The organism is Pseudoalteromonas sp. Ps84H-4 (assembly GCF_024124645.1).
Lineage (GTDB): Bacteria > Pseudomonadota > Gammaproteobacteria > Enterobacterales > Alteromonadaceae > Pseudoalteromonas > Pseudoalteromonas lipolytica_C.
This window is the reverse complement of record NZ_JAMXSK010000003.1, coordinates 115,343-173,013: the sequence shown is the minus strand read 5'-3', so window position 1 is coordinate 173,013 and position 57,671 is coordinate 115,343. Positions and strand designations below refer to the sequence as shown.

Annotated in this window: 55 protein-coding genes and 2 tRNA genes (2 of these 57 running past the window's edge); 18 read left to right on the top strand and 39 right to left on the bottom strand. The window is 39.9% G+C overall.

Annotated features, from left to right (window positions below; all coding sequences use genetic code 11):
• Both sdhD and sdhC read right to left on the bottom strand, forming a co-directional pair.
• Positions 1-164: the start of a succinate dehydrogenase, hydrophobic membrane anchor protein gene (sdhD, locus tag NH454_RS05465; protein WP_135924759.1), read on the bottom strand. Its footprint begins 184 nt before the window's first position; only the first 164 of its 348 coding nucleotides appear in the window; the start codon lies at positions 162-164; its stop codon lies off the left edge, out of view.
• Positions 155-532, bottom strand: coding sequence for a succinate dehydrogenase, cytochrome b556 subunit (gene sdhC, locus NH454_RS05460; RefSeq protein ID WP_075593614.1), 378 nt, complete (start codon positions 530-532; stop codon positions 155-157). The genes sdhD and sdhC overlap by 10 nt, the downstream gene beginning before the upstream one ends.
• Positions 533-940: 408 nt before the next feature.
• Between sdhC and NH454_RS05455 the strand changes: the two genes are divergently transcribed.
• From NH454_RS05455 to NH454_RS05445, 3 genes are all read left to right on the top strand, one after another.
• A complete protein-coding gene (locus NH454_RS05455) occupies positions 941-2,227 on the top strand; it encodes a citrate synthase (protein ID WP_135924762.1) in 1,287 nt (428 codons plus the stop codon).
• Between the two features lie 111 nt (positions 2,228-2,338).
• Positions 2,339-3,553, top strand: a complete 1,215-nt coding sequence (locus NH454_RS05450; protein WP_235382752.1) for a SufS family cysteine desulfurase — start codon at positions 2,339-2,341, stop codon at positions 3,551-3,553.
• Positions 3,554-3,566: 13 nt separating this feature from the next.
• Positions 3,567-3,980: a SufE family protein gene (locus NH454_RS05445; protein ID WP_135924768.1), complete on the top strand. Its 414-nt coding sequence runs from the start codon at positions 3,567-3,569 to the stop codon at positions 3,978-3,980.
• 3 nt (positions 3,981-3,983) lie between these two features.
• On the opposite strand, the gene tcdA is transcribed toward NH454_RS05445, so the two are convergent.
• Genes tcdA through NH454_RS05410 form a run of 7 tightly spaced genes read right to left on the bottom strand, consistent with a single transcriptional unit; the run spans position 3,984 to position 11,049 of the window.
• Positions 3,984-4,778, bottom strand: a complete 795-nt coding sequence (gene tcdA / locus NH454_RS05440; RefSeq protein WP_253038440.1) for a tRNA cyclic N6-threonylcarbamoyladenosine(37) synthase TcdA — start codon at positions 4,776-4,778, stop codon at positions 3,984-3,986.
• Positions 4,779-5,453: a TIGR01621 family pseudouridine synthase gene (locus NH454_RS05435; protein WP_253038439.1), complete on the bottom strand. Its 675-nt coding sequence runs from the start codon at positions 5,451-5,453 to the stop codon at positions 4,779-4,781.
• 3 nt (positions 5,454-5,456) lie between these two features.
• Positions 5,457-6,212 carry a 3-deoxy-manno-octulosonate cytidylyltransferase gene (gene kdsB / locus NH454_RS05430; protein ID WP_253038438.1) on the bottom strand — a complete coding sequence of 252 codons (756 nt, stop codon included), beginning with the start codon at positions 6,210-6,212 and terminating at the stop codon, positions 5,457-5,459.
• Positions 6,200-6,397 (bottom strand): Trm112 family protein, encoded by a 198-nt coding sequence (locus tag NH454_RS05425; protein WP_036968654.1) that lies wholly within the window; start codon positions 6,395-6,397, stop codon positions 6,200-6,202. Before NH454_RS05425 ends, kdsB begins: the two co-directional genes overlap by 13 nt.
• Positions 6,387-7,364: a tetraacyldisaccharide 4'-kinase gene (gene lpxK, locus NH454_RS05420; protein ID WP_253038437.1), complete on the bottom strand. Its 978-nt coding sequence runs from the start codon at positions 7,362-7,364 to the stop codon at positions 6,387-6,389. Before lpxK ends, NH454_RS05425 begins: the two co-directional genes overlap by 11 nt.
• Positions 7,364-9,106 carry a lipid A export permease/ATP-binding protein MsbA gene (gene msbA / locus NH454_RS05415; RefSeq protein ID WP_253038435.1) on the bottom strand — a complete coding sequence of 581 codons (1,743 nt, stop codon included), beginning with the start codon at positions 9,104-9,106 and terminating at the stop codon, positions 7,364-7,366. Before msbA ends, lpxK begins: the two co-directional genes overlap by 1 nt.
• 59 nt (positions 9,107-9,165) lie before the next feature.
• Positions 9,166-11,049: a DNA internalization-related competence protein ComEC/Rec2 gene (locus tag NH454_RS05410; RefSeq protein WP_253038433.1), complete on the bottom strand. Its 1,884-nt coding sequence runs from the start codon at positions 11,047-11,049 to the stop codon at positions 9,166-9,168.
• A 360-nt stretch (positions 11,050-11,409) separates the two neighbouring features.
• Between NH454_RS05410 and NH454_RS05405 the strand changes: the two genes are divergently transcribed.
• Positions 11,410-11,919 (top strand): DUF2062 domain-containing protein, encoded by a 510-nt coding sequence (locus tag NH454_RS05405; RefSeq protein ID WP_253038431.1) that lies wholly within the window; start codon positions 11,410-11,412, stop codon positions 11,917-11,919.
• Positions 11,920-12,005: 86 nt separating this feature from the next.
• Here NH454_RS05405 and NH454_RS05400 read toward each other — a convergent pair whose 3' ends face one another.
• From NH454_RS05400 to NH454_RS05300, 21 genes are all read right to left on the bottom strand, one after another.
• Positions 12,006-13,748 carry a DUF3466 family protein gene (locus NH454_RS05400; protein WP_138557571.1) on the bottom strand — a complete coding sequence of 581 codons (1,743 nt, stop codon included), beginning with the start codon at positions 13,746-13,748 and terminating at the stop codon, positions 12,006-12,008.
• 11 nt (positions 13,749-13,759) lie between these two features.
• A complete protein-coding gene (locus NH454_RS05395) occupies positions 13,760-15,670 on the bottom strand; it encodes an ABC transporter ATP-binding protein (RefSeq protein ID WP_199526431.1) in 1,911 nt (636 codons plus the stop codon).
• A gap of 14 nt (positions 15,671-15,684) precedes the next feature.
• Positions 15,685-15,918 carry a glutaredoxin family protein gene (locus NH454_RS05390; RefSeq protein ID WP_138557572.1) on the bottom strand — a complete coding sequence of 78 codons (234 nt, stop codon included), beginning with the start codon at positions 15,916-15,918 and terminating at the stop codon, positions 15,685-15,687.
• The gene (gene rlmKL / locus NH454_RS05385) at positions 15,911-18,028 is read right to left on the bottom strand and encodes a bifunctional 23S rRNA (guanine(2069)-N(7))-methyltransferase RlmK/23S rRNA (guanine(2445)-N(2))-methyltransferase RlmL (RefSeq protein ID WP_253038429.1); all 2,118 of its coding nucleotides are present in this window, start codon (positions 18,026-18,028) and stop codon (positions 15,911-15,913) included. The genes NH454_RS05390 and rlmKL overlap by 8 nt, the downstream gene beginning before the upstream one ends.
• Positions 18,029-18,206: 178 nt before the next feature.
• Positions 18,207-18,737 carry a cell division protein ZapC domain-containing protein gene (locus NH454_RS05380; protein WP_135924794.1) on the bottom strand — a complete coding sequence of 177 codons (531 nt, stop codon included), beginning with the start codon at positions 18,735-18,737 and terminating at the stop codon, positions 18,207-18,209.
• A gap of 119 nt (positions 18,738-18,856) precedes the next feature.
• Positions 18,857-19,867 (bottom strand): quinone-dependent dihydroorotate dehydrogenase, encoded by a 1,011-nt coding sequence (pyrD, locus tag NH454_RS05375; RefSeq protein WP_135924796.1) that lies wholly within the window; start codon positions 19,865-19,867, stop codon positions 18,857-18,859.
• 114 nt (positions 19,868-19,981) lie between these two features.
• Positions 19,982-24,820: an NAD-glutamate dehydrogenase gene (locus tag NH454_RS05370; protein ID WP_135924798.1), complete on the bottom strand. Its 4,839-nt coding sequence runs from the start codon at positions 24,818-24,820 to the stop codon at positions 19,982-19,984.
• A 212-nt stretch (positions 24,821-25,032) separates the two neighbouring features.
• Entirely contained in the window at positions 25,033-27,357 is a 2,325-nt protein-coding gene (locus tag NH454_RS05365) for an MMPL family transporter (protein ID WP_253038427.1), read from the bottom strand.
• Positions 27,357-28,361, bottom strand: coding sequence for a YCF48-related protein (locus NH454_RS05360; RefSeq protein ID WP_199526430.1), 1,005 nt, complete (start codon positions 28,359-28,361; stop codon positions 27,357-27,359). The genes NH454_RS05365 and NH454_RS05360 overlap by 1 nt, the downstream gene beginning before the upstream one ends.
• Before the next feature lie 124 nt (positions 28,362-28,485).
• On the bottom strand, positions 28,486-29,850 hold the full coding sequence (locus NH454_RS05355; protein ID WP_135926279.1) for a DUF1329 domain-containing protein: 1,365 nt from the start codon (positions 29,848-29,850) through the stop codon (positions 28,486-28,488).
• Between the two features lie 12 nt (positions 29,851-29,862).
• Positions 29,863-31,947, bottom strand: coding sequence for a DUF1302 domain-containing protein (locus NH454_RS05350; RefSeq protein WP_135924806.1), 2,085 nt, complete (start codon positions 31,945-31,947; stop codon positions 29,863-29,865).
• A 309-nt stretch (positions 31,948-32,256) separates the two neighbouring features.
• The gene (locus NH454_RS05345) at positions 32,257-32,478 is read right to left on the bottom strand and encodes a DUF2835 family protein (RefSeq protein ID WP_135924807.1); all 222 of its coding nucleotides are present in this window, start codon (positions 32,476-32,478) and stop codon (positions 32,257-32,259) included.
• The gene (gene pepN / locus NH454_RS05340) at positions 32,478-35,072 is read right to left on the bottom strand and encodes an aminopeptidase N (RefSeq protein ID WP_253038425.1); all 2,595 of its coding nucleotides are present in this window, start codon (positions 35,070-35,072) and stop codon (positions 32,478-32,480) included. The genes NH454_RS05345 and pepN overlap by 1 nt, the downstream gene beginning before the upstream one ends.
• A gap of 45 nt (positions 35,073-35,117) precedes the next feature.
• Complete coding sequence (nhaC, locus tag NH454_RS05335; RefSeq protein WP_135924812.1) at positions 35,118-36,599, bottom strand: Na+/H+ antiporter NhaC; 1,482 nt, start codon at positions 36,597-36,599, stop codon at positions 35,118-35,120.
• Between the two features lie 175 nt (positions 36,600-36,774).
• Positions 36,775-38,799, bottom strand: a complete 2,025-nt coding sequence (prc, locus tag NH454_RS05330) for a carboxy terminal-processing peptidase (protein WP_135924815.1) — start codon at positions 38,797-38,799, stop codon at positions 36,775-36,777.
• 27 nt (positions 38,800-38,826) lie between these two features.
• Entirely contained in the window at positions 38,827-39,477 is a 651-nt protein-coding gene (proQ, locus tag NH454_RS05325) for an RNA chaperone ProQ (protein WP_138557580.1), read from the bottom strand.
• Between the two features lie 14 nt (positions 39,478-39,491).
• Complete coding sequence (locus NH454_RS05320; protein ID WP_135924820.1) at positions 39,492-39,770, bottom strand: hypothetical protein; 279 nt, start codon at positions 39,768-39,770, stop codon at positions 39,492-39,494.
• Complete coding sequence (locus tag NH454_RS05315) at positions 39,767-40,228, bottom strand: GAF domain-containing protein (RefSeq protein ID WP_135924823.1); 462 nt, start codon at positions 40,226-40,228, stop codon at positions 39,767-39,769. Before NH454_RS05315 ends, NH454_RS05320 begins: the two co-directional genes overlap by 4 nt.
• 136 nt (positions 40,229-40,364) lie before the next feature.
• Positions 40,365-40,760, bottom strand: coding sequence for a hypothetical protein (locus tag NH454_RS05310; RefSeq protein ID WP_138557581.1), 396 nt, complete (start codon positions 40,758-40,760; stop codon positions 40,365-40,367).
• A gap of 152 nt (positions 40,761-40,912) precedes the next feature.
• Positions 40,913-41,003: transfer RNA gene (locus tag NH454_RS05305), tRNA-Ser, on the bottom strand.
• A 42-nt stretch (positions 41,004-41,045) separates the two neighbouring features.
• Positions 41,046-41,136, bottom strand: a tRNA-Ser gene (locus NH454_RS05300).
• Between the two features lie 259 nt (positions 41,137-41,395).
• Between NH454_RS05300 and NH454_RS05295 the strand changes: the two genes are divergently transcribed.
• The 12 genes from NH454_RS05295 (at position 41,396) to NH454_RS05240 (ending at position 49,469) form a co-directional block, all read left to right on the top strand.
• Positions 41,396-42,061, top strand: coding sequence for a Bax inhibitor-1/YccA family protein (locus NH454_RS05295; RefSeq protein ID WP_135924827.1), 666 nt, complete (start codon positions 41,396-41,398; stop codon positions 42,059-42,061).
• A gap of 55 nt (positions 42,062-42,116) precedes the next feature.
• Positions 42,117-42,470: a sulfurtransferase complex subunit TusD gene (tusD, locus tag NH454_RS05290; protein WP_135924830.1), complete on the top strand. Its 354-nt coding sequence runs from the start codon at positions 42,117-42,119 to the stop codon at positions 42,468-42,470.
• Complete coding sequence (gene tusC, locus NH454_RS05285) at positions 42,467-42,823, top strand: sulfurtransferase complex subunit TusC (protein WP_135924832.1); 357 nt, start codon at positions 42,467-42,469, stop codon at positions 42,821-42,823. The genes tusD and tusC overlap by 4 nt, the downstream gene beginning before the upstream one ends.
• On the top strand, positions 42,820-43,086 hold the full coding sequence (tusB, locus tag NH454_RS05280; RefSeq protein WP_253038424.1) for a sulfurtransferase complex subunit TusB: 267 nt from the start codon (positions 42,820-42,822) through the stop codon (positions 43,084-43,086). The genes tusC and tusB overlap by 4 nt, the downstream gene beginning before the upstream one ends.
• A 3-nt stretch (positions 43,087-43,089) precedes the next feature.
• A complete protein-coding gene (locus NH454_RS05275) occupies positions 43,090-43,419 on the top strand; it encodes a TusE/DsrC/DsvC family sulfur relay protein (RefSeq protein ID WP_135924837.1) in 330 nt (109 codons plus the stop codon).
• A complete protein-coding gene (locus tag NH454_RS05270) occupies positions 43,419-44,066 on the top strand; it encodes an rRNA large subunit pseudouridine synthase E (RefSeq protein ID WP_253038423.1) in 648 nt (215 codons plus the stop codon). The genes NH454_RS05275 and NH454_RS05270 overlap by 1 nt, the downstream gene beginning before the upstream one ends.
• Positions 44,059-44,493, top strand: coding sequence for an NUDIX hydrolase (locus tag NH454_RS05265; protein ID WP_199526424.1), 435 nt, complete (start codon positions 44,059-44,061; stop codon positions 44,491-44,493). Before NH454_RS05270 ends, NH454_RS05265 begins: the two co-directional genes overlap by 8 nt.
• A gap of 176 nt (positions 44,494-44,669) precedes the next feature.
• Positions 44,670-45,770 carry a tRNA 2-thiouridine(34) synthase MnmA gene (mnmA, locus tag NH454_RS05260; protein WP_119852693.1) on the top strand — a complete coding sequence of 367 codons (1,101 nt, stop codon included), beginning with the start codon at positions 44,670-44,672 and terminating at the stop codon, positions 45,768-45,770.
• The gene (hflD, locus tag NH454_RS05255; RefSeq protein WP_253038422.1) at positions 45,770-46,372 is read left to right on the top strand and encodes a high frequency lysogenization protein HflD; all 603 of its coding nucleotides are present in this window, start codon (positions 45,770-45,772) and stop codon (positions 46,370-46,372) included. Before mnmA ends, hflD begins: the two co-directional genes overlap by 1 nt.
• A gap of 33 nt (positions 46,373-46,405) precedes the next feature.
• Positions 46,406-47,776 carry an adenylosuccinate lyase gene (gene purB / locus NH454_RS05250; RefSeq protein WP_135924849.1) on the top strand — a complete coding sequence of 457 codons (1,371 nt, stop codon included), beginning with the start codon at positions 46,406-46,408 and terminating at the stop codon, positions 47,774-47,776.
• A 73-nt stretch (positions 47,777-47,849) separates the two neighbouring features.
• On the top strand, positions 47,850-48,995 hold the full coding sequence (locus tag NH454_RS05245) for a cupin domain-containing protein (protein ID WP_135924851.1): 1,146 nt from the start codon (positions 47,850-47,852) through the stop codon (positions 48,993-48,995).
• A 12-nt stretch (positions 48,996-49,007) separates the two neighbouring features.
• Positions 49,008-49,469, top strand: coding sequence for a GNAT family N-acetyltransferase (locus NH454_RS05240; protein WP_135924853.1), 462 nt, complete (start codon positions 49,008-49,010; stop codon positions 49,467-49,469).
• Positions 49,470-49,515: 46 nt separating this feature from the next.
• Here NH454_RS05240 and NH454_RS05235 read toward each other — a convergent pair whose 3' ends face one another.
• The 6 genes from NH454_RS05235 to NH454_RS05210 form a co-directional block, all read right to left on the bottom strand.
• Complete coding sequence (locus tag NH454_RS05235; RefSeq protein WP_135924855.1) at positions 49,516-49,962, bottom strand: DUF4826 family protein; 447 nt, start codon at positions 49,960-49,962, stop codon at positions 49,516-49,518.
• Between the two features lie 113 nt (positions 49,963-50,075).
• Positions 50,076-50,606, bottom strand: coding sequence for a DUF924 family protein (locus NH454_RS05230; protein WP_253038421.1), 531 nt, complete (start codon positions 50,604-50,606; stop codon positions 50,076-50,078).
• A gap of 9 nt (positions 50,607-50,615) precedes the next feature.
• Positions 50,616-51,860, bottom strand: coding sequence for a lipoprotein-releasing ABC transporter permease subunit (locus NH454_RS05225; RefSeq protein ID WP_253038420.1), 1,245 nt, complete (start codon positions 51,858-51,860; stop codon positions 50,616-50,618).
• Complete coding sequence (lolD, locus tag NH454_RS05220) at positions 51,850-52,548, bottom strand: lipoprotein-releasing ABC transporter ATP-binding protein LolD (RefSeq protein ID WP_135924863.1); 699 nt, start codon at positions 52,546-52,548, stop codon at positions 51,850-51,852. Before lolD ends, NH454_RS05225 begins: the two co-directional genes overlap by 11 nt.
• Positions 52,541-53,758: a lipoprotein-releasing ABC transporter permease subunit gene (locus NH454_RS05215; protein ID WP_253038419.1), complete on the bottom strand. Its 1,218-nt coding sequence runs from the start codon at positions 53,756-53,758 to the stop codon at positions 52,541-52,543. The genes lolD and NH454_RS05215 overlap by 8 nt, the downstream gene beginning before the upstream one ends.
• A gap of 89 nt (positions 53,759-53,847) precedes the next feature.
• Positions 53,848-54,729 (bottom strand): LysR family transcriptional regulator, encoded by an 882-nt coding sequence (locus NH454_RS05210; RefSeq protein WP_199526419.1) that lies wholly within the window; start codon positions 54,727-54,729, stop codon positions 53,848-53,850.
• A 110-nt stretch (positions 54,730-54,839) separates the two neighbouring features.
• On the opposite strand from NH454_RS05210, the gene NH454_RS05205 reads away from it, so the two are divergent.
• Both NH454_RS05205 and fghA read left to right on the top strand, forming a co-directional pair.
• Positions 54,840-55,961, top strand: coding sequence for an S-(hydroxymethyl)glutathione dehydrogenase/class III alcohol dehydrogenase (locus NH454_RS05205; protein ID WP_138557591.1), 1,122 nt, complete (start codon positions 54,840-54,842; stop codon positions 55,959-55,961).
• A gap of 55 nt (positions 55,962-56,016) precedes the next feature.
• Positions 56,017-56,853, top strand: coding sequence for an S-formylglutathione hydrolase (gene fghA / locus NH454_RS05200; protein WP_138557592.1), 837 nt, complete (start codon positions 56,017-56,019; stop codon positions 56,851-56,853).
• A 10-nt stretch (positions 56,854-56,863) separates the two neighbouring features.
• Here the strand turns inward: fghA and NH454_RS05195 are convergent, their stop codons facing one another.
• From NH454_RS05195 to NH454_RS05185, 3 genes are all read right to left on the bottom strand, one after another.
• Positions 56,864-57,172 (bottom strand): hypothetical protein, encoded by a 309-nt coding sequence (locus tag NH454_RS05195; protein ID WP_135924876.1) that lies wholly within the window; start codon positions 57,170-57,172, stop codon positions 56,864-56,866.
• Positions 57,162-57,503: a hypothetical protein gene (locus tag NH454_RS05190; protein ID WP_135924878.1), complete on the bottom strand. Its 342-nt coding sequence runs from the start codon at positions 57,501-57,503 to the stop codon at positions 57,162-57,164. The genes NH454_RS05195 and NH454_RS05190 overlap by 11 nt, the downstream gene beginning before the upstream one ends.
• Positions 57,504-57,635: 132 nt before the next feature.
• Positions 57,636-57,671 carry the final stretch of a BCCT family transporter gene (locus tag NH454_RS05185; RefSeq protein WP_249930215.1) on the bottom strand. It continues 1,455 nt past the right edge of the window, so the window shows 36 of its 1,491 coding nt (coding positions 1,456-1,491); its start codon lies beyond the right edge, outside the window; the stop codon is at positions 57,636-57,638.

The following is a 57,671-nucleotide window of genomic DNA, read 5'->3' as shown; positions in this document are numbered from 1 at the left end:
AGATTAGAGAATAGGCCTTGCCAGGCTTCAAAAGTGACTTCTGGTGTACATAAAAAATAGCCGATAATAAAAATCGCATAAGCGCTGATTATTAATGCTGTTGTACGAAGTGATACAAAATCTTGTACACCATCACGTTTAAGAGTTGCTTGATTTAAAACCATATCCACACTCCTGCTAGAATTGCAGCTACAACACCTAAAGCCATCGCAACTTTAGCGCTGAAGTTACCTGATTCAAGTTCTTCCCAGTGACCCATATCCATAATGATGTGACGAACACCACCGATTAGGTGATATGCCAACACAGAAATGGTACCCCACGCTATGAATTTGGCAATGAATCCGCTGAACAGACCCTTGACGAATTCAAAACCTTCTGGAGAAGAAAGAGACTCAGACCAAGCCCAAATGACAAACGTTAAAGCAAAAAATAGTGCCACACCGGTGACGCGGTGAAGAATTGATGCTTTAGCCGTTGCCGGCATAGATATAGTTGTTAGATCTAGATTTACAGGTCTTTGCTTTTTCACAGTTACTTGCCCATCTTGCCCACTTAGGAGCTCATCTACTTGTTTTTCTAAACCCATCAAAATGAATTTCGATGGAACTATCTAAGTAAACCGTGTTGATACACAAAAAGTTCACACTTATGCAAAACTTAAATGTAAAAATAAAGTTTACCTACAGACAATACGGTATAAAACCTTGGATAGTATATATAGCCAAAGGTCTTTTTACAATTCTTGTTTAGTAAGAGTCGTTTGCGAATTAGCCAATGGTATAATATTTAATCCTGGCAGAATATTTATTATCCATTTATGCATAATGTTTATAAAAATTGACTTTACACCCCTCTTTCACGTTAAAATGAAAAGAATGTGCTTAAACAGATTCAGAACATAACAATCAGAGTTGTTATCTTAATAGGAGATAAATAGATGGCGGATAATAAAGCCACGGTCCATATTGATGGTCTTGATCCAATCGAACTTCCAATTTACCAAGGCACTGCTGGCCAAGACGTAATCGACGTACGTACGTTAGGTTCTCATGGCTACTTCACTTACGACCCAGGTTTCATGTCGACCGGTTCTTGTGAATCTTCAATCACTTATATCGACGGCGGTAAAGGTGTATTACTACACCGTGGTTACCCAATTGAGCAACTAGCTGATGAGTCTAACTACATCGAAGTTTGCTACTTACTGTTAAACGGCGAATTACCAACTAAAGAACAATACGATGAGTTTGCAAAAGAAATCACGCATAGCACTATGCTTGATACTAAAATCGCAAACTTCTTCCAAGGTTTCCGTTTTGATGCTCACCCTATGGCGATGCTATGTGGTGTTGTAGGTGCTTTATCTTCTTTCTATCACGAAGATTTAGACATCACTGATGCAACACAACGTAAAACTAGTGCAATCAAACTAATTGCTAAGTTACCAACAATCGCTGCTATGGCTTACAAATACAACGTAGGTCAACCGTTTGTACACCCGCGTAACGACTTAAGCTTCGCTGAAAACTTCTTACACATGATGTTCTCAGTACCTGCTGAAGAATATAAAGTTAGCCCTGTTCTTGCTAAAGCAATGGATAAAATTTTCATGCTTCACGCAGACCACGAGCAAAACGCTTCAACGTCAACTGTACGTTTAGCTGGTTCATCAGGTGCAAACCCTTACGCGTGTATCGCGGCTGGTATCGCATCTTTATGGGGTCCTGCGCACGGTGGTGCTAACGAAGCATGTCTTAACATGTTAGAAGAAATCGGTTCAGTAGACCGTATCGACGAATACGTTGCTAAAGCAAAAGATAAGTCAGATCCATTCCGTCTTATGGGCTTCGGTCACCGTGTATACAAAAACTTCGATCCACGTGCGACAGTAATGCGTCAAACATGTCACGAAGTACTAGCTGAGCTAAACATTCAAGATCCACTTCTTGATATCGCAATGAAGCTTGAGCAAATTGCACTAGAAGACCCATACTTCGTTGAGAAGAAACTTTACCCTAACGTAGACTTCTACTCAGGTATCATCTTAAAAGCTATCGGTATTCCAACAAGCATGTTCACTGTAATCTTTGCAATGTCACGTACTGTTGGTTGGATCTCTCACTGGGATGAGATGCTTTCTCAACCTGGTCACAAGATCAGCCGTCCTCGTCAGTTATACACTGGTGAAACTTCACGCGATTACGTACCAACAGACAAGCGTTAATACGAATTTGCGTTTAAAAAAGGCCGCTATGCGGCCTTTTTTGTTGCCCTGCACTTGTCTATTTGTGCAAAGTAATTAAAATCGTCGCATTCTCGTAGCTTAAGGCCTTCCATGTTCGATATTGCAAAAATACGCGCTGACTTTCCATTACTGAATGAAACGGTTAATGAGCAGCCTCTGGTGTATTTAGACTCAGCAGCGACCTCACAAAAGCCACAAGCAGTTATTGATGCCCTTGCCCGTTTTTATAGTCATGAGAATGCCAATGTGCATCGTGGCCGTCATACACTCAGTGAAAACGCGACCCGCCAATATGAACACACCAGAACGCTACTTGCAGATTATTTTTCTGTTAAAGCCAATGAGTTAGTGTGGACCAAAGGAGCGACTGAATCTATTAATTTAATCGCAAATGGTCTGGCTTCACGGCTTAAACCAGGCGATAAAATTGCTATCTCTGCGATTGAACATCACGCCAACATAGTGCCATGGCAACAACTAGCAAAGCGTACTGGTGCAGAACTGATTATTTTACCTATTGAAGATGACTTGGTCATTGATAGCGTAAGGTGCAGTGAGTTTATAAAACTGTATCAGCCTAAGATAGTTGCTGTTACTCATGCATCAAATACATTAGGTAATATCACTGATTTAGCGCCTATCATTACAGCATGTAAAGCCATTAATGCTATTTCTGTGATTGATGGTGCGCAGGCTGCGATGCATTTACGCCCTAATCTACAAGAAATTTCTTGTGACTTTTACGTATTTTCTGCCCACAAAATGCTCGGGCCTACAGGTCTGGGTGGTCTTTATGGACGTTTCGAGCTGTTAAATTCGCTCGATGTTTATCAAACCGGTGGCGAAATGATCGAAACAGTGAGCCTCACGCAAAGCACTTTTCGGGATGCACCGGGTAAATTTGAAGCAGGAACACCTAATATTGCGGGTGTAATCGCCTTTAGTGAGGCAATAAAGTATTTAACATCGTTAGATTTTCAGCAAATGCGTCAACATGAGCATACAGTTTTTGACTATGCGATAAAACAATTATCAGCTATTGATGGTATTAATATCTATTCAAACCAAATACATAACATTGGTAACATTAGTTTTAATTATCGCGATGAACATCCCTTCGATTTAGCCACTCTGCTTGATGGGTTTGGTGTGGCCGTGCGCAGTGGCCACCATTGCACACAACCTATAATGAGCCATTTGCACATTCCTGGTACAGTAAGAGCAAGCTTTGCGTTATATAACAATAAAGATGATGTAGATGCGTTTATTGATGCTCTTAAAAACAGTATTGAGTTATTAGATTAAATTTGGATAAGTTATGAATTCAACGTTTGAAGCCGTTAGTAAAAACATTGAAACAGCTGCAGGTTGGCAGCAAAAATACCGCCAGATAATGCTATTAGGTAAGCAATTACCAGTTATGCCAGAAGTGCTTAAAGTAGATGATGCCCTAGTTAAAGGCTGCGAAAGTAAAGTGTGGCTATATATCGACTTTGATCATACAGAAAATAGCCTTGTTTTAGCTGGTGATTCAGATACCCGTATCGTTAAAGGACTATTGGCTTTAATTTTAGCCTTATACAATGGTCTAACACCGGAACAAGCAGCACAAATAAATGCCTATGATGAATTTGAACGACTCGGTCTAATTAGCCATTTAAGCCCTTCTCGCGGCAATGGCATCAAAGCCATGGTTGATAAAATTCAAACCATGGCTGAGCAAAACCGCTAAATGTTATAAAGAACGCTGTTTTTTATCTAAATATTTTCTGATTGCTTTGGCTGCGACAAAAAAGCCAAAGCTTCCTGTTACCATTGTGGCTGAGCCAAAACCATTGTTACAATCCATATTCATTGAACCATCTGCGCCTTGTTTTGCTTGGCAAACTTCGCCTTCAGAGGTTGGATATACAAGCTGTTCAGTTGAATAAACACAATCTACGTTAAATTTACGCTTTGGATTGCTACTAAAGTTGTACTGTTTTCGCAAAATATACCGTACTTTTGCAAGCAAAGGATCATGGGTTGTCTTAGCTACATCACCAAAGCTAATTTGGCTCGGATCAGTTTGTCCGCCTGCGCCACCGGTTGTAATAACGGGTAATTTTACACGCTTACAATGTGCAATTAACGCTGCCTTTTCTTTCACTGCATCAATACAATCAATCACATAATCAAAGCCTTGAATATGCTCACGAATATTATCTAGCGTTATAAAGTCATCAATAACATTAATTTTGATATCTGGGTTTATCAGCTCACAACGTGTTTTCATCGCTTCAACTTTTGCTTCACCTACGGTGCCAGTCAAAGCATGGATTTGACGATTAACATTAGTTGCACAAATATCATCAAGATCTATTAAGGTTAGTTGTCCTACACCCGTGCGAGCTAGCGCTTCAGCGGCCCAACTACCTACACCACCAATACCAATGACACAAAAATGTGCTTGTTGTAACCAATCAAATTGCTGATGACCATATAAACGTTTAATGCCACCAAAACGGATGTCTTGTGTTGTTTCTTTCATTTACCAATCCAACGTCCAAGGAGCTGTCCACTCTTTGAATTCGTCTGAGTTAAAAACTTCATTGAGATGAGCACCCAAAGTGTAATCGCATCGATACTCTTTAAGCAGCCCTTTATAGCTAAATTGTAGTGCATAAGCATGCAAATTTGTGCGCTCGTCTTTACTTCCTGCATACGTGCTATCACCAAGAATTGGCGCACCCAAGCTTTTCATCGCGACTCTTAGTTGATGTGTTTTACCCGAAAAAGGTTTTAATAGGTAGGCACGTAGCCCAGGGCGAATACTTTTTGAATAAAAGCGGGTAACAGCCGGGTTGGTTTGGCTCTTTAGCAATTTAAAAGCGCCCCGACGACTTTTTTCCATATCCCCTTTTATCCAACCTTGTTTCTTCTTTGGTTTTGCATCACTGAGTGCAAGATAAAATTTATGCACTTGATGGGCGCTGAATAGCGCAGTGAACTTTGCTGCTGCTTCTTTGTGACGGGCTAAAATAATTAAACCCGAGGTGACTTTATCAAGGCGATGTACAGGATATAGTTTTTCGTTTACAAGTTGCTCTGCAAGTACAACAAAACCAGCACACTCTTCACTATGAAAGCTTACACCTGCGGGTTTATAAAATACAAAAAAGTCATCTTCACTTGCATGAAGATGAACTGTATTTACATCGTGCATTGATTATTTACTCAGCACTGCAATGACGCGGGCTAAGTCCTCTGGCGTGTCTACACCTGCTTGTGGAGCACATAATGCCTTAGCTATTTTGATTTTATAACCATGATAAAGCACACGAAGCTGCTCTAGAGATTCAAGGACCTCTAACGGAGATTCTGGCAGCTCAATATATTGAGTAATAAACCCTGCTCGGTAAGCATAAATACCAATATGGCGGGCATAATCATCAAGATTGATTTTATCAGTTTGATTACTCATCATCGCATCACGATAATAAGGAATGGTTGCACGCGAAAAATACACTGCATTGTTGTGCGCATCGCTAACCACTTTTACACAATTAGGGTTAAAAATATCGTCGATATCATCAATACTTGTGCTCAATGTTGCCATAGGCGCATCAGAATCAGCGAGCAGTTTAGCCACTTGCGAGACATTTTCACTAGCTAATAAAGGCTCATCACCTTGCACGTTAACAACAATGGTATCACTTTCAAGTTGGAGTTGTTCAACCACTTCAGCTAAACGCTCTGTCCCTGATTGATGATCTTCACGCGTCATTAGAACATTACTTGTAAACTCACTAACAGCGTCAAATACTGCTTGATGATCGGTGGCAACATAAACGTGTGATGCGCCTGAAGCAACTGCTTTTTCATAAACATGTTGGATCATTGGCTTACCACATATATCAGCAAGTGGTTTAGCTGGTAAACGTGTCGATGCGTAACGGGCAGGAATTACAACTACGAATTCCACTTATCAACCTCTTCTTGGCTTAGTTCACGTGCTTCATTTTCTAAAAGCACTGGGATATCGTCTTTGATTGGATAAGCAAGTTTCGCTGCTGTACTAATCAGCTCTTGATTTTCTTTATCAAGACGTAATTTACCTTTACACACTGGACAGGCGATAATTTCAAGTAATTTTGTATCAAAGGCCATTGAGGATCCCTTTTTGTTTTAATAATAAATTTAGTTTTTCGATAACCGTTGTTGTCGGCTTTGCATCAACAGGCAAATAATACCAATTTGGCTTGGCAAAGCTAAAGCATTTAACTGCATCTTTTTCTGTCATAAAAACAGCGTCATCACCAAACATAGTAAAGTCACTTGCTTGATAGGCATAGTGATCGCGAAAATGATGAGTCGATAGCAAGTTAATGCCTTGCTGCTCAAGACTTATCTCAAAGCGTTTGGGGTTACCAATAGCACTGACTGCATGGCCTTTATCTTGAACTGAATTGGCGAGTGTTGAATCACTCACGGTTCGAAATGGGCTCGATGCTAAATCATAGCGGCTTTGTGCATTGCCGCCATTTTCTATGACTAAATCAACCGATTTTAAGCGCGCTTTGGTTTCACGAAGTGGACCTGCTGGCATTAATAAACCGTTACCAAACTGGCGTTCACTATCAACTATACAGCATTCTATATCTCGGGCCATTTTGTAATGTTGCATACCATCATCAGAAATGATGACATCAATATCGTGCTGTTCTAATTTTTTAATACTGGCTTGACGGTCAGGTCCAACCATAACAACACAACCTAAACGACGTCTAATAAGTACAGGTTCGTCACCCGCTTGTGTTGTAGTCGTCTCATCAGTAACTAACAATGGATACGAGTCAGACTGACCACCATAACCACGACTGATCACCGCCACTTTTAAACCTTGTTGTTGTAAGAACTCAGCAAGCCAAATTACAAATGGCGTTTTGCCGTTGCCACCCACACTTATGTTACCAACCACTATAACAGGTACATGCGCTTTAAAAGCCTTCAGAATATTAAGCTTGTATAGCAATACACGAAGCGTTGAGATTAGCCAAAAAAGCACACTCAAAGGTAATAGTAAAACACTGAGTAAACCTGGTTTTTTATACCAGCTTTTTTCAATAACACTCACTACTGCTCACCAAATTGCATTTTACAAAGAGCGGAATAGGTGCCGTCATTTTCAAGCAGCTCGCTATGCGTGCCCTTTTCGATAACCTGACCATGATCAATAACATAAATACAATCACTGTTTTCTATTGTTGATAAACGGTGTGCTATCACAATTGATGTTTTTTCTTTCATTAAGCTATCAAGTGCATGCTGGATCAGCTTTTCAGACTCAGTATCGAGAGCTGATGTCGCCTCATCGAGAATTAAAATAGGTGCATCTTTTAAAATGGCACGTGCAATCGCGATACGTTGACGCTGACCGCCAGATAACATCACGCCGTTTTCACCCACCATGGTATTTAAACCTTCTGGCAAGTCTTTAACAAATTCCCAAACATGGGCTTGTTTGGCAACCGCCATTAACTCTTCATTACTGAGTTCACGTTCAAGGCCATAGCATATGTTATTTGCAATAGTATCGTTAAATAACACCACTTGCTGTGAAACCAATGCAAATTGCTTACGAAGATCCGTTAGCTTGTAGTCAGCGATATTGACACCATCGAGTAAAATTTCACTTTCACCTTCTAGCTCATAGTAACGTGGCAATAAATTTGAAATGGTCGATTTACCTGAACCAGAGCGCCCCACTAATGCAATGCTTTCGCCGGCATTAATCGTTAGCGACAAGTTTTTCAAAACTGGTTCATCTTTAGTTGGGTATTTGAAAGTAACGTTGTTTATTTCAATGTGCCCTGTCACTTTATCAATACTATAGGTGCCAGTGTCTTTTTCTACATCTTCGTCAAGTACCAAAAAGATACTTTGTGCTGCAGAAATACCACGTTGTAAGTCACTATTTACATTTGAAAGTTGCTTAAGTGGACGTAATAACATCATCATTGATGATATTAGTAATACGAAATCACCAGAGCTGATTGTGTCTATCATTGATGGCATTGACACGACCCATAAAATCACTGCCATTGCGCTCGCTGCTAAGATCTGAATAACCGAAACACTTAACGCCTTTGTTGCATCCATTTTAATGCGTTGCTGACGATTATGGTTATTAATCGCTGAAAACTGAGCAATCTCTTGCTGCTGACCACCAAATCCGTGGATTACTTTATGCCCAGAGAGCATCTGCTCTGAACTACGAGTAACTTGCCCCATCGCTGATTGAATTTTTTTAGAGATCATCCGAAAGCGTTTCGATACGAAGGCAACAATCACTGCCACCAGTGGAATAATAACCAAGAAAATCAGCGATAACTTCCAACTTGTATAAAACATATTGAAAAGTAAAAAAACAACAAACGCCCCTTCTCTCACCACAATTAACAGCGCTTTAGTAATTGCCTGTTGTACTTGCTCTGTATCGAAAGTGATTTTAGAAATTAAATCACCATTAGAATTTTTGTCATGAAAAGACACAGGTAAATGTAATATATGTTCGAATAATTGTTGGCGAAGAGTTCTAACAACTTGGGAGCCAACATAACTCAAGCAGTAAGATGACATGTAATTAAACATGCCTCGACCAAGCACTAACGCGATAACAACGAATGGTGCATAAGTTAATACATCAGTATTACGAGCATTTAAGCCTTCATCAATAAAAGGTTTCATTAAATTGATAAACAGTGCATCCATGGCAGAATAGCCAACCATGCCAACAATGGCGAAAAACGCGATTAATTTATAATCACCCACATAACTGATTAATCGCTTATAAATTTGGGATGTAGTTTGATCCATAACACTCTCTTATTCATAGACTTCGACTATTGTAGCCTTATGGGGGTAAAAACAAAACGTCAATCTTGTTCGAACCAGTAACTTTCATGCTCGCGAGCTGATTCAACTAAAAAGGTATCGTTATAGAATTTGATTCTAATATGGCCACTGTCTGCTGTACTTAACTGTGCTATATCACGGTCTTGATAACGTTTTACAACATCAGGGTGAGGAAACTGCCACTGCCCTTGGTATGCACTTGAGTGGATAACCAGTTTAGGCCGCACCTGCTCAATAAACGCCTGACTTGACGATGTATTACTACCGTGATGAGGGCTGACGAGTACTGTCGCTTGCAGGTCTGGGAGCCTGGTAATGAGTTGTTGCTCTGCTTCAGCAGAAATATCGCCGGTCAATAACACACTATACTCACCCGACTTCACCCTCAAAATGCAAGATTGATCATTGTTATTATCACCAGGCATACTAAAGCTAGTTAAACTAACATTGCCGATTTTTAAAAGCTTTGGCTCACAACGAGCATTCACGCCATGCGGATGAAAATACTTTAACGTTGCTCCAAAGCCATTTTCATTCCAAGAGTGAAGACCTCCAATGTGGTCATTATCTTGATGACTTACTATAGTGGCAATCACCTCAAGCTCAAGCGCATTTATGTTTGCTAATAAAACTGACTGAATATAGTCATATCGACCAAAATAACGTGGCCCTAAATCATAGACCACCGCCTTATTTTCTTCGCTGAGCATCACCATTAAGCCATGACCAACGTCAAATACATCTAACTGAAAAGTGCTTTTCGGCGACAAAAGCCAATCAAAAGTTACAATCAATACAGGAATAATGGCAAATGCTCGATAAGGATAACAAAGAAACAATAACAGAGTGCTGTAAATCAAAACTAAGGTATTGAACTCAACAAATGCGAACTCAAGCCAGCGCCATTGTTTTGGGACTAACGTTATCGATTGATAAAGGTAATTTAAAACAAAATCTAAGCCATATAAAAGTAGCGATAAATCTAAAAGTAAGGATAAAAAACTGTACAAAACTAAGAATGGTAAAACAATGACACTAATTATTGGCACAGCGACTAAATTTACCAGCAAGCCAATCGTACTTACGCCATCAAAGTAAAACAGTGACAATGGCAACAGGCCTATAAATAACGCTAATTGAATTAAGCCAAGCTGTATAACACGTCTGTAGAAACCTAAGTTTTTGCCAAGAGAGCTTCGAATAACAAGAAAAATAATAGCAACAGCAATAAAACTAAAATACAAACCGGGGTTTAATAACGTAAATGGATCAATAATCAGCACTAGTGTAAGAGCATAAAGAATTGTTCGCCATCGCAATGGATTCTTATTTAAGATGTAGATAAATAGCAAACAGCCTAACATCAACAATGCGCGCACTGCTGACACGGCAAAACCACTTAGATATACATAGGTAACTGCAAAACAAAAACCTATCAGCATAAACCAACTATTAATCTGACGGGTTTGAGACACAGGTATTCGCATTATACGGGTGATATATTTACTAAAGTAAAAGCCGATTGCATATACAAGCCCGATGTGTAGTCCTGAGATTGCCAAGAGATGGCTTATACCTAATTCACGTAGTTGTTGTTTATTTTGTTGCGATATTTTGCTTTTATCGCCAGTTAGCAAAGCATAGTAAAGCCATTGTAATTGGCTGCCAGTAGTTATAGTCGATATATAATTGCGATATACCTCAGTACTAGTAGGTTTACCAGTCTGATTTTCTATCTGTATTTTAGAAACTGTGCGCCCTTTATAAAAAAGTCTTTGTCTAAACGCATGTCGTTCACGATCAAAACTATTATAATTTTTTACGCTTCTAAACGGCTTAAGCTTTATTTGCGCACTCACTTCATCACCAACCATCAGTTTTTGCGCTGTGCTAACACTAATCATTGCTAAAGGTGGTTTTAATTTAGAGAGACTGCACCCCTGTATGCTTTTCAAGCTTGCTTTAACGTAGAAAGGAGACTGGGCTGAGTGTATTGAAATCACTTGAAAATTAGCAATTACTGGTTTTTTAGGTCTTAAGTCGCATTCGATTTGAGAATAAAAGACTAAGTAATGAAAAAATACTAAAAAAATACCGCAAATAAACCCTGACAATATTGGCAAAAAAGGCTTAAAATAGGCAGCTGCTAAAATAACAGCAAAACTTATTAGATAAAACACTGCAGTGTTTGCCGTATAAAGGGTAATAAAACAACCCAATATAAAACCACTGCATAACCAAACAGATGTAAATGGTTGCTTTAAATGGCTAAGAAAACGATCCAACGGTTTTTACCTGATCACAACAAGGTAAGAGATCATAAATACTTAAGAATTTTTGGCCGTTTATTACATGATGCCAATTTATGGCATTTAAATCGCCGTTCTGCTCGAGGAGCATTTGCTGTAGGTTTATTTTTTGCTTTCATCCCTGTTCCTTTTCAAATGGTTCTAGCAGCCGCCCTGGCCATTCCATTTCGTGTAAACTTGCCTATTTCTGTTGCTACGGTGTGGATCACAAATCCACTGACAATGCCTCCTATTTTTTACTGCTCGTATATTGTTGGAACAATTGCCTTAGCGCAACCTACACAACACTTCCATTTTGAGCCTAGCTGGCAATGGTTCTTAGAAAGCTTAACAACCATTGGTCCGGCTTTCTTAGTTGGTTCATTTATTTGTGCAACAGCCGCGGCTATACTTGGCTATTTCGTAACAGATATGCTTTGGAAGCGCTCTGTAAGAAAAGCATGGTTACATCGACATCAAAAATAAAAAAATGATGATTCAGATATGAGTATAGACAAAAAACCCAGCTGTCAGCTGGGTTTTTTAATGTAGTTGAAAAGTTATTTTTTACGCTACTTTGCTTTAAAAAAGCGACGTGCCGCTGCAAATGGTAACAAGATTAATGCATACCAAGGGAAGCTTGCAGACTGACGCTCATATTGTTCAACTTCTTCTGCAGGGCACTCTTCAATTGAACCACTAATTGGTGTTAACTTAACAGGTACTGCAATACTTTCATATTCAACATTACCGTTAAGATCGACTACCGTGTTACCGAATGAATCTGTTTTTTCTACCGTTTTGGTAGCAACACCAAATATTTCATTATTGTTGTTAATCGACTTGGCTTCAGCAACAACGTATTTAAATCGTGTTTCACCATCTTCTTCATAGCAAGGTAATAAATCGTTTAAATTTACGACTTTATCTTCACCGATAGTGTACATAAAGCCTTCACGACGACGTGTAGACGTATTGTAGATATCGGTTTCACCCTCACCAACAATCACACCATTATCATTTATGTCATTAGCGATTGAGCTAGAACTTGAGAAATAATCTGTCGGGAAAACAACACTGTCACTTTTCTTGTCGTAATAGAAAAATTTAGTACGGTTTGTACCTTCGATTCTTTTGGTTGCATAACCAACTACAACATCGTCATTATTGATAGCTAAAGGCTGACCTGAAGTCCAATCATCTTCTTGGTCAAGAAACTCTTTTACTTCACCATTCTCAAAAATAACCGGCATAGTGATACGAATATCTCGATCTTTATAGCGAACATCTGAAGTACCAGCTATTACCCCATTTTCATTAATGACAAAAGCGCTGCTTCTAAATGCAAAATCTTCGTCATCTTTTGGCGTAAGACCTAAGCCAAATATTTCCGTATTGATAATATTTAGATCGTTATCCAAGGTCCATTTAACGGCTCGTTTATCGAAAATACCCGTACTAAAGCTACGATTAAGCGTTTCAACACAATCTGAAACTGGCTCATCTTCGTTATCGCAACGATCGTCAATATCATCTTGAGGATCAACTGGAATACCGGTAGATACGGTACCCACTACTTCGTAGCCACTATTGGTTTTGACTATGTCATATGCGGCACTAATACCACCGTGCTCATCAAATTCAGGAACTAAAGGTACTTCGACACCATTAGCACCAATAACAATACCGCGACTTATAAAGTCACGTAAGAAGTGAGTTTCTTCTTCGGTTTCATCTGTTTGGGTAAAGGCGGTCTTTTCGTAAGGCGCACTGCCCCAGCCCACCATCACGCCATCGTCAGCAACAGCAGATAGAAGGTTTGATGTTGAGCGAGTTAAGCCATCATAATCAAGCGATGCTTCATCAAATAAAACCTGCTCTTGAGACCCTTCTGCAGTATAAGTAGTGGCAATTGCACTCGATATTTTTTGATACTCAGAATCATTAGGACGACTATCAGTAGATAAAAACCAAATCATAAATGCGTGTGCATCAGCATTGGTATTTACTGCATCGTTATTTTGGATATCATCTAACGTAAACGTAATTTCTTTGTCAATTGACTCAAATCGCGCTTTTTCTCGGTCGTAGGCGTTTTTAATGTTGCTTGCATCAAAATCGATATAAGAAACGTCTACAGGTAGTTTATAGGTACCATTTGCAAGACCAATGATATGACCGTTTTCACTAACATCCGTTATATAATTATGCTTAGAGCCTTCCAGACCACCTAACTCTTCTAATTTATAGGTCGCGCTCATCGCTGAGGTACTTAGAGTAGCTAAAATACTGGCAGCGAGTAATTTATATTTCATTTTAATCCTTACTACTGATTCTTTAAATCTTCGAGTTCTTCCCAGCGCTCAAAAGCGGCTTCAAGCTCAGACTCTAACTGGGCTAAATGGTTCAATGCTTCTGATGTAATTGCAGCATCTTGCTTAAAAAAGTCAGGGTCATTGACCACAACTTGCTGAGCATCGAGCGCTTTTTCAAGTTGTTCCACTTTACTGGGTAATTCCTCTAATTCAAGTTTTAATTTGTAAGAGAGTTTATTACTTTTCTTTTGTGGTTTATCTTGGTTTTGCACCACGGGTTTTTCTTGCTTAGTTTGTTGCTGTTGTTGTTTCTCTTGCTCAACTAAGTAGGCAGCATAAGCCTCATAGTCACTGTAGCCACCAATAATATCGGTAATCTTACCATCACCTTCAAATGCCCAGACTGAATTACAGGTATTATCTATAAATTCGCGGTCATGGCTAACAATAAGCACGGTACCTTGATATTGGTTAATAATATCTTCAAGTAATTCTAATGTTTCGATATCTAAGTCATTGGTTGGCTCATCGAGTACCAAAATATTAGACGGCTTTAAAAATAGCTTTGCAAGTAACAAGCGGTTCTTCTCACCACCAGAGAGTGCTTTTACAGGTGTGCGGGCTCTTGCCGGTGGAAATAAGAAGTCTTGTAAGTAACCAAGTACATGACGTGAGCGCCCGCCCATCATCACTTCTTGCTTACCTTCAGCTACGTTGTCTTGTACTGTGGCTTCTTCATCAAGCTTTTGACGATATTGGTCAAAATAGGCAAATTCTAAATTAACACCTTGCTTAACACTTCCGCTATCTGGTGTTAAGTCACCAAATAAAATTTTAAGCAGTGTTGTTTTACCTATACCATTTGGGCCTACAAGGCCAATACGGTCGCCACGCATAACAAGTGTAGAGAAGTCTTTAGCGATCACTTTGTCTTTAAATGCATGACTTATGTTTTTCGCTTCAAAAACAAGTTTGCCTGAACGCTCAGCAGTTTCAATGTTGAAATCTGTTTTACCAACCTGCTCTACTCGCTGCTTGCGCTCTTTACGCAACTCTTTTAATGCGCGAACGCGTCCTTCATTACGTGTTCTACGGGCTTTTATACCTTGGCGGATCCACGCTTCTTCTTCGGCTAAGCGTTTATCAAATAACGCGTTTTGCGTTTCTTCTACCTTTAAATCATGCGCTTTTTGTTCAAGGTATGTTGCATAATCACCCGGATATGAAATTAGTTTTCCGCGGTCTAAATCAAGAATACGAGTAGCTACTGCGCGAATGAACGCACGGTCGTGAGAAATAAAAACGATACCGCCTTTAAATTCTTTTAAAAATTGCTCGAGCCAAATAACACTGCTCATATCCAAGTGGTTGGTAGGCTCATCAAGTAGCAATAAATCAGGCTCACTAACTAGGGCCCTTGCTAAAGCAACCTTACGTAACCAACCGCCTGATAATGATTCAAGTTTAGCCTCTGGATCTAGCTCTAGGCGCGATAACACAAGTTGAATACGCGTATCAAAACGCCAGCCGTCAACTGTTTCTAATTGATTTGATAAGCGCTCTAACTTATTTAGTAACTTATCGTTATAGTCTGTTTGCATCTGATTACTAACTTGGTGATATTCAATCAATAAGTTAGCAATATCAGGCATACCCTGCGCTACATAATCAAATACTGAGCCTGCAGCCCCCTTTGGTGGATCTTGCTCTAGACGCGAAATTCGTATACCACCTAGTTGGTTTATTTCACCATCATCCAAGATAACTTGGCCATCAAGTACTTTAAGTAATGTTGATTTACCTGCACCGTTACGACCAACAATACATACACGCTCACCCGACTCAATAACTGCATCAGCATCATCTAGTAACGGATGCGTACCATAAGCGAGTTGCGCTTTGGCTATTCTGATTAAATCCATCGTGATTACTACTCTTATTCTTTATTATCAGCAATAAATTGCGCTAATCGCTGTGCATCAAAAGGCCAAAATAATTTTTCGCCTTGATGAGCTTCAACAACCGGAATACTGGTTTGATAAAGCGCGATAAGCTGTTCACTATCCATGATATCTTTTGCAGCAAAGGAAACGTTTGCTGCAACTAATAATTCATCTGCCATTTCACACAAATGACAGCCATCTGTGTGATACAAGGTAAAACTAGCCATGTGTAATAAGCCAACTATTATGAATTTGCTTATTGCGTTTAAAATCTGGCGATAAAGTTTTGTCAGAAATATTCTCTGCTTTTAAGCCAAGCCCCATTAAACCAACTTCATCCATGATAAAGCCACGCTTGTTGTTAGAGAATATAAGCGTGCCATTTGGACTTAAAATCTTTTTAACCCAAGTAAGGAGTTTGATATGGTCACGCTGAACATCAAATGCATCTTTCATACGTTTTGAGTTTGAGAACGTCGGTGGATCTAAGAAAATTAAATCATATTGACCTTGTGCGTATTCAAGCCATTTCAAGCAGTCAGCTTGCTCAAAACGAAAACGAGTATTGCTCAAGTCATTAAGCGCGAAATTCTCTTGCGCCCATTTTAAATAGGTCTTTGACATATCAACGGTAGTAATTGCTTTGGCACCACCTAGCGCAGCATGAACAGATGCACTGCCCGTATAAGCAAACAAGTTTAAGAAACGTTTACCTTGTGAGTTTTGTTGAATATAACGACGAGCCAAACGGTGATCTAAGAATAAACCTGTATCTAAATAATCAAATAGATTTACTTTAAATTTAGCACCAAACTCTTCGACTACTTGTGTGCGATTTTGTTTTGATACCTTAGTATATTGCTCTTCGCCTTTTTGCTTTTTGCGTACTTTAACTGCGATATTCTCTGGCGCAATTTCTAACTGCTCAGCGGTCAGGCTAATCACATCTTGTAAGCGCTTTTGTGCCGTAGTGTCATCGATTTCTTTCGGTGCGGCATATTCAAAAATAACCGCTGAATCATCGTACACATCAACTGCAACGTTATATTCTGGAATATCCGCATCGTAAACACGATAACAGCTTACTTCATTTTGCTTTAACCAGTTTTTCAAGTTTTGCTTGTTTTTCTTTAAGCGGTTTGCAAATGCTGTTGAACCTTCAAAGTTAAGTGCTGGTTTATCTTCTTTGCTTAGCTCGACTTGTTTATCGTCAAGTTGATATAAATTTAGCACTACATCTAACGGGCCATTTTTGAACTTATAGCGTTTTAATTTAACAAGCTTTAATAACTTAAATAGGCTTTCGTCGGTGCCAAGTAAAGCAAGCTTCCAATGGTTAAAGTGCTTTTTGAAGCCAACACCTAAGCTTCGGTGTAAGTTAACCAACTCTGCCATCGAGCCTAAACGCTCACCATAAGGTAAGTTTGAAATCACCACACCAGGAAGCTTAGCAACTGAGGTAAGCTTTGTTGCATCGCTTTGTTTAAATTTAATTACATTACCAAGGTCTGCGCGTTCCGCGTTTTCTTGTGCTTTTTTAATTACACCAGCATCAATATCATGTCCAATAAGCCAAAGCTTTGGATCAGTAATTTGAGCCGTTAGTTCTGCTTTTAACTCTTTGTATTTTTGGATGCGGAAACTTGGTAGGCGCTCAAATGCAAAACCTTCTCGGAATAAGCCAGGCGCTTCATTACGAGCCATGCTTGCTGCTTCAATTAAAATGGTACCAGCACCGCAACATGGATCAAATAAAGGTTGTTGTACATTTTCAAGCCAGCCACTTCGCTTTACAAGTGCTGCAGCTAAATGCTCTTTAATCGGTGCTTTACCTTGGTCTTGACGATAACCACGTTCAGATAAACGTGGACCTGAATAGTCAATATAAAGCGCAACACCTTGGCGATTTAATCTTGCTACAACACGCACATTAGCGTTGTACTTATCAACATCTGGACGCTGTTCAAATAGATCTGAAAAATAATCAACAATCGCATCTTTTACGACAAGACCAGAGAACTGGGTATTTTTTAACTCGTTGTTAGTACCACTAAAATCAACAGCGAAAGTTTGTTTTGGGCCAAACCACTCTTGCCAGGGCTGTAGTCGTGCAAATTGATAAAGGCTTTCTTTGTCTTTAACGCCTTCTTTTTCTTCTATCAGCATCATGATACGAGTGGCGAAGCGACTCGATAAACAAATTTTTTGTGCTAACAAGCTATCTGCTTCAAAACGTACAGAGCCCACGGTTTGTTTAGAGACTTCTGCACCAAGTGCTGTAAGCTCATCAACAAGTAAATTTTCTATTCCGATAGAAGTAAGTGCGATAAATTGCAAAGTAAAAACCCTTAAATGCTAATTGCGCAGGATTATAGCATAGCTTGGCGAACAAAAACGCCAACATTTGCAGGGATATTAGCTAGATTTTTACTTAGCCCACTAGGTTGCGAATCTCTCGCCGCGATTAAATTGCCTCTAGAGTGAACATATTTTAATTCACAAAGGTCAACACGCCCTAGGCCGTTTTAAACTGTTTTTGTTGAATATAAACAGGATGGATACGATTATTTAGAACCTTGATGGCTTCAAACTGCTCTAGAGATAGATTTTCGTCTAACTGAAAGTGTGCGCTCAGATTAATACAAACAGATGCTTCTGGTGAATGATCGACAATTAAAAACTCACCTTCTTGTGACTTAGAGTATAACTTTACAACCGCTTCAACACTTGGCTGGCTACCCTGGTATTCATGAAAAAACCAACTCTTTGCAAGTACTGGCTTCAAATGAAATTTAACTGCTGTAGCGTTAAGAGCAATTTGGCAAAGCTCTGCCGGACTCCATAATGAGAATGTTTCAAGATATTGATAAACTTGCTGATAAAATGCAGCATCTTCAAGACTGAAGTTTGGCTCTTGTAAAACAGCATCAGTAAGTTGGCGTAATTTGTAAGGTGTGCACAGTTGCATATCTTGGTCAAGGTCAACCAAAAGACGATTATTTTTTGCACAAGCAAGCCATTTCCATTGCTTCGATGCTTGTAACATGTCTCCTCCCTAACTTAGAATTCTGTGCGATTAATCATAAATTATAGCTAAGCCTGACCATTAATAAAATACTTTTTTAGAACATTTTATTAATGATCAAATGCTTAGATAACTGATCCTTATAAGCCGTTAAGGATCGTTTTTACCAATTCTGGGCCTTTATAAATAAAGCCAGTATAAACTTGTACAAGGTCGGCACCCGCTGCAAATTTTTCTTTTGCAGAGTCTGCATCATCAATACCACCCACACCAATGATAGGTAACTTACCATCAGTTAAACGCTTCAGCTCACTAACCACGTGGGTTGAGCGCTGACGTACTGGTTGTCCAGATAAACCGCCCGCTTCGTTTGCATATTGTTGGCCTTGCACTGCAGCACGCTCAAGTGTGGTGTTTGTAGCAATAACACCATCGATCTGATTGTTGATCAATGACTCACTAACTTGCGCAATTTGTATTTCATCAAGATCTGGGGCGATCTTAACAAGCATAGGCACTTGTTTGTTATGCTTTGCAGCTAAATCAAGTTGTTCATTCTTTAAGCTTTGTAGCAAGTCATCAAGCGCTTCACCATATTGTAAATCACGAAGACCCGGAGTATTTGGTGAAGAAATATTTACTGTGATGTACGATGCATGCTCAAATACTTTGCGCATACAATGAATGTAGTCATCTTTACCCTGCTCGTTTGGTGTATCTTTATTTTTACCTATATTTATACCTAGAATACCGTCATATTTCGCCGCTTTTACGTTATTAACTAGGTTATCAACGCCTTTGTTGTTAAAGCCCATACGATTTATGATCGCATTTGATTCTGGTAAACGGAAAATACGCGGCTTATCGTTACCAGCTTGAGGGCGAGGAGTAACAGTACCCACTTCAACGAAGCCAAAACCCATTTGTGAAAATGCATCAATACACTCTGCATTTTTATCTAAGCCTGCCGCTAAACCTACTGGATTTTTAAATTCTAAACCCAAAAAGTTAACTGGTTTATTAGGGACAGATTGAGACCACGCTGCACTCAATGGAGTATGAGCAAATCGGCGTAAATTATTAAGTGCAAATTCATGAGCCCACTCCGCATCACGGGTAAACATAAAACGGCGAGCTAGATCATAAAACATGGTTTGTTCCTTAGGTAAAAATAAACAAGGTAGCCGCTTATAAACGGACCATTGCAAATTAAGGGCAAAAAAATACCCCAGCGAGCTGGGGTATGTATTTTAACGACTTTTCACTTATTTGGAAGTGTCACAGTTGTGGCTTAACAACATTAGTTCACGAAGTGCTACTGAGAACTTCGCAAAATCATGGCTTTGCGATGTTTTGAATTCAGATAGCATCTGTTTCCAACGTTGTAGAAGTAGATCTTGGTTATCCATCCACTCATCAATTTGTGCATCAATGTCTTTGCTGTCTGCTGCAAAGCTATTAAGTACCACAGCCGATAACGTACGTTGTTGCCAATCAAGCTCTTCACGGTAAGAAGCACGAGCAAGTGCTTGCCAGTGATTTGCAACCGGTTGGTTAGTAATTTGGTCAAGGAACCAATGTAAGCCCATACGCGCACCCAACTTGAAGTACGTGTTAGATACCATAGCAATACTACGCTCTGAATTATTAGCAATTTCAGCTAAGTCCATTACAGAGAATAGGCTTGATAGAGACACAACTCGTGTCGCAAGTGCTTTTGGTACATTGCTATCAATTAGCTTCTCAGCTGCTTTAACTAAACGCTCGCTTTCTTTTTCAACCATGTAGCTATTTAAGTTTTCACTTAAATCAGCAAATGTTGGTGCAAAGAACTCAATTGCTTGCTCAATCGTTTGTGCTTTATTGCGATGACGTAAGAACCAACGTGTTGCACGACGAACCGTACGACGTAACTGATAAAGCATTTCTGTTTGTACAGCTGCTGGGATCTTATTATCAAGTGCAACAATTGATGACCACGTTTCTGGCATCTGGAACACTTCTTTTGCAATTGAATAGCAAAGCGCGATTTCTGCTTCGTTAGCACCTGTTTCTTCGTGCATACGAACCATGAAGTTAAGGCCCATATCGTTAACAATATTATTGGCAAGTTTTGTTGCGATAATTTCTTTACGAAGTGGGTGGTTATCCATTGCATCGTTGAACTTCTCACGAAGTGGTACCGGGAATGAATTAACCAATAACTGACGGTAATAAGGGTTTTCAGTGATTTCATCAACCACTAAAGACTCTTTAAGTACCATTTTCGCGTAAGAAACTAGTACAGATAGTTCTGGACGAGTTAAATCTTTACCCGCTGCTGCGCGCTCTGCAAGTTCTTCATCAGTTGGAATGAACTCAATTGCACGATTTAACTTGCCATCTTTTTCAAGGGCATGGATAAAACGTACTTTTTCTTTAAGCGTTGATGTGCCTTTTGACTGTGTAATCGACAAGGTATGAGTTTGACGATAACAATCTTTAAGAACCAGCTGCGATACTTCATCGGTCATAGCATAAAGTAGCTCATCACGTTGTTTACGCGTTAAGTCACCTTCAGCAACTAAGCCATTAAGTAAGATCTTAATGTTTACTTCGTTATCTGAACACGCAACACCACCTACGTTATCGATGAAGTCAGTGTTAACACGACCGCCTTTAGCTGCAAATTCGATACGACCTAATTGAGTAGCACCTAAGTTACCACCCTCGCCTAAGATCTTAGCACCAAGCTCAGAACCGTTAATACGAAGAGCATCATTTGCGCGGTCACCAACATCTGCATCAGTCTCTTTAGAGTTCTTGATGTAAGTACCGATACCACCATTCCAAAGTAAATCAAACTCCATCATTAGAGCTGCTTTGATTAATTCGTTAGGTGTCATGCTCGCTTTTTTAGTGCCAAGCATTTTCTTCATTTCAGGGCTTAAGCTAATTGATTTAGCCGCACGAGAGAATACACCACCACCTTGTGAGATAAGGTCTTTGTTGTAATCTTCCCAAGAAGAACGCGGTAAGTTAAATAAACGCTCACGCTCTGGGTAAGATGTTGCAGCATCTGGGTTTGGATCAACAAAGATGTGCATGTGGTTGAACGCCACTTGTAAGCGAATGTGCTTAGAAAGCAACATACCGTTACCAAATACGTCTCCCGCCATGTCGCCGATAGCTACAACAGTGAAATCAGTTGTTTGACAGTCAATATCCATTTCACGGAAGTGACGCTTAACAGACTCCCACGCACCTTTTGCAGTGATACCCATTTTCTTATGGTCATAACCTACTGAGCCACCTGATGCGAATGCATCACCTAGCCAGAAGTTATATTCATTTGCGATGCCGTTTGCGATATCAGAGAAAGTCGCAGTACCTTTATCGGCAGCAACAACTAAATACGGGTCATCTTCATCATGACGAACAACATCAACTGGCGGAACAATCTCACCACGTTCGATGTTATCTGTGATATCTAATAAACCACGGATGAAAATTTTGTAACACTCTTGGCCTTCTTTGAAGAACGCTTCACGGTCAGTCGGTAGCTGTTTACATACGAAACCACCTTTCGAACCTACTGGCACGATAACCGTGTTTTTAACTTGTTGCGCTTTAACAAGACCCAGTACCTCAGTACGGAAGTCTTCACGACGGTCAGACCAACGTAGGCCACCACGTGCAACTTTACCACCACGTAAATGCACACCTTCAACGCGCGGCGAGTATACGAAGATCTCAAACGCAGGCAGTGGTAATGGCATTTCTGGGATCATAGAAGGCTGAACCTTGAACGATACATATGACTTAAATTGGCCATCCGCTTCTTTTTGGAAGAAGTTCGTTCTAAGAGTTGCATTGATCATATCAACGTATAAACGGATGATACGGTCATCATCTAGGTTTGCTACGTTTTCTAGTTCAAGATTTACTTGTGCAACTAGCTTCTCAAGCGTCTTCTCACTACCAGGGTTCTTAACTGAGAACTTTTTAGTGAATAAGTTAACGATTTGCGAAGCAATATGTGGGTAATTTGCAAATGTGCTTTCGATGTAAGTCTGCGAGAAAGTTACACCAATTTGACGCATGTATTTAGCGTATGCACGAAGAATAGACGCTTCACGACCGGTTAAACCACCCATTAATACTAAACGGTTGAAACCATCGTTTTCTAAACGGTTATTCCAAACATTAGTAAGCGCAGCACGGAAACGAGCAGATACTTTATCAAAGTCAGCAATGCCCTTATTGTCAATTAGCATGGTGAAATCCATGATCCAATTAACTTTACCGTCTGTCGTTTTAACTGAGTAAGGCGTTTCACCCACTACACGTAAGCCAAAGTTTTCTAACATTGGCATGACGTCAGATAAGTGGATTGGCTCATCTTTATGGAATAAGCTTAAACGAACAACATTAGTATTTGCTTCTTCTTGTGGACGGTAGAACAACATTTCTAGTTTGTTTTCGTCATTAAGAAGCTCAAGTTTCTCGATATCAACAACCGCAGCACTTGGTAAAACCTGATCTTTATATGCACTTGCAAATGCTTGTGCATATTTACGGTTTAGTTCTTTACCGCGTGCTTCACCTGCACTTTCAAGTAGTGCAGACTGGAGTCTATCTTCCCAAGTACGGGCAGCTTCAATTAGGTTGTTTTCGATGTCTTTCACGTTATATTCAATATTATTGTCAGTCACACGCACCGTATAATGAGTACGGGCTAATGTTGACTCAGAGAAAAAAGTAGTAAATTCGACTTTGTCGTCAGAATTAAATGCGTTAGCTAAGATACGTTGCGTTTCACGACGTAGTGCCGTGTTATAGCGCTCACGCGGTACATAGACCATGCAAGAGAAGAAACGGCCATATGCGTCTTTACGCACAAAAATACGGCACATATCACGCTCTTGTACTTGTAGTACGCCCATAGCAACTTCAAGTAGTTCGGCTTCACGTGCTTGCACAAGTTCATCACGTGGGTACGTTTCTAGGATATTTAATACCGCTTTATAAGCATGTGTGCCTTTAGCAAAGTCACACATTTCCATAATGCGATTAATTTTACTTTTCAGTACCGGAACATCAGCGGCGCTGTTGTTGTAGAAGCTCGAAGAGAATAAACCAAGGAAACGGTCTTCACCAATTACATTACCTTCCTCGTCAAAACGCTTGATACCCACATAGTCAATATAAGCAGGACGGTGAACACGAGACACTGAATTAGTTTTCGTTAAAATCAGTAAATTATTGCTACGCGCTTCTTGACGTGCAACTTCTGGTAATTCAGAAAGTAAACGGCTGTGCTCTTCGTCTGTGTTTTTCATCAGACCAAGGCTAGTACCTTTTTTACCTTTTAATTGATAATCACCCTGTACAGGCGACAGTTCATACTCACGATAACCCATTAGGGTAAAGTTATCTTTTGCTAACCAGTCTAAAAACTCAACCGTTTCAGCAACTTCACTTTCGTTATTATTATGATGACGCTTAGGTAAATCCTTCGTTACAGCAATTAGCTTTTCACGAATTGGCTGCCAATCTTCTACAGCGATAGATACGTCAACTAACACAGACTCAAGTTCTTTTTTGAAAGACTCAATAACTTTTGCATCTGTTTGGCGATCAATCTCGATAAAGAACACCGTTTTTGTTGACGTTGATTCTTGCTCTGCTTTTAAGCTTGAAATACCTGTGATTTTAGCATTTTTGTCACGTTGGATTTTCAGTGGAGAGTGAAGTAATAAGTGAGAAGAGATGTTTTCGCGAGTCATGGCCATACGCACAGAATCAACTAAGAAAGGCATGTCTTTCGCGATGATTTCAACAATAGTGTGCGATGACTGCCAGCCATCTTTTGCTACTTCAGGATTGAAGACACGGACAACCGCGTCATCAGAGTTATTTTTTTCTAGCGAGTTCCATAGGCTTAGTGCAGCGCCATATAAGTCACTATCGTTGCGATGTGCCAAATCCTCTTTAGACATATTGCTGTACAAGGCTTTGGCGAATTTCTCAACGAGTAACACATTATCAGCGTGAACTTTTTTCTGGATCAGCTTACAGACATTATCTAAGATAACCGAGGCTTGCCCTTCATTTCGTGTCATTGTATGTTCCTTAATCTATACTACTTATCGATTAGTAGAATATTTGTACAGCCATTTATTAGCGTGGAGTCAGGTAAATTCTAACTCTTTTGCAGCTAATAAACAGCCTTTTCGATGAAATCATTTTAAGCTTTTCAGCTATTTGGTCATCTATTCACAAAATATAGATATAAATGGCCATTACTGGCCATATTGGAGCACAATTATTCACATTATTTTTTCTGGTCAGTCCAGAGGAAGCTACCAATTGCAGGTAAAAGTAGTACTGCGCCCAGCATGTTAACCAAAAACATGAAGGTCAAAAGAATACCCATATCTACTTGGAACTTCAGATCAGAGAAAATCCATGTGCTAACACCAATGGCTAAGGTAATACCCGTGAACAGCACTGCACTGCCACGCTCTGCTAATGCATTGCGATAAGCCACTTCGAGTGCCACACCTTGTTTTAGCTGCCCCATCATTGATGACAGTATATAAATCCCATAATCAACACCAATACCAACACCTAAAGCGATAACTGGTAGTGTCGATACCGTTAAACCTATTTCAAGTTGTACCATCAAGGCTTGCGCTAAAGTTGATACGATATACAGAGGTAATACAACCGCAACCGTTGCCTTAACACTTCTAAAGCTAATTAAGCATAGCAGGATTACGGCGCCGTAAACGTAAAGCATCATAGGTAGCTGTGCAGCTGATACAGATTCGTTGGTTGCAGCCATTACACCCACAGGCCCTGATGCTAACTTAAACTTCAACTCATCCGTTTCTTCAGCCTTAGCAAACTCTTTAACCTTCGCTACTACATGGTCAATAGTTTCTGCTTTGTGGTCATTTAAGAAAATAATCACTGGCATTACAGAGCAGTTACCATCGAGTAAACCTGAGCTTGTTTCAACGCGTGAAGTAGCTTGCACTAAACTTGCCGTGTTGCGCGGCAGGCTTTGCCATTTTAAGTTGCCCTCGTTAAAGCCGGCATTCACAGATTGCGCAACTGAGCTTAAACTCACTGCTGATTGCACCCCTGCAACGTTTTCCATCTGCCATTGGAAACGACTAATACGCTCCATCACATCATGCTCAGTACAAGCAGCAGGATACGCTTCTACAATCACTTTTAGGATATCTGATGAAATGGTGTATTTATCAGAAATCAAAAAGGTGTCTTGGTTATAGCGGGCATCTTGGTGCAAAGATGGCGCACCTGCGTGTAAATCACCAATGCGCATTTTGTCAGCTTGCCAATAACCCACTGCAAATAATATCGCTGTAAGCATAATAATTAAACCGGCGGTTCTACGGTCCGTCGCTTTTACTAACAGTTCACGCAATTTATCTAAGAAATTCGGTTTGTCTGAGTGTGTTCCTGCTTGAATATGCACTGAGCCTTCAAAGCGCATATACGATGCCCACACTGGTAACAATACGAGGTTTGTGAAAATAATTACCGCCACACCTAAACTTGCTGTGATGGCAAGTTCACGAATAATACCAATATCAATGGTGAGTAAGGTTAAGAAGCCAATTGTGTCTGATAGCAGCGCGATTCCACCAGGGATCAAAAGTGCTCTAAAGCTTGCCTGACAACACACCCGGGTTGAGCTTCCTGACGTCACTTTTTTACCGATGTCATTGATCATTTGCACACCATGACTTACGCCAATCGCAAACACTAAAAACGGCACCAAAATTGACATAGGGTCTAAGCCAAAGCCCAAGGTTGATAACAAACCTAACTGCCAAACAACGGCAATGATTGAACAGGCAATCGGTAAAATTGTCAGTTTTAAAGAGTGGCAGAACAGCCAAACCATCACAAAGGTAAAAGCAATCGCGATTGCAAAAAATAACAGTACGCCTTTAGCACCCTCTGCTACATCCCCTGCCATCTTTGCAAAACCAATAATATGGATACTGACTTTATCAGTACTTAACGGTTCACGAACTTGTGTTTCTAGTTTTTCAGCAAAGGCTAATGTATCGAGTTTTTCTTGTGTTTGCGGATCAGTCTCGAGTAACTGGGCTGTTACCATTGCACACGAGTAGTCACTAGCGATCATACGGCCGACTACTTTTGCTTTTTCGATGTTTTCTTTTACAACTGCAAGACCACGTTTATCAGCTGTGAAGTTAGCCGGAATAATTGGACCACCAGCGAAGCCATCTTCAACAACTTCAACAAAACGTGCACTCGGTGCGAAAATTGAATTAACTAATGGACGGTTAACACCTGGAATAAAATAAAGCTGGTCATGAACTGCTTTTAGTTGGGTAAAAAATTCTTCATTGAAAATATCACCGTCTGCATCACACACCGAAATTAAAATACTATTTGCACCACCAAATTGCTTTTCGTGTTTGGTGTATACTTTCATGTATTCATGATTAAGAGGGATATTTTTATTAAACGAGGCGTCTAATTGAATTTGTGTTGCTTTGAATAATAAAAAACAGGTGATCAAAGCAAAGGAAATAATTGCGAACAAGCGATGACGAAATACCGCTCTTTCTAAAAAGTCTAATAAACCACGCATTACGGATTCAACTCCTTCACTTTAATGCCATTTTCTGAAGCCATAATTAGTTTGTCTTGAAACACAACACCGTCGAGCAATGATTTGCCATCGGCCATTTGCTCTTCTGATAATTGATCACCCTTAACATGAAAAATAACTCCACTATTGGCAAATAAAAGCCATTCGTTATTGTGGTTTATTGCGCTGTTGACGGTGGCATAATTAGTGTTTTGAATTGGTAACCACTGATCACTATTTGCTTGACGAGTAAATATATTGCCACGCAAACCTGCAACTAGGTCTTCACCACCCTGATCTGCAGTTGACGCAAACGTAAAGAAAGAGCCCATATAAATCTCTTCAAGACGTTGCCATGTTTGGCCATTATCGACACTTTCGGCCATTAGCCCCATTTCACCTGCTAAGATTAATCGGTCTTTAGTTTTCACTATACGATTAAAATGCGGCAAAATTGATGCGGTCTCAAGCTCATATCCTTCAGGATCTGTTTCTTTTAAATCATTCAAATAGTCGCGATCATCTTCAAATAACAAGCTATCTAAAAAACGTTTCTGCCATGTTTGGCCACCATCAGTGGTTTCAAAAAACATGCCGTATGCACCCACTGCATAACCATGGCTTTCAGATGTAAAAAGAATATCTAAACATGGTTTATCCATGTTTGGTAAAGATTGTTGTAACTGCCAAGTTTTAGCAGCATCCACGGTGTTGATAATAGTGGCATCGTGGCCACAAGCCCAGCCTAATTCGTCATTATAAAAATCAACCGCGGTGAGTAATACTTGTGTTGGTACACTGGCTTGCTGCCATGTTTGTGCGTCAGTACTAGTGATAACCACACCATGTTTACCAACAGCAACCAGTTTTTCACCGACCAATTCGATGTCAGTGAGTAGAGTTTTGTTTGCATTAACGGCACTAATCGCTTGTTGCGGTGTGGGCATGTCTTGAGAAAAACATGAAGCACTATAAGCAAGACAGGCATAAAGCAAATACTTCATAAAGATAAATCGCCTTCGAAAAGATAAAAAGAGAAGTCAAAAAAGCCACTGGGAAAACCAATTGCGTGTCTTGATGACTTACGCGAATTGCAAAAGGCACCTGAAGTCAGGTGCCTTAGATTGTTTAACGACCTTCGCGGCGTAAAGCGCTTGAAGTGAACTCGTTATCATTGAATGATTGTGAGAAATCATACATTTTTTCTTGGTTATCTAAACCAATTGCTAGGTAACGACGTGAGTTAAGGTCATGATAAACTTCTAACGTACTCCAATGAGTCGGTACTTCATAGTAGTTAAGACCATGTGCCATTGCTACACGATACATTTGGTCACGGTTATCATAAATATCCGTTACATGTACTTGCCAGCTATCTTCATCAATATAGAAAACACGTTTCTTATAAATATGACGCGTACCTTCTTTCAGGTTTGCTTCTACAACCCAAACACGGTGCTTTTCGTAACGAACATATTCAGGGTTAATGTGACCAGCTTGCAAGATATCATCATAGCTTAACTTATCGCTGTGAAGTTTATAGCTGTTATATGGAATATAAAGCTCTTGCTTACCTTTTAATGTCCAGTTGTAACGGTTAGGAGAACCGTTGAACATATCAAAGTCATCAGTGGTACGTAAGCTATCAGCCGCTGTTCCTGGTGCATCATATGCAACATTAGGTGCACGACGAACTCGACGCTGACCTGAGTTGTACGTCCATGCTTGGCGTGGCGTTAAGATTTGGTCCATAGTTTCATGAACTAATAACGCAGTACCTGCTAGACGAGCTGGCTCAGTTACTTTTTGCTTAAACTTAAACAAGATATTAGATTCTTGCAGTTTTTCTGGCGTTGCATCTGGTGATGAATATTCAACTAAAAGTTGCTCTTCAAAACCAACATAATTATATGAGCCTGACGCTGTTGGTGCTGCTTGACCACCAGAGCGTTCAATTGATAAACCACGGAAACGTAAAAGGTGATTCCAAATTGCTTCTAAACCATCTTTAGGAATTGGGAAAGGTACACCCACAGCTGTGTTTTTAATACCGTTACCACCTTCAACTAACTCGGCTGTCGTAGCGTATTTTTTAGTCGCATCATAAACAAACTGCGGATAAGACGCACTTCGACGCGTTGGATAAATGTTCATCTTAAACGTGTCTGGATAAGTGTTGAATAATTCAACCTGACCAGGGCTCAGGTACTCTTTATATTTATCAACGTTTGACTTATCGATGGTGAACAACACTTTATCATCAGCGAATGGGTCTGGGTGGTGCATGCCTGGTTTATAGTCTGCAGGAGGGGTTGTGATACCCCCCGTCCAAGCTGGAATAGAACCATCTTTGTTAGCTGCTTTTTCTGCGCCAATTGGCGTTAAGTCATTACCTAAACGTGCTGCTTCATCAGCAGTAATTTTTGCAAGTACACTAGAGCTTGCGAAAACGCTACAAAAAGCTGCAGCAATGAGGGTAGGTTTTCTAATAATCATAATTTACCCTTAGATTGAATATTTAATATTAAATGAAACATAATCGCGGTCAGAGAATGTATTCGTCGCGCCACCACCCCAGAAAGAGTTATAGCTAAAGTCGAATGACCACGCATTTTGATAGTTGAAGTTCATCGTTACACCGAGTGATTTACGGTCTTCAACAAATAAGAACATCGGATCAGGTGTAATACCATTCACATCATGTGAGAACACAAAACGTGGCGAGAAGTTAACACCGTTGAAAATGTTATAGTAATCACCTTTAGCGATTAAACGATAACCCCATGCCGATGCTGTTGGGAACGGATTCGTTTCAGGACCATTCGATAAACCCATATGAAGGGTTGAATAATCATCGCTCAGTGGCCCCTGCATAATGCCGCTTCGACCCGTACCAGCAACGTTTAAACGCAGCTCATCGTATTCAGGCATATTATTAATGCGCACACCACCGATTTCACCAACAACCGCCCAGCTGTCTGCACCTAATGATGGGCCAAATAGATGCGTTGCTGTAAATTGTAATTGTGCTGTGTTACGTAATATAAAGCCTTGCGCCACTTCACCAGGACCTACAACACTTGTAGCATCACCCAAACTCATTTGCGAAATACCCGCAAAGTCAGGTCGAATTCCAGCCACGGCTAGTTGTTCTGGCATACCCGCATAAAGAAGCTCTACGTCATCAATTTGTAGTGGCTCATCTTGACGGAATGCAAATTCACCAGCGAAAGCAGTCTCGCCTAATGATGTATTAAAGCTGATACCATAAAGCTTAATATCTTCAGGGTATTCTAATTGGCCTTTGGTGAATGCTTGTAAGCTAGTTACATTATCTTCAGTGATTTCTGTAGATAACAACATACCAATATCAGCCGCGATAGCACCAGCTGTAAAATTAGACACTTGACCAGAAATTACTGGGCGTCGGCTATGGTAATTGATGTGGTATAAAGCCACTTCAGTATCGTTTAATTCAGGTAAAAACATACCTAAACGTAAACCATATTGACCACCATCATCTGGCTCATTTTTACCCGCACTGCCCTTACCTTTAAGAGCTACTTTAGTCGGATAAGCTAAATACATTTGCGCCATCATAGCTTGACCTTGCGCAGATGTTGGATCAACACCTTGCGAACGCACAATATCGTCTAAGCTGTTTAAGCTTTCTGTTAAGAATGCTAAATCGATATCTGGGTTTGATGTAAAACCTAGTTGAATATTTTGCTGATAACCATTCTCTGACGCGAAATCGTTAGTCGAGAAGTACGTACCTGCAGCTGGAAGACGTGTTTCATGCCATTCATATTGGTAAAAGCCTTCCAGTGTTAAGTTATCTGTAATGCCAAGAGATGCCCAAAGCATACCCACAGGGATAAAGGCTTCTTTTAACTCAGCGCCTGGCGCTTTTAAACGATCGATATCAACTGGGTTAACGTTTATACCATGAGAAATCAAGGTACTTTCACCCCAGTTTACAACTTGCTGACCTAAGCGAATAGACAGAGGGTTACGACCTTCATTTAAATCGAAGTTTGCCCAAACGTACGCATCTAATAAACGTAAATCAGCACATACTTGTTCTTTAGTGTCATCATCGTCACATGGGTCTACTTTGTTACCTGATGTAGGATTGCTATATGCAAAATCGCCATCCATCAATGCAAAGTCGTAAAAATACATAAAGCGTGTAAAGAAACCATAGTTATCTTTACTAATTGATAACTCGTGGTTGCCCTTTAATAATTTTGAGAATGAATCGCCACTATCAAAATTTAAATTCCCTGCATCACCATTATTAGAGTAGGCACCAGGTTGGTTCCAAACATCCGCAGAAGAATAAATAGGATTTAACGCAGAATGATAACCCGTCCAATCAAATGAAGGATTATTACTTTTACCTATATGTTTAAAATCTCGGTCTTCAACACGAATGCTTTGACCATAAGAAAAGTTAGAGTCAAAACGTACGTCAAAGTCCCCTAACTCGAAGTTTGCTGCATGCAAAGATGTACTTGAGATTCCGAGTGTAGCCGCCGCGAGTCCCAAAGCTATTTTGTTTTTAACAAAAAGCGATCGTTTTATCATTGTGTTCATCCCCCTGTAACGGGTTGTTCTGTGATCAAATTGTTGTTTTTAGTATCTTTCTAACGATAGAAGCGAAACAATAAAAATACAATATAGAACGCGTTCAATCGGTTAATATTTATTTAAAAATGTGACGTTTACGTATTGGTAAGACGTCATACCAGATATTTTATACACGTAAATTAACAATAGAACAAATCGAATTAACAAAAATATAATAAAATTACTGTTTTGAAGAGCAAGAAAATAACTACAAATGAGGCTTTTTTACTGGGTACTGAGCAATAAAAAAGCAGCTATAGCTGCTTTTTAACTCACTTTCTCTAATTTTATAAACTGATTTTCATCGGTTAATGTTAGCCGAAAGCGCCCTCTTATTCCTAAAGAAGAAATGTGCGGGCGTAAATAACGAGCATCGAATCGTACGATTTTACCGCCGTCTTCTGTTACCTGAACAGACTTATATTTACCATGATAGTAATCAAGACATTCAGCATAACTAAGGTACAAAGCAAAATAGTATTCTCTCATTAGCTTTCAAGTGCTTTCTCAACCTTTTCAAATAAATCATCGCTTAACCCTTCTAAATTTGCTAAACGCATTAACTGCGCTTTTATAGCTGCTGAACGATTTTCGTCGTAACGTCGCCATGACATAAATGGGGTTAGCATTCGCGATGCATTTTGAGGGTTAATATCATTTAATTTAACTAATAAGTCACCCAAAAGTTCATAACCTTTACCATCTGCACGATGGAATTGGGTAATATTAAAATGACTAAAGCTGCCAACTAATGCCCGTACACGATTTGGGTTTCCAAAATCGAAGCTTGGATGATTATAAAGAGCTTTAATATCTTCAATACTGCTCGCTGTCTCTTTCATCGCTTGCAGTGCAAACCATTTATCCATCACAAGTACATCATGACGCCATTTTGCATCAAATTCATCAAGTAATGTGTCACACAATGGGTGGTTAGCTTTCACAACAGCACTTAATGCTGCCAATACATTCGTCATATTACTACTGTGAGCAGACTCATTAATTAAGCTATTTACTGAGTTGTGATTTGTTTTAGCTAAATAGTACAAGCAAACTTGTTTAAGAGCACGTATGGCTACAGCAGTTGCAGAGGTTGACCCATCATCCAACAGAGCGTTATAACAATTAACAAAAGAGTCAGCTAAACTGCTTGCAATTTGCGCTTCAAAGGTATTTTGCACTGCGATGATGTCATCCACAGGAATGATTGAGTATTCCGCGGCTAAAGTATCGTAACTGGGTAGTTTTAACAGTTCTGCAATTAGTGCAAGATCACCATCTCGCTCATCAATAAGTGTTTTAAGCGCATTAATTATTTCATCTGATAAGTTAGCATCACCAGATGCAACAGCTTGTTTCATCTCATTAGTAAATAAGCGTTGTTGAGCATCCCAGCGCGAAAAGTCACTACGGGCAAAACGCATAATATGTAAAAGATCAGCAGCAGAAGTGTTTTGATTAACAATGCATGGCGCAGAGAAGTCCTCTAACAGCACTGCGACTGGACGCTGTTTAATACCTTCAAAAACAAACTGCTGCGTTTTTTCAGTGACATTTAATACCGAATCTTGTGGCTGGTTATTAATCACAAGAGGTAGTGACTGCCCTACACTGTCTAAAAGCTCAATAGCAAACGGAATGTGCAATAAGGCATTGTCAGGTTGATTATCAGGAGCAAACTGTTCAATGCTCAGTGTGAAGGTATGCTTTTGTTCATCGTAAACTTGTTCTACATTAAGTTTTGGCGTACCAGCTTGACTATACCAACGCTTAAATTGCGTTAAATCGATACCTGATGCATCACTCATAGCAGCAACAAAATCATCACAGGTAACAGCTTGTCCGTCATGACGCTCAAAATACAATGACATACCTTGTTGGAACTTTTCTTCTCCCAGTAAGGTATGCATCATACGAATAACTTCAGCCCCTTTGTCATACACAGTAACCGTGTAAAAATTGTTCATTTCGATGACTTTTTCAGGGCGAATTGGGTGTGCCATAGGCCCCGCATCTTCACTAAATTGGTGCGTTCGCATTACTTTAACTGCATCAATTCGATTGAGTGCTCGCGACCCCATATCACTACTAAACTCTTGATCGCGGAAAACAGTCAATCCCTCTTTTAAAGACAATTGGAACCAATCACGACATGTAACTCGGTTTCCTGTCCAGTTGTGGAAGTACTCATGTCCGACTATGGATTCAATTGTATGGTAATCTTTATCTGTTGCTGTTTCTTGATTCGCCAGAACACATTTAGAGTTAAAGATATTTAAACCTTTATTTTCCATCGCGCCCATGTTGAAGAAATCAACAGCGACAATCATGTAAATATCTAAATCGTATTCAAGGTTAAAGCGCTCTTCATCCCATCGCATTGATTTTTTGAGAGATGTCATAGCATGAGGTGTTTTTGATAAATTTCCTTTATCAACAAATAACGCTAATTCAACATTGCGACCTGACTTGGTTGTATAATGATCACGTAGCACATCAAAGTCACCAGCGACTAATGCAAATAAGTAGCTAGGCTTTTTAAATGGGTCTTGCCATTTTACAAAGTGCCGACCGTCATCTAAGTTACCAGCCTCAATTTGGTTACCATTTGAGAGCAGGTGAGTATATTTTTTGTCAGCAATAATAGTCACATCAAAACTAGCAAGTACGTCTGGGCGGTCGAGGTAATAGGTAATTTTTCGAAAACCTTCGGCTTCACATTGCGTACAGTAAGCACCACCCGACAAATACAAACCTTCTAGTGAAGTATTCGTTTGCGGATCAATATGGTTTTCTATTTTCAGAATAAAGTTATCAGGTAGGTTATGAATGATTAGTTTTTCATCTTCGAGTGTATAATCATCATAGGCTTTATCATCAACCACTACTGAGATGAGCGTTAAATCAACACCATCAAGAGCAAGGTCCGAATTACTTTCATCAGTACGATTGATTGTCATTGTAGACTGTACTGACGTTTGTAAAGGCGCTAATTCGAAGCGTAAATCGATATGTTGAATTGAAAATTGAGGGGCTTGATAATCTTTTAAATATTGAGCTTGAGGTTTACTCGTAGCAGACATAACTGGCTCCAAAATGGCCCTGCAACTATACAGGGCCTAAGTTTATTATTCAGCGCTAGCTTCTTGTTTAACGTGTTTTGGGGTAATACGTAAAATCTTAATACCTAAATAGGCGTAAACAACCGCTAAGAATGGATTAATTAAATTAAAGAATGCATACATAGCGTAATCAAATGGATTTATTAATAAAACACTCTGCATGTAAGCACCACAGGTATTCCAAGGTATAAGTGGGCTTGTAATAGTACCGCCATCTTCTAATGTGCGAGATAAGTTAACTGGCTTCAAACCGCGCTTTTCGTACTCGTCTTTAAACATTCGACCAGGAACAACAATCGCAATATATTGGTCAGCTGCTACCGCATTGGTACCAATACAGGTTGCGATAGTGGCAGTAATAAGCGAGCCTGTGCTTTTTGCTATTTTTAAAATGCTCTTTACGAACATATCAAGTAAACCGGTTTTTTCCATAATAGCGCCGAACATCAAGGCTGTCATAATCAGCCAAGTTGTTGTTAGCATGCCTGCCATACCGCCACCACTTAATAGTGAGTCCATTTTTTCATCGCCAGTATCGATACTGAAACCGTCGAAGAAGGTTGTCCAAACTAGTTTAAAATAGCCAATCGCGTGGCCTTGTGATGCATCAATTTGGCTATTTATTAAATCTGATTGAAATAACATCGCCCAAATCGCACCTAATACTGCCCCGATAGAAATCGCAGGAAATGCTGGCATCTTACGGATTGCTAAGAAAAGTAATACAGCTAATGGCACTAGCATCTCAAAGCCAATATTGAAGTTTTGCTCTAATAAGTTAACGATTTCATCAATACGACCAGCTTCTGTCGAACCACCTGCATTAAAGCCCATAAAAATAAAAATAATTAACGCAATAATAAAGCTTGGCACTGTTGTCCAGAGCATATGATGAATATGTTCAAATAAATCAGCTCCCGCAACAGCCGGTGCCAAATTAGTGGTTTCTGATAATGGACTTAACTTATCACCAAAGTAAGCACCAGAAATAACCGCACCCGCAGTAACAACTTGTTCAAGGCCAAGGCCTGTTGCGACACCAAGCAGTGCAACACCAATGGTCGCAGCTGTAGTCCATGAGCTACCGATACTCATCGCAACAATGCCACAAATTAAGCAACTTGCTGCGTAAAACCAGCTTGGATTAATGATCTGTAAACCATAGTAAATTAAAGTTGGTACAGTGCCTGAAAGTAGCCAAGTACCAATTAAAGCACCGACCATCAAAAGAATGATGATTGCACCAAGAGACAAAGTGATCCCTTCTATCATGGCTTGTTCTAGTTTCTTCCAGGTATAACCATTTTTTAAGCCAATTAATGCGGCAGTAAAGGTGGCAAATAATAATGCGATTTGATTTGGACCCGATGATGAGTTATCACCGAATAAGTAAACTGCTGCACCTAGCAGGCAAACCAGCACTGAAATTGGGATCAGGGCGTCCAAAAAGCTGGCCTGTTTAACAGGTTTATCTTCAACTGAATTCAAAAGATAGTCTCCTACACGTCTTATATGGCGTGTTTAATTATTATTGTTCATAAGCCTCAAACCCTTATAGTTTAAGGCTATCAGATTTTTCATTATAACAAGATGACCTGTTTTAGGTAGCAAAAAAGGCGCCTAAGCGCCTTTTTATTGAACAATTTTGCTAAAAAATTGCTAATTATTTTTTCGCGATACGACCATATTTAATATAGTCCTGAGTGATCAGAGCCGCTTCTTCTAAGAATGGGTCTAAATCATCAAGCACATCAGGTAAGTCGTCTAGTTTCTCAACTGGCTTTTCACCCAGACGAACCAAACGTTCATTCGCACGCTCTAATGCACGCTCTTCACCTTCGTCTTTCTCTTTTAAGCGGTCAGCTTCAACTAGTGAGATAGTCTTACGGTCTTTCTCTTCTTGATAGCGCTTAATGTCATCAAACACATAGCCAAACTCAGGTTCACTTGCAATACGTGCATCATGAAGCTTATTAACGTAAGAGATAGCTGGTTTTAGGTTATCAACTGAGTTGTATTTAGCACGGATGATGCTGTCCCAAGGTAGTGCATTATCTTGCTGGCTTTCGCCCCACTCTGCAGGATCGATAGCTGAAGGGAAAGATACGTCTGGTATCACGCCTTTGTGCTGTGTACTGCCGCCATTGATACGGTAGAATTTTGCAATCGTATATTGCACGCTACCTAATGGATGATCATATAAATCGTAAGCACGGCCAAGCGGTTTATGCTGCTGTACAGTGCCTTTACCAAATGTTTGCTCACCAATCACAATTGCACGACCATAATCTTGCATTGCCGCAGCAAAAATTTCTGAGGCAGAGGCACTATAACGGTCAACTAATACCGTTAATGGGCCATCATAAAAAGTCACACCATCACGGTCTTTTTGCTCTTCAATACGATTATTTAGTGTATGGATTTGAACGACCGGGCCTTGATCTATAAATAAACCAGAAAGTTGTGTCGCTTCATATAAAGAACCACCACCATTTTGACGTAAGTCGATGATAATACCATCAACTTTAGCTTCTTTTAATTTAGCAAGCTCAACTTTTACATCTTGTGATAGGTTATTGTAAAAGCCTGGTATTTCAATCACACCGATTTTACTGGTTAAATCTGAATACTTTGCTTCAAACACATTTGATTTGGCAGCACGGTCTTCTAAGCGAATTTTATCACGGGTTATTTCAACCACTTTAGGTGTGCCGTGAGCATCTGCACCTTTTAAGTATTGCAGACGAACTTTGGTGCCTTTTGGACCTTTTATAAGCTCAACAACATCATCTAAGCGCCAACCGATAACATCAACAAAGTCTTCACCTTCTTGGGCAACACCAATAATACGGTCATCAGCTTTAATTTGCTCTGACTTATCTGCTGGACCACCCGGTACTAGGCTACGTATTACTGTGTAATCTTCATCATAACTAAGGACTGCACCGATACCTTCTAACTCAAGGTCCATATCCATCTTGAATTGTTCAGCACGTCGTGGAGATAAATAAGAAGTATGCGCTTCGATGCTTCGTGCAAACGAGTTCATTACAATTTGAAACGCATCTTCACTATTTGTTTGTACTAAGCGTTTTTGCGCATTGTGGTAACGCTTGGTTAAAACATCTTTAATGCCTTGCCAATCTTTACCTGTCATTTTTAAGCGTAACGCATCATATTTAACTCGTTGACGCCATAACTCATCTAACTCAGCCTGAGTTGTTGCCCAACTCGCGTCCTCGCGGTCGAACATGTATTCATCTTCTTTATCAAAAGTCATTTCTTTATCAAGTAATGACAATGAATAATCATAACGCTCAAAACGTCGTTTTAAGCTTAAGTTAAAAATATCAAAAGCAAACCCAAGCTTCCCTGTCGAAAGTGCATTATCAAACTGGTCTTTATATTGCGAGAATGATGCAATATCTGAAGCTAAAAAAACACTTTTGTTGAAATCAAGGGATTCGATGTAACGATCAAAAACTTGCTCAGATAATTCGTCGTTAAAACGAATAGGTTTGTAGTGTGCACGAGTAAATAAGTTTGTCACCCGTTTACTAGCCGTACTATGCTGGCTTTCTTGCTTAAGAATAGGCAAATCTTCAACAGTAAGATTGTCTGTAGATGCCAATAATGAACCTGAAAACAGGGCAGCGACTAACGGAATGAGCGTAAACTTATTACTCATACACAACTCCTTAATTTTTTACAGCTATTAAATGATATACAGGCTGTCTGCTTTGGTCTTAACTTGCATCCCTGTTACTAACTCAACATGAACCTCATCTTTGTTCACTTCAGTAATAACCGCATTAACAAGTGCTTGGCCAAGTTTAACTTTAACTTTGCTATTTACCTTGACCTCAGAGGCAGGTAAAGGTTCAACTTTTCCAGAACGTTTTGCAGGTGCAGCTTTTGCAGGCTTATTGCTAACTTTAGCGCCTTTTTCAGCTGATTTTGCATGATGACCCGTATTCTTTTTGTAAGATTTTGTGTCACCGTCTTTACGAGGACGCTGCTGCTTTTTGCGTTTAGCCATTTTTGCACGGCTTTCTTCTAACGCTTTTTGTGCATGTTCAACGTGTTCTTGTTCCACTTTTTCGTCTTGATTACCATCAAGATCGATACGAAACTCAGATTTAGTTACTGCTTCTAAATAACGCCAATTAGAGGTGTATTTTCTTAGCGCTTGACGAACCTGAGTTTTACTTACTTTCTCAGAACCTTCAATGCGCTCAGCGATATCTTTAAAAATACCTACTTTTAGCGGTTGAATGCCGTCTTTTTGTTTAAAACATTGTGGAAATTCTTGGTATAAGAAATCCAGTACTTCATTAATATCTTTTAGCTTGTTTGTGGTTTCCATGTTAGAACCTTTTATTACATCTTTTCATCAAGTGATGAATCGACATAGTGTGTTACCCAGTCGGTCAACTCTTCGAAGTCCGCTTCAATAAGCGCTAAATCACCGCGAAGGTGTTCCCAAATACCATTAATAATTTCATCAATTGATTCACAGTCAAGGTCATCAGGTAGACGATCCCAAGCCATGTGAATCAAGTCGTTGAGCCTTTCAGCAACAACTTCTTCTTCCCCTTCCCAATCACCTACATCGTGAATCGCAAAAAGGTAATCTTGCACATTTAGCAGATCTTTCATTTTAGATTTGCCTCAAAGCATTTTACCAATGCTTCTAAACCAGCTTGATCATCAGTATCAAAACGGCCAATGCTCGGGCTATCAATATCAAGTACAGCAAACACTTTACCATCTTTAAAAACAGGTACAACAATTTCAGAATTTGATGCTGCATCACATGCAATATGACCTGCAAATGCGTGAACATCTTCAACTAATTGTGTTTGTTGTGTTTGTGCAGCAGTCCCACATACTCCTTTACCTACTGGAATACGGATGCATGCTGGATTGCCTTGAAACGGCCCTAACACTAATTCTTCGGGAGAATCCATTAGATAAAAGCCCGCCCAGTTTATATCCTCTAAAGAGGTAAACAACAACGCACTTAAATTTGCCATATTTGCAATGACATTTGATTCACCTGCAATTAGTGATTCAGCTTGTTTAACTAATGACTGGTAAAAATCCTGCTTTTGCATACCAAACTACTTCTTAACTACTTCTTATTAAACATACAGTAGCTAAAGGTACTCTTTGTAAGCAATAAATGAAACCTTTTAAGGGCAAAAAAAAACAATTTGCCCTTAAAATAAGCTAGCTTGATTAAATATTCTGCTATTGATGTGGAGATTGGGTTGCTAACCCCTGTCTTAAACCAAATAAAAACAGCCCTGCTGCTAAGGCAGACATTACTGCATTGATTACAAATGCCATCCCTGTAGTTGCACTTAACAAGTAACTAAAAATTGCCCCACCTAATAATCCCAGTGTCAAAACGCCCGAATAGTTTACTTTTGCATATTTATACATAAGTAAATAACCCGGCACTACAAACGCCGCCATTGTAAGACCCACAATGTGCGCATTAGCGATTGCACTGACAAGTAGATTAAAAAAAATACTCAGCCCATTACCATCTAAGGTAAAAGCATAATAAAGGCCGAGGATACAACCTACGATAACGGGCGATAATAATGAAAGTCCTACACTCTTTGCTAAACGATGTTTCATAAATTCCCTAATTTCACAAAGATAATACGAGATACGTAAAGCATGGACTAAGTGGTTGAAATGCGAAATATCGACAATAGTCGTAATTTGTAAAACTGAGGAAAGGCTGTAGAAACAAAAAAGCCGCTGAATAAATTCAGCGGCTTCAATGATGGTGGAGAGATAGGGATTTGAACCCTAGAGGGGCTACAAACCCCTGCCGGTTTTCAAGACCGGTGCATTCGACCACTCTGCCATCTCTCCGAATGCGAAAAACCTACTCGCTAACGCCAGTAGTAAAAATAATGGTGGAGAGATAGGGATTTGAACCCTAGAGGGGCTACAAACCCCTGCCGGTTTTCAAGACCGGTGCATTCGACCACTCTGCCATCTCTCCGACGGCGTGCATAATAGATAAGGCAGCTGTGTTTGTGAAGCTTTTTTTTCAAAAATCTGTTTAAGTGATTAAAAAACAACTAAATCGCTCATCATTAACACAATTAAAGTCAAAATATAATCGATTTGAACTTTTTGATTATTTTGCATGTCTATTGATCTACAAAGGTTTGCCCAAACATATAACTCTTGATAGGCTTAGTTTCAGTTTAATATTGGAACTAACGAACGAATTAAGTTCATTCAAAGGAGCTCTAACAATGGCGTTTAATCAATCGTACAATACCACTAGACCGGTAATGTCGACTATTGAAACAAATAAAGTATTAAAAAATACTTACTTTTTACTGGCTATGACACTTGCTTTTAGCGCAGTAACTGCAGGTATTTCAATGGCGATGAATCTACCTTATTTTATGGGGTTAGTATTTAGCTTGATTGCATTTGGTGTTCTTTTTGTTGTTAACAAAAAGGCTGACAGTGCATCAGGTGTTGCATGGGTGTTTGTATTTACTGGTTTGATGGGCGCGGGCCTTGGCCCTATGCTTAACTACTATGCAGCAATGCCGAACGGTCCAATGCTAATAATGCAAGCGCTTGGTTCTACTGCGTTGATCTTCTTTGGTTTGTCTGCGTATGCACTTACCACTAAAAAAGACTTCTCATTTATGGGCGGCTTTTTAACTGTTGGTTTAATCGTGGTTATCATTGCAAGCCTAGTAAACCTCTTTATTGGTAGCTCTATCACCTTCATGGTTATTAATGCAGCTGTTGTATTGATTATGTCTGGTTTAATCTTATTCGATACAAGCCGTATCATAAATGGTGGCGAGACTAACTATATTCGTGCCACAGTATCTTTATACCTGAACGTCTATAACTTATTTACATCTCTTCTACACCTACTTGGTGCAAGTGATGACTAATTAAATAGTTCTGTTAAAATAGCCCCTTTCTAGGGGCTTTTTTATTGGATGCGTTTTGGCAAAATTTGTACTTTCTCTTCACACCGCACCGACTGACCACGATACTACACAACGTCTGATTAAATTTTCACAGGCATGCATTGAGTCAGGTCATACTATTTCAGCTGTTTTTTTATACCAAGCAGGTGTTTTTCATGCCAGTCAACATTTAGAACTTGCCAGTGACGAACTACCAATAAGTCGTTTGTGGCAAGGTTTACATGAACAAGCTATTCCGCTTTTATTATGCGTTACAGCGGCAGAAAAACGAGGATTAGATATTAACCAAACGGGTGTTTTCACAGTGGCGGGGTTAGCTGAGTTTGCAATGCTTGCCAGTGATGCTGATAAATGGGTGCAATTTAAATGAAAAACGTTTTAGTTATTAGCCAACACAGCCCGTTTGATGACCAGCATATTCGTGACTCACTCGACACAACGCTAATTTTCGCTGCTATTGAACAAAACATTAGCTGGTTGCTCAGTGGTGAGGCGGTTTTAGCTCTAAAAAAGAATCAACAGCCAGAACAACTTGGTATCAAAAACTATTTTAAAACCATTAAGACGCTTGAGTTGTATGATGTAGAAAATATTTATGTGTGTGAAAAATCATTAATAGACTTTAATTTAACAAAAGATAAATTAATTATTGATGTGAAGGTAGCCAGTTTTGAGCAGCAACGTCATTTAATAAGCCAACAAGATCAGGTGGTAACATTATGAGCACACTTCATATATTTGCTAAACCACTTTCTCATTATTGCACCAATACGCTAGCAAATTTAATAGCCGCAGAGGATACTATTCTACTAGTTAGCGACGCTTGCTACAGCAGCACGCAATTTAAGCAATTTTCATCCGCTTTATATTTACTCAATGAAGATGCCACAGCACGAAATATCTCTATAAGCTTGGGCGACATCGCAATCGACTACACGCAATTTGTAAAAATGACTTTAAACACAAAGAACACGATTACTTGGTAAACCATGCTTGAATTTAATAACAAACAAATAGAAACTGACAAACAAGGTTATTTACTTGACTCAAATGATTGGTGTGAAGAGCTTGCACCAATCATTGCTGAGCAAGAGAATATTACGTTAAGTGAACAGCACTGGGAAGTTGTGCACTTTGTGCGTGATTTTTACTTAGAATACAACACCAGCCCAGCAATCCGTATGCTGGTCAAAGCCATGGCCCAAAAACTAGGTGAAGAAAAAGGTAATAGTATGTACTTATATAAACTATTTCCCAAAGGCCCAGCTAAACAAGCAACTAAAATTGCAGGTTTGCCTAAACCGGCTAGGTGTATTTAATGGTAAACAAAGCCAATAGCAAACCTCGTCGTAGTAGCGGTCGAACGTATTCAAGGCCCACGCAAAAACGCCAAGTTAAAAAAGCAATTAGTCCAGAGCAGCGCAAAGTAGTGCTGTTTAACAAACCATTTGATGTGCTTTGCCAATTTACTGATGATCAAAACCGCAAAACGCTTGCCGACTTTATTACTATTAAAGACGTGTATGCAGCAGGACGCTTAGACAGAGATAGCGAAGGGCTTTTGCTACTTACAAACTGCGGCAAGTTACAACATACACTCACTGAACCCAATAAAAAAACAGCTAAAACGTATTGGGTTCAAGTAGAAGGCGATGTCAGTGATGAGGCTATTTTTGCCCTAAACAAAGGCGTAGAACTTAAAGATGGCATGACCAAGCCTGCCAAGGTTAAACGCATTGACGAACCTTCAATTTGGCCGCGCACCCCGCCTGTTCGCGAGCGAAAAAACATACCTACCAGCTGGTTGGAAATCTCTATCACTGAGGGACGCAATCGCCAAGTTCGTCGCATGACTGCTCATGTTGGTTTTCCTACTTTACGATTAATTCGTTACAGCATTGGTAACTATACTCTCGATGGTTTGGATAGTGGTCAGTTTAAAGTCGTGAACAATCCAGATGCATAAACCTAATGTCACAGTCGCGGCTATCGTTACATGCGAAGATAAGTTTTTACTTGTTAAAGAACGCGATAAACACACAGGTGAGATCTGTTATAACCAGCCTGCCGGTCATTTGGAGGCAAATGAAACCTTAGCTGAAGCTGCTTGTCGTGAGCTTATTGAAGAGACAGGTATTAGCCTTAATGCCAGCCATCTGGTTGGTATTTACAATTTACATGCGGCTAATGGCGTCCATTATATGCGTTTTAGCTTTGCTTTTACTTGCCCAGAGCTATATTTACCATCCCCCCAAGATAATGACATTCTCAGTGCCGATTGGTTTAGCATTGAGCAAATAAGAAACTTACCGCTTAGAAGCCCGCTGGTTTTAAAATGCATTGAAGATCATTTAGCTGGCCAAGCCTACCCCCTAAGTTTGATTTACCAATAACCGCTGTAATTTTGGCTGGTTTGGGCGTCTAAAAGTATGCTATATCCAACCCACTATTACTTGCAATCAATGCCTTGCCTAAATCGCTTTTAATTCCAACTGAAACTCGCATCTTGAGGTGGTTTGGGTATATAATACCGCCCTTTCCATAGCAGTTAAAAATGACAGCGAATATTATGAGCGAAAATAGTCACATTAAAGTCATCGTGGGTATGTCCGGCGGTGTTGATTCTTCTGTATCAGCGTATTTATTAAAGCAGCAAGGCTATCAAGTTGAAGGCCTGTTCATGAAAAACTGGGAAGAAGACGATAATGATGAATATTGCGCTGCAGCTGAAGACCTAAAAGACGCACAAGCTGTGTGCGACAAGCTAGGCATTGAGCTTCACACTGTAAATTTTGCAGCCGAATACTGGGACAACGTATTTGAGTACTTTTTAGCTGAGTACAAAGCAGGCCGTACGCCAAACCCAGACATCATGTGTAATAAAGAAATCAAATTCAAAGCATTTTTAGAATTTGCAGCGCAAGCACTGGGTGCAGATTATATCGCGACTGGTCACTATGTACGCCGCGAAAAACGTGGTGATAAATTTGTCATGTGTCGTGGTCTTGATGACAACAAAGATCAAAGCTATTTCTTGTACACATTAAGCCATGAGCATATTGCACAAACACTTTTCCCTGTTGGCGACATTGCAAAACCAGAAGTACGCCGTATTGCTGAAGAGCAAGATTTAATTACGCATGATAAAAAAGACAGCACTGGTATTTGCTTTATCGGTGAGCGTAAATTTAAAGACTTTTTACAAAAATTCTTACCAGCTCAGCCAGGTAAAATTGAAGATACCGATGGCAATGAAGTGGGTGAGCACGAAGGTTTGATGTACCACACGCTGGGTCAACGTAAAGGCCTATTAATTGGCGGCATGAAAGAAGGCTCAGGTGAACCTTGGTACGTTGTAGATAAAGACGTTGAGCGCAACGTACTAGTCGTTGGCCAAGGTAAAGACCACCCTCGCCTATACAGTAATGGCTTAAATGCAAATCAACTTCACTGGGTTGACCGCGAAGGCCCTAAAGGGACTACGCGCTGTACGGTTAAAACCCGTTATCGCCAAGAAGATATCAGTTGTACATTACTCGTTGGTGAAGATGGTATGGCACGCGTGTTATTTGATGAGCCACAAAAAGCCGTGACTCCTGGTCAATCAGCCGTTTTCTATGCTGACGAAGTCTGCTTAGGCGGTGGGATTATTGATTCGGTGATCAAATAATGACAGAACACCAAGTCATGGCGTTAGCTGCCATGTGTCAAGTTGCCAAACAAGTACAAAAAGTTGCGCAATATGGCCAAGGTAGCGACCACGAATTAGAAAAGTTATTAAACTGTATAATTGAAACATCACCAAATAGCCCTGAAGATGTGTATCAGGGTAAACATAATTTACGTGAAGGTTATCGCATTTTGATTGCACAGCTTTCTGCCGGCGCAGACGAAGACGTCGAAATCGTGAAATATGTGGGTGGTTTAATGCAATTAGAACGTGCATTAAGTTCAAAACAAAACAGCTTAAATGAATTAGGTCGTCGCATTGATGATGTTAAACGTCGCCTCGACCATTTTGCTATCACAGATGATACTGTTGTAGCAGCGCTTGCTGATATTTACTCATCGGTGCTAAGCCCCCTTGGGCATCGTATTCAAGTGTACGGCAAGCCAGAGTTATTAAAACAGCAGCTCACGCAAAACAAAATTCGTGCCCTATTATTGGCCGGAATTCGTAGTGCCGTGTTATGGCGACAAATGGGCGGTAAGCGCCGTCATTTTTTCTTTGCAAAAAGAAAAATCCTCGCTATTGCTAAACAATCAATTTAATTATCGTTCAAACTAGACAATTTAGGAGTCATTATGGAGCTTTCAGCGTTAACCGCTATCTCTCCGGTAGATGGTCGCTATGGCAGCAAGACCACGGAACTACGCAGCATTTTCAGCGAATTTGGTTTAATCAAATACCGTGTAACTGTTGAAGTTCGTTGGTTACAAGCTTTGTCTGCAGCAAGCGCAATCACAGAAGTACCGGCATTTAGCGACGAGGCTAATGCTTTACTTAATGCCATTGTTGATAACTTTAGCGAAGCGGATGCTGCACGCGTTAAAGAGATCGAGCGCACAACTAACCATGACGTAAAAGCAGTTGAATACCTACTTAAAGAGAAAGTAGCTGACAACGCAGAGCTAAACGCAGTTAACGAATTCATTCACTTTGCCTGTACTTCAGAAGACATCAATAACCTGTCTCACGGTCTAATGCTTACAGAAGCGCGTGATAAAGTATTACTTCCATACTGTGACCAACTTCTAAATGCATTGAAAGAAAAAGCAGTTGAATACAAATCAGTTGCGATGATGACGCGTACCCACGGTCAACCTGCTACGCCTTCTACAATGGGTAAAGAGTTTGCAAACGTATACATGCGCTTAAAGCGTCAACGTGACCAAATTGCCAAAGTAGAAATGTTAGGTAAAATCAACGGTGCTGTAGGTAACTACAACGCTCACCTTAGTGCTTACCCAGATTACGATTGGCACAGCCACGCTGAGCAATTTGTAACAAGCCTAGGTTTAACATTTAACCCATTCACAACACAAATCGAGCCGCATGATTACATTGCAGAGTTATTCGATGCAGTTGCACGTTTCAACACTGTATTACTTGATTTTGACCGTGACGTTTGGGGCTACATTGCACTAAACCACTTTAAACAAAAAACAATCGCAGGTGAGATTGGTTCATCTACTATGCCTCACAAAGTAAACCCGATTGATTTTGAAAACTCTGAAGGTAACTTAGGTATTGCTAACGCTATCTTTACTCACCTTGCGCAAAAACTACCTGTTTCTCGCTGGCAACGTGACTTAACTGACTCAACAGTGTTACGTAACCTAGGTGTTGGTATGGGCTACACTTTGATCGCTTACCAAGCGACATTAAAAGGTGTAAGCAAACTTGAGGTAAACGAAGCGCGTTTACTAGAAGAGCTAGACCAAAACTGGGAATTACTAGCAGAGCCAATTCAAACGGTAATGCGTAAATATGGTATCGAAAAGCCATACGAAAAACTTAAAGACCTTACGCGTGGTAAGCGCGTAAACCAAGAAATCATGGCTGATTTCATCGATGGTCTTGAGTTACCTGAAGAAGCAAAAGTAGAAATGAAAAAATTAACACCGGCTAATTACATTGGTCGTGCTGTTGAGTTCATCGACAACTTAGCTTAAATTCAAATTAAGACTTAAAAAAGCGAAAGGCCTTCCTTTCGCTTTTTTTATATCAATTCGCTTAGGTCATGTTATGTATCAATTAACCATCAATTCATTAACCCAAGAGCAATTTTTAGCGGAGTATTGGCAAAAAAAACCATTACTTATTAAGCAAGGCTTCAAAGATTTTGCTGATCCTATTGAGCCCGAAGAACTTGCTGGGCTTGCCATGGAAGAAAGCATTGAATCACGTATTGTGACCAATCACTCAGATGATTGGCAAGCATACCATGGTCCATTTGAAGACTTTAGCTTGCTAACTGAGAAGCACGCTACGTTACTCGTACAAGCGGTTGACCATTGGCATAACGATGCAGCGCAACTACTGGAGCCATTTCGCTTTATTCCAAACTGGCGTATCGATGACTTGATGATCAGCTACTCTACGCCGGGTGGTGGCGTGGGCCCGCATTTAGATCAATACGATGTGTTTATTATTCAGGGCGAAGGAAAACGCCATTGGCGCGTTGGCTTACCTGATGCGAACTTAAAACAATTTGCGCAAAATAAAAGCTTATTACAAGTTGAGCAATTTCCTGCCGTAATCGATTGTGTGTTAGAACCGGGTGATATTCTTTATATTCCACCAGGCTGCCCGCACGAGGGTTACGCAGTTGAAAATGCACTTAATTATTCTGTAGGTTTTAGAGCACCAAACCAACGCGACTTGTTATCACAATTTGCAGATCACCTGATTGATACTGAACTTGGTAATCAACGATATGGTGATCCAGAGCTAAAATTACGTGCCTCAAAAGGTGAACTAAGCCAAACTGAAGCCGAAAAAGTGAAGCAATTAATGATTGCTGCAATCAATGATGACTCAGTATTTAAGACATGGCTTGGCAATAGTATGAGCCAGCCAAAACATGAAATGGACCTAGCACCACTAGAAGAACCATACACGCTTGATGATGTAAAAGCACTGTTAGATGATGATATGCTCATTTTTGAACGCTTAGGCGGCACACGTGCAATTTATCAAATCATCGATGATAAAGTACTTTTTAGTGTTAATGGGGTCAATTATATGCATGATCTAGAAGATCTTTCTCTAATAAAAAGATTAACAGACCAAACATCACTGACCGCTAGCGATATAAATAGTTCAAAAAATAACCACATTTTCCTAAAAACTTTTACTACACTATTAAATGAGGGTATTTGGTTTTGTTAGGAGCGTGTTTATATGGGCTACATGATAGATGAAGTTGAATGGAGTATCGACAAGGAACTATTGCAACAAATCCGAGAGAGGGTATTTGTTTGCGAATTACATATTCCAAAACACGTCGAATTTGACCATTTAGATAAAACGGCTCATCACGTACTTGTTACTGATGAAAGTAATAAATGTCCAGTTGCGACTGGGCGCTTGTGTAATGATGGCTTAATTGGTCGGATTGCTGTGTTACCTGAACACCGTAACCGATCAGTTTACAAATCATTATTGAATTACTTAGTAGGTTTAGCTGAAAAACAAGGCTGTGATTGCGTTAGTATCAATTGCATATTAAATGAAGTTGATCGATTCAAACGAAATGGGTTTTCGGCTGATGGCTTAGTATTTATGGAGGCAGGAATTCCAAGACAACGGATGCTCTGCCCTATCAAGCAATTTGATACGCGGCCATTCACTTTGGTGCACTAGATGGTTTAAAAAGCTGAATAAAATTATTCAGCTTTTTTATTTAAAGTTAAGCTGGCTCATTTTGCCACATATCATCTTTTTCGAATAACTCATACAAACCATGAGCGCGGTTAATGAGTAAATTAGCAAAATCTACTTTGGTCTTATCTACAGCGCCTGACTGCATTAGTTGATCAGCCTTTAGTTGCCATTGCATTGAGAAATATCTAAGTACTTCACGGGCATTGGTTGCTGCACTTGCTTCTGCGTGATCGGTTGGTAAACGCCCTGTGATAACCCAATAGCTTTTACCATTTTGTGCTTTAAACTTCCAAATAGCCACTAATGGCGCAATGAAACGGCTTTCTTTCTCAACAACAGTTTGCGGGATAACGCCTTTTTCAGCTAAATGCTTTTGTGCATTCTGGAAACATTCTCTTTGCCACATAACACTTTGTTTTTGCGCTTCGGCTTGTTCTTCTGGTGTTAATGGTCTTGCTTGTTTTTGTTCCATGGTGGTTACTCTTTTACAACATTTCTGACACTTTAAGGTTTAAAATGGCGCTGTGCAAGTGTTTACGGGCAATCAAAGGGCATTTTAATTTACTTGCCTACTATTCAGTCAACTCAGAAAGAAGAGTTAGGTTGAGTTAAAAATTGCAGCTCTTCAGGTGTTGATTCACGACCTAAAATTGCGTTGCGGTGTGGATAGCGACCAAACCTATCAATAATAACTTTGTGCTTTAGTTCAAATTCATAATTACTCATGCCTTTAAACAATTGCTCAGCCTGCTGATGAATAACTTTGGATTCACTATGCATAAACGGCATATAAATAAACGCAGCTTGAGAGCTAGGTAATTTTTTATCAAAGCCAAGTTCAATTGCTCTTTGCGCTAAGCTTAGGGCTTGTGGATCTTGGCTAAAAGCCTTAGCCGTATTACGGTAAATATTCCGTGAGAATTGATCTAACACAATAATTTCAGCTAAAGAGCCTTGGGCATCAAGTCGCCAGTCAGCATGCTCGCCAGCGATAACCTGCAAAAGACACTCTGAAAACTCACGTGTAATTAATGCATCAGTGTCATCAGATTGCTTATACCAAGCATCTGAGCCTAATTCATTAAACCAAAAATCGATAATCCTTTGCTTATCCATAAACATTCCTTAATTACCGAGTACTTTTGCTGGGTCTACTCGGGTTGCTTGCCACGCAGGGTATAATGTTGCCAAAATAGCGAGGACAAAGGTAACAATCACCGTTATAACGATATCTTGCCAAACGAGTTTACTAGGTAAAAACTCTATGAAATAAACACCTTGTAATGGATTGTCACCTAACAAATGACTGATCCACGAGAATAATTCACTGATATTTAATGCAAGCATAACACCTATAATCGTTCCAAGTATTACGCCAATAAGTGCTTGCGTAAATCCTTGCATAACAAAGGTGGCTAAAATCGTACTGTCTTGTGCTCCCATGGTTTTCAAAATCGCAATATTTGCCTGTTTTTCGCGTACTTCCATAACAAGTGATGAAACAATATTAAAACTAGCTACGGCAATAATTAAAAACACCACGATATACACAATAGTTCGAACCATTTGAATATCTTGATATAAGCTGCCTTGCGTTCTGAACCAACTAGAGACATAGACATAATCTGGGATAACTTGCCCCACCCGCATAGCGGTTTGATGAGCAGCAAATACATCAGCTACTTGTAACCGTAAACCGGTTACTTGGTTTTCATCGAAACTCAGTACACTTTGCGCTTTGTCGAGGCGAATAAAAGCCGCTGTTTCATCAATTGGGCCGCCCATTTTAATAATACCCGCAAGATTCAAACTCACCCGCTTTGGAGCAAGTAAGGTGTTACTTTGCTGGTTTATCTGTGGGATTAATAAGGTAACTGGGTCGCCAATTTTAAGACCTAACCGGTTGACTATTTGTTGTCCTAAAAGTGCATCTTCTTGTTGTAACTGACTAACTAAGCGCCCTTCTGTAAATTGGTTTAACGCCGATACTTGGTTTTCAAACTCTGGGCTAACGCCACGCACTTCAACCGCTTTTAACTCACTTTTAAACTGCGCCATGCCGTTGACACTAATAAAAGGTGCTGCACCTGTTACACCGGCTTGAGAGCGCAATAAAGCAACTTTTGACTGCCAATTATTGATTGGTTTATTAGGAGCAACGTATTCAACCTGCGGTACAACCGATAAAAGCCGATGCACTAGTTGTTGCTCAAAGCCATTAATCACTGATAGAGCAACAATTAATACGGCGACTCCCAAAAGTATGCCGATTGTCGATGCTTTAGCAATAAAGCTTACAAAGCCATTTTGCCCCTCTTTTTGGCCACTGTGAGCGCGAAATCGTTTTGAAATAAAGGCACTAAGCAACATGCTGAGACTCTTTAATTGCAAGCTTACCATCATCTAAATAGGCAATTTTGCCTAGTTTATCTGCAAGCTCTAAATCATGGGTTACCACAACAAAACTAGTTTTTAAGCTGGTATTTAACTCTTTAATCAAGTCATAAATCTTAATTGCGTTTTGTTTATCTAAGTTACCCGTTGGTTCATCAGCTAGCACCAACGCAGGCTCTGTTACCAATGCACGTGCTATTGCAACCCGCTGCCTCTCACCACCTGACAACGCCGATGGTTTATGTTCGCAACGATGAGATAACCCTACTTTATCAAGCATGTTGAGGGCTTTTTCGTTTGCCGCTTTTGCGCTTAAACCTTTAATTAAAAGTGGCATAGCAACATTTTCAATGGCAGTAAATTCCATTAATAAATGATGGAATTGGTAAATGAAGCCCAAATTTTCGTTGCGGAAACTCGCTTGTTGTTTTCGGTTTAATTTAGCAACCTGTTGACCTTTGATTTCAACGGTTCCATCTGTCGCATTATCTAAGGTGCCTAATATATGTAATAAAGTACTTTTACCAGAACCAGAACTACCTACAACGGCTAACATTTCGCCCTGATTGAGCGTTAAATCAACCCCTTTTAAGACTGCAACCTGATTATCGCCATCTTGATACACTTTATTAAGCTGCTGACAATTAATCACTAAATCACTCATAACGTAATACCTCTGCTGGATTCACTTTTGCAGCTTTTCGGGCAGGATACAAAGTAGCTAAAAAGCTCATAGCAATACTCCCTGCGGCAATTAGGCTCAAACTCATAACATCAAATTTAACGGGTAAACTCACACCCGCTAATAAATTAATGCCTAACATATTCAATAACTCATTTATATTGCTACTTAATAGCACGCCAAGTAACGCACCAATGCTGGTGCCAATAACACCATTGTATAAACCCTGGGTCATAAATACATGCTGAACTTGCAAAGGAGTTAAACCCAGCGTTTGTAAGATAGCCACTTCACTTTGTTTTTCACTTACCATCATGGTTAATGCAGAAACTATATTAAACACCGCAACAAGCACAATTAAACCAAGTAACATAGACATAATGCGCTTTTCCATCGCCACAGCGGCAAATAACGTCCCTTGACTAGCTCGCCAATCAGTTACTGTGTAATCATTTAAAATTGCTGTTTGAGATTGCAATACTTGCTCTACGGAAAAAGGTTCGTACAAAGAGATACTCAAGTTGGGTGCTGCTGATTTTGCCAGCTTTAAAACTCGGCCTAACGAATAACCACTGGTAAATGCCAATGACATATCAATTTCAGATTGTGTTTCATACAGTGCCGCAACGGTAAACAAACGTTGGCTAGGTACTCGACCAAGGGGTGTATAAGAACTGGCATTTGGCATGATCACCCGTACTTTATCCCCAAGCGAAATACCCAATTTACGGCTTAAATAGCGGCTAATCGCAATGTGATAGTTACTGTCCATTACTTGTGACCAATTGCCAGCAACAATTTTATCTTTTACGTTATACAGGGAGCTTCCTTCGTCATAGAGCCCTTGCAATAACACGCCGTGTAAATCTTGGTTGGTTTGCAAAATGGCTTCGCCATGGCGATAAAGGTTAACTTGTTTAATATCTTTAGAGTTTGCTAGTTGCTGCTGTAACTGCAACATGGTTTCTTTCGAATTATCTTCAGCTGATACTTCGATATGGGGAATTAAACCGAGCATGTTAGTTTTAAGGTTATTCTCAAAACCATTCATAACCGAACTAACTGTAAACAAGGCCATTAAGCCAATAGCAATGCCCGCAATAGAAAAAAAAGAGATGAATGAGATAAAGGCATTACCCTTTGAAGAGCGACTATATCTCAGCCCTATAAAAAGGCTAACAGGTTGAAACATAATAAGTTATGAATATTCCAAGGGCTAAATATGCGCTCATGTTAGCATAGATTTAGCCAGCATGGGATGCGCGAAATTGTAAAAAATAATTATAAATCTGATACTTGAACAGTAGCGACCAAATGGTCAAGTAATGCTTTTACATTGGTTGCTATAAATTGCCTAGGTGGGTACACCCCCCATACACCTTCAGGTGCAGGTGCAACATTCGAAAGTACAGCGGTCAACTTGCCATTGGCTAGGTGCTCATTGACATAATAATCCGGTAATTGCACGATGCCTAACCCTTTAATAGCTGCATCCACCAATGCCCAACCACTATTACATGCTAAACGCCCAGCCACTTTTATATGCTTATCTTGGCCCTGCTCTTTTACCCGCCAGTAGCTGTTATTACCGATGAGGCAATGGTGCTGACTTAATTCACTGACACTGTGCGGTTGACCATAATTATTTATGTATTCAGGACTACAACATATAACCAGCCTGCGCTGACTAATGCGCCTAGCTTTTAAAGATGAATCCTTTAGATGACCAAGCCGAATAGCTAAGTCATACCCTTCTTCTAATAGATTGACTTGCTCATTACTTAAATGACTGATTACTTCAATATCTGGGTGCTTTTGCATAAATGTATGCACCGCAGGCATTATGTAGCTTTCACCATACATGACAGGGGCTGTCAGCTTGATGCTGCCTTTAGGTGTCAGTTGCTGCTCGGCAAGCAGTGCCGTGGCATCATCCATAGCATGCTGTAACTGTTTTGTTCGATGCGCAAACACTTGCCCCTCTTGCGTTAGCACTACTTTACGGGTCGTTCGGGTTAGCAATTGTGTGTTTAATCGTTCTTCTAATTGACTCACATAACGGCTTACATGCGCCACTGACATACCCAGCAGTTTACTTGCTTTTGTAAAACTACCGGTTTCGGCTACCGCTAAAAATTCATCAATTCCGTGCCAACGATTCATTATTACCATACTGTAAAAGTGTTTTAATAAAACTAAGATTATCATTCATTGAGAAATAAATAAAATAGACTAAGTTTATTACTTACTTCCAACAACTATAAGGGAACGTTATGACTGATTTTATTAAATCAAAAGCGGCTATCGCTTGGGGTCCAAATCAACCACTCTCAATTGAAGAAGTGGATGTAATGATGCCTAAAAAAGGCGAAGTACTGGTAAAGATTGTTGCAACAGGTGTTTGTCATACCGATGCATTCACTTTGTCTGGTGAAGACCCTGAAGGTATTTTCCCAGCAATCCTAGGCCATGAAGGCGGCGGTATTGTTGAAGCTGTTGGTGAAGGCGTAACGCACGTTGAAGTAGGCGATCATGTTATTCCTCTTTACACTGCTGAATGTGGCGAGTGTAAGATGTGTAAGTCTGGCAAAACAAACTTATGCTCTGCGGTACGTGAAACGCAAGGTAAAGGTTTAATGCCAGATGGCACAACGCGCTTCTATAAAGATGGTCAACCAATTTATCACTACATGGGTTGCTCTACTTTCTCTGAATACACTGTATTACCTGAGATTTCACTTGCTAAAGTGAGCAAAGAAGCACCTCTTGAAGAAATTTGTTTACTTGGTTGTGGTGTAACAACCGGCATGGGTGCTGTGACTAAAACAGCAAAAGTTCAAAAAGGCGATACTGTCGCTATTTTTGGTCTAGGTGGTATTGGTTTATCTGCCATCATTGGTGCAACTATGGCTGGCGCAAGCCGTATTATTGGTGTTGATATCAATACCAGCAAGTTCGAACTAGCTACTAAATTAGGCGCAACTGATTTAATCAATCCAAATGACTACGACAAACCAATCCAAGAAGTCATTGTTGAAATGACTGACGGCGGTGTTGATTTCTCATTTGAATGTATCGGCAACGTTAATGTAATGCGCTCTGCCCTTGAGTGTTGTCACAAAGGTTGGGGCGAATCAGTAATTATCGGTGTTGCAGGCGCAGGTCAAGAGATCTCTACCCGTCCATTCCAACTGGTAACAGGCCGTGTATGGCGTGGTAGCGCATTTGGTGGCGTTAAAGGTCGCTCTGAGCTACCAGAGATTGTTGAGCGCTATATGAATGGTGAGTTTGCGTTGAATGATTTCATCACACACACCATGAAACTGGAAGATATCAATGAAGCTTTCGACTTAATGCACGAAGGTAAGAGTATTCGCTCAGTTATTCATTATTAATCTTTTAATTTTGCGCTAGGTTACTACCTAGCGCTTTTGTTTCAAGGATGTGGTTATGCTAGAAAACATAAGCTCAACAAAAGTCAGCGGTGGCTGGCATAAACAATATACCCACCAAGCTAACAGTACACATTGTGCCATGCGCTTTGCTATATTTTTACCGCCTGGTGCCAGCGAAACGAATAAAGTACCTGTAATGTATTGGTTATCAGGTTTAACCTGCACTGATGAAAACTTTATGCAAAAAGCGGGAGCTTTTAAAAAAGCGGCTGAACTAGGTATTGCTATCGTCGCCCCAGATACTAGCCCGCGCGGTGATAATGTTCCTGACGACGAAAACTACGATTTTGGTCAAGGTGCAGGCTTTTATGTTAATGCAACCCAAGCACCTTATAATGTGCATTACAACATGTACGATTATGTTGTTGCTGAGTTACCAGCACTGATTGAGGCGCACTTCCCTGTTACTAACAAAAAAGCCATTGCCGGACACTCTATGGGTGGTCATGGCGCGCTAATGATTGCACTTAAAAACCCTAAGCAGTACGTTAGCGCCAGTGCTTTTAGCCCGATTGTGAACCCGATGAATTGCCCTTGGGGTGAAAAGGCGTTTAGCAATTACCTTGGCAGTGATAAAGCAAATTGGCTCGAATACGATAGCTGTGAATTAATGAAAAAAGCAATTGCTGACGATTATTTACCGATGCGTATTGATCAAGGTGAAGCCGATAACTTCTTAACTGAGCAACTCAAAACCGAGAACTTATTTGCTGTCGTGAACGAAAAAGATTACCCAGCTGAAATTAACATGCACGCTGGTTATGATCATAGTTACTTCTTTATCAGCAGCTTTATTGATGAACACCTAATGTTTCATCAAAAATATCTGTAATGTGTAATGACTAGTGTGAGGGCTTTATTTCCTCACACTCTTTGATACTTTGACTGATTTGCCTGCAAACCAGTTGCGGTTCTTTGTCTTTCGGTTTTAATAAGCCAATCACAGCACTGTCAATTTCAAAACCTAGCTTTGCGAATGAGAAACCCTCGGGATCTTTTATTGTAGTCTTAGCATGATTTGCATTTGTAGTTGCAAGGTTTGTTGGTTGTGAGTTTTTTGCATAGCCATCTACTAATGAACCAGCCACAGTACAACCCACTAATTGATAACTTACTAAGCAAATAACGAGTCTCGAAATGTTAATCTTCATTGAAGCTATCCATTAATGTAGGTTTTTTTTTCGGTTCAGCTTGAACCTCAACACACTCTTTTACTGTACGACTTATTTGACGACATTTAAGCTCAACATCTTTGTCTTTGCTGCCATTCTCTAGCCCTTCAACAATAGCTTTATCGATTTCGTAACCTATCATCGTCATGGTCATTCCGTAGTTCACACGGTTGTTTTCTTTTGGGGCTGAATTGGCTGTTGCAGGTTGTGCTTGGCTAGAGCGGCCACCAATACCATCTGCCACTAAGCCAATTACAGTACAGCCACTTAGTAAACTAATAGATAGAAGCACATACAAAGATTTAAGCATGGGTCCTCCAATACACTTAAGCTTATTTTATGAGCATAATAGCAAACGCTTAATTTTACTGTAAGAAAATGTAGTGATACCAACTCGCTTAATTAAGTGATCTACTTTGAGGTAATTGTTCTTGGGTTGGTATTAATCACAAATATCGCGAATAAACTCTTTTAAAAA

Coding starts and splice junctions, on each gene's coding strand:
- NH454_RS05455 (WP_135924762.1), top strand. CDS start 941: ATGGCGGATAATAAAGCCACGGTCCATATTGATGGTCTTGATCCAATC.
- NH454_RS05450 (WP_235382752.1), top strand. CDS start 2,339: ATGTTCGATATTGCAAAAATACGCGCTGACTTTCCATTACTGAATGAA.
- NH454_RS05445 (WP_135924768.1), top strand. CDS start 3,567: ATGAATTCAACGTTTGAAGCCGTTAGTAAAAACATTGAAACAGCTGCA.
- tcdA (WP_253038440.1), bottom strand. CDS start 4,778: ATGAAAGAAACAACACAAGACATCCGTTTTGGTGGCATTAAACGTTTA.
- NH454_RS05435 (WP_253038439.1), bottom strand. CDS start 5,453: ATGCACGATGTAAATACAGTTCATCTTCATGCAAGTGAAGATGACTTT.
- NH454_RS05425 (WP_036968654.1), bottom strand. CDS start 6,397: ATGGCCTTTGATACAAAATTACTTGAAATTATCGCCTGTCCAGTGTGT.
- msbA (WP_253038435.1), bottom strand. CDS start 9,106: ATGGATCAAACTACATCCCAAATTTATAAGCGATTAATCAGTTATGTG.
- NH454_RS05410 (WP_253038433.1), bottom strand. CDS start 11,049: ATGATTAGTGTTAGCACAGCGCAAAAACTGATGGTTGGTGATGAAGTG.
- NH454_RS05405 (WP_253038431.1), top strand. CDS start 11,410: ATGGCTAAGAAAACGATCCAACGGTTTTTACCTGATCACAACAAGGTA.
- NH454_RS05400 (WP_138557571.1), bottom strand. CDS start 13,748: ATGAAATATAAATTACTCGCTGCCAGTATTTTAGCTACTCTAAGTACC.
- NH454_RS05395 (WP_199526431.1), bottom strand. CDS start 15,670: ATGGATTTAATCAGAATAGCCAAAGCGCAACTCGCTTATGGTACGCAT.
- NH454_RS05390 (WP_138557572.1), bottom strand. CDS start 15,918: ATGGCTAGTTTTACCTTGTATCACACAGATGGCTGTCATTTGTGTGAA.
- NH454_RS05380 (WP_135924794.1), bottom strand. CDS start 18,737: ATGTTACAAGCATCGAAGCAATGGAAATGGCTTGCTTGTGCAAAAAAT.
- pyrD (WP_135924796.1), bottom strand. CDS start 19,867: ATGTTTTATGATCTAGCTCGCCGTTTTATGTTTACCCGTGATGCGGAG.
- NH454_RS05370 (WP_135924798.1), bottom strand. CDS start 24,820: ATGACACGAAATGAAGGGCAAGCCTCGGTTATCTTAGATAATGTCTGT.
- NH454_RS05365 (WP_253038427.1), bottom strand. CDS start 27,357: ATGCGTGGTTTATTAGACTTTTTAGAAAGAGCGGTATTTCGTCATCGC.
- NH454_RS05360 (WP_199526430.1), bottom strand. CDS start 28,361: ATGAAGTATTTGCTTTATGCCTGTCTTGCTTATAGTGCTTCATGTTTT.
- NH454_RS05350 (WP_135924806.1), bottom strand. CDS start 31,947: ATGATAAAACGATCGCTTTTTGTTAAAAACAAAATAGCTTTGGGACTC.
- NH454_RS05345 (WP_135924807.1), bottom strand. CDS start 32,478: ATGAGAGAATACTATTTTGCTTTGTACCTTAGTTATGCTGAATGTCTT.
- pepN (WP_253038425.1), bottom strand. CDS start 35,072: ATGTCTGCTACGAGTAAACCTCAAGCTCAATATTTAAAAGATTATCAA.
- prc (WP_135924815.1), bottom strand. CDS start 38,799: ATGAGTAATAAGTTTACGCTCATTCCGTTAGTCGCTGCCCTGTTTTCA.
- proQ (WP_138557580.1), bottom strand. CDS start 39,477: ATGGAAACCACAAACAAGCTAAAAGATATTAATGAAGTACTGGATTTC.
- NH454_RS05320 (WP_135924820.1), bottom strand. CDS start 39,770: ATGAAAGATCTGCTAAATGTGCAAGATTACCTTTTTGCGATTCACGAT.
- NH454_RS05315 (WP_135924823.1), bottom strand. CDS start 40,228: ATGCAAAAGCAGGATTTTTACCAGTCATTAGTTAAACAAGCTGAATCA.
- NH454_RS05310 (WP_138557581.1), bottom strand. CDS start 40,760: ATGAAACATCGTTTAGCAAAGAGTGTAGGACTTTCATTATTATCGCCC.
- NH454_RS05295 (WP_135924827.1), top strand. CDS start 41,396: ATGGCGTTTAATCAATCGTACAATACCACTAGACCGGTAATGTCGACT.
- tusC (WP_135924832.1), top strand. CDS start 42,467: ATGAAAAACGTTTTAGTTATTAGCCAACACAGCCCGTTTGATGACCAG.
- tusB (WP_253038424.1), top strand. CDS start 42,820: ATGAGCACACTTCATATATTTGCTAAACCACTTTCTCATTATTGCACC.
- NH454_RS05275 (WP_135924837.1), top strand. CDS start 43,090: ATGCTTGAATTTAATAACAAACAAATAGAAACTGACAAACAAGGTTAT.
- NH454_RS05270 (WP_253038423.1), top strand. CDS start 43,419: ATGGTAAACAAAGCCAATAGCAAACCTCGTCGTAGTAGCGGTCGAACG.
- NH454_RS05265 (WP_199526424.1), top strand. CDS start 44,059: ATGCATAAACCTAATGTCACAGTCGCGGCTATCGTTACATGCGAAGAT.
- mnmA (WP_119852693.1), top strand. CDS start 44,670: ATGAGCGAAAATAGTCACATTAAAGTCATCGTGGGTATGTCCGGCGGT.
- hflD (WP_253038422.1), top strand. CDS start 45,770: ATGACAGAACACCAAGTCATGGCGTTAGCTGCCATGTGTCAAGTTGCC.
- purB (WP_135924849.1), top strand. CDS start 46,406: ATGGAGCTTTCAGCGTTAACCGCTATCTCTCCGGTAGATGGTCGCTAT.
- NH454_RS05245 (WP_135924851.1), top strand. CDS start 47,850: ATGTATCAATTAACCATCAATTCATTAACCCAAGAGCAATTTTTAGCG.
- NH454_RS05240 (WP_135924853.1), top strand. CDS start 49,008: ATGGGCTACATGATAGATGAAGTTGAATGGAGTATCGACAAGGAACTA.
- NH454_RS05235 (WP_135924855.1), bottom strand. CDS start 49,962: ATGGAACAAAAACAAGCAAGACCATTAACACCAGAAGAACAAGCCGAA.
- NH454_RS05230 (WP_253038421.1), bottom strand. CDS start 50,606: ATGGATAAGCAAAGGATTATCGATTTTTGGTTTAATGAATTAGGCTCA.
- NH454_RS05225 (WP_253038420.1), bottom strand. CDS start 51,860: ATGTTGCTTAGTGCCTTTATTTCAAAACGATTTCGCGCTCACAGTGGC.
- lolD (WP_135924863.1), bottom strand. CDS start 52,548: ATGAGTGATTTAGTGATTAATTGTCAGCAGCTTAATAAAGTGTATCAA.
- NH454_RS05215 (WP_253038419.1), bottom strand. CDS start 53,758: ATGTTTCAACCTGTTAGCCTTTTTATAGGGCTGAGATATAGTCGCTCT.
- NH454_RS05210 (WP_199526419.1), bottom strand. CDS start 54,729: ATGAATCGTTGGCACGGAATTGATGAATTTTTAGCGGTAGCCGAAACC.
- NH454_RS05205 (WP_138557591.1), top strand. CDS start 54,840: ATGACTGATTTTATTAAATCAAAAGCGGCTATCGCTTGGGGTCCAAAT.
- fghA (WP_138557592.1), top strand. CDS start 56,017: ATGCTAGAAAACATAAGCTCAACAAAAGTCAGCGGTGGCTGGCATAAA.
- NH454_RS05195 (WP_135924876.1), bottom strand. CDS start 57,172: ATGAAGATTAACATTTCGAGACTCGTTATTTGCTTAGTAAGTTATCAA.
- NH454_RS05190 (WP_135924878.1), bottom strand. CDS start 57,503: ATGCTTAAATCTTTGTATGTGCTTCTATCTATTAGTTTACTAAGTGGC.